Raw genomic sequence first — 57,671 nt, 5'->3', positions numbered from 1 at the left:
CACCATTCTCTCAGGTACGCGGGACCGATCAGAATCAGGCCACGGGCCGTTCGGCGGGCGGGTGGGGGGTGGGGCGGGGCGCGGTCTTGACCAGGGGAAACGGGGTGCGGCGGCCGTCGTCGGGCGCTCTCCGTCGGCCGGGGCGGGGCGCTTGCCGCGGGGCGCTGCCGCGCGCCCCTCTGCCCCGGGGCGTGCGCCCCCTGCTCCGCTTCTTCTCTCGGCCTTCTTCGCTCGGCCTTCTCTCTCCGCCTTCTCTCTCTGCTTCTTCTTCTCTCCGCTTCTTCTCTTCTCTGCTGCTTCTCTCTCCATGATTCGTCCCGGCGAGATGGGAACCGATCGGCGGTGGGCGGTGTACCAAGAATGTGAACACGCGGGAGGGGGTCCGCATCGTCGATGAGGCCGCGGTGATCGCCCGCGTACGCGCCGGAGAGCCGGAGGCGTACGCGGAGCTGGTCCGTGCCCATACGGGCATGGCCCTGCGGGCGGCAGCGGCACTCGGAGCGGGTGCGGACGCGGAGGACGTGGTGCAGCAGGCGTTCGTCAAGGCGTACTGCGCGCTGGGCCGGTTCAAGGACGGCTCGGCGTTCAAGCCCTGGCTGCTGTCCATCGTCGCCAATGAGACGAGGAACACAGTGCGTACCGCGGCCCGGCAGCGCACGCTCGCCGGTCGCGAGGCGGCCTTCGTGGAGGCCGAGCCGTTGATACCGGAGTCGGCGGACCCGGCGGTGGCGACGCTGGAGAGCGAGCGCCGTGACGCCCTGCTGGCGGCGATGGAGCAGCTGAGCGAGGAGCATCGGCTGGTCGTCACGTACCGGTATCTGCTGGAGATGGACGAGGCGGAGACGGCCCAGATCCTGGACTGGCCCCGGGGCACGGTGAAGTCCCGGCTGAATCGCGCGCTGCGCAAGCTGGGCCGACTGCTGCCGGACTTCCGGCCCGGGAGGGGAGGTGAGGAGCATGCGTGAGCCCGGACATATGGAGGACCGGGGGGGAGGGGACGACGGTGGGGGTCCCGCCGATGGCCGGATGCGCGGGGTGCGCCGGATGCGCGGGGTGCGCGGGGTGCGCAGAGGGCAGGGGGTGCAGGGGGTGCAGGGAGTGCAGGGGGTACGCCGGGTGCCGTCCGGGTTGCCGGAGGAGTTGCGCTCGCTCGGCCGCTCCCTGGACACCCATGGGCCGGACGCGTCGGAGTCGATGGTCGAGCGTGTCCTGGGGCAGATACTCGCCGAGCATCTCGCCATCGAGGCCCCCGAGCCCCCGGGACGCGGCGACCGGGTGCGGGACGGCCTGCGCGCGGCCCGCCGCTGGACGCGGCGGCGCCGGCGCTCGCTCACCGCGACGCTGTGCGCCCTGCTGGCGGTGCTCGCCCTGACTCCACCGGTACGGGCTGCGGTCCTGGACTGGTTCGACTTCGGCGGGGTCGAGGTGCGCTACGACCCGTCCGCGCCGGCGCCGGATCCGGCGCAGGTGCCCGGCTGCGGTGCCTCGGTCTCCCTGGCGGAGGCCGAGCGGCGCTCGGGCTGGCAGCCGCTGGTCCCCGAGGCGCTGGGCGCGCCGGACGGGGTGGCGGTCACGGCCGAGCGGGACCGCAGATTCCTGCTGACCCTGTGCTGGCGCGAGCCGGGCGGGACGATCCGGCTGGAGCAGGACATCGGGGTCCTGGACCTGGGCTTTGTGAAGCAGGTGAGGGACGAGCCGGAGTGGATCCCCCTGGGGCCGCCGACGGACCCGGACGGCACTTCCGCGCTCTGGTTTCCAAAGTCGCATGAGCTGACCTACCAAGTGCTGGCCGCCGACGGCGACCGCTTCTCCCGGGAGACCCGCACGGCGGGGCCGACCCTGCTGTGGACGCATGACGCGGGCGCGCGGCACTTCACCCTGCGGCTGGAGGGCGTGGCCGCGCGGGATCGGGCGGTGCGGATCGCGGAATCACTGCCGGCACCCGAGTGACATCCGGCCAAAAAAGTGGGCGGGGAGATGGGAACCCGAAGGGGTCGGGCGGTGTACCAGAAGTGAGAGGCGGCCCGGAGGCGGGCCGTACGGAAACCGTCCGGATGGGGGTTGGGGATGCAGAGCAGGTGGAGAGGGAGGGTTCATGAACTGACCGCCGCCGTCGGGGCGTTGGCGGCAGCGCTGGTCCTGATGCTGTGGGCGGCGCCGAGCGCTTCGGCGGGTGGCCCGACCAGTGTGCTGATCGTCTCGCCGCAGAGCATGGAGGCGACGGCGCTGTACGCGATGGACCGGAGGTACATGGAGCTGGAGAGGTTCGTGAGCACGGAGGGCGGGGGCTCGGCCGACCCGCCGCCCGCGGTGAGCGAGGCCGGCACCCGCCAGATCAATGTCACCTGGATGGCGCACGACATAGCACCGCACCGCCTGGACCGGCTCTTCCTCACATCGAGCACCCGAGATGTCTGGGTCCACACCGTGGCCGACCCGGCCTCCGGTAGCGGCGTCTGGCATCTGGCCAGTCATACGGAGCGGCTGCGGACGCTGCTCAAGGAGCTGGGTGTGATGGGCGAGGTCTCCCCCGACGGATCCTCCGGTGTGTTCCCCGCCCCGGTGGGCGACGCCCCCGACGCGGGCGGTGTCCAGGAACCGGCCGCCGAGCCGACGCCTGAGCCGACGCCCGAGCAGACCGCGGGCTCGTCACGACCGGTCGCGGCGACCGCGGCTGCCGACACCGAGGACTGGTGGTGGGCCCTTCCGGGCCTCGCCGCCGGAGCGGTCCTGGCCCTGGCCCTGCGCCCCCTGGCGCTGCGCCTGCCGGGCGTGGTCGCGACGGCCCGGCTGCGCCGCAGCGAGGAGGGGCCACGACAGGAGCTGCGGGACAGATGACCGCCCGCCCGGGGTGGTGCGGCTCCCCGGGGGAGAGCCGCAATCCGGGGGGGCCTCACCCCCGCCCCGCCCGGCGGTACCGCGACCGCGCGGGCGGGGTGGGGGAGGGCGGGCGGGCGGGTCAGCCCAGGTCGATCTCGGGGTAGAGCGGGAACCCGGCGACGAGATCGGTGGCGCGGTGGGAGATCTCGTCGGCGATCTTCGGGTCCAGGATGTGCTGGGCCTTGGAGGGGGCGCCCTTGCTGGTGGTGCCGGGCTCGGTGGTGGTCAGTACCCGGTCGATCAGGGCGGCGACCTCGTCCATCTCGGCGGTGCCGAGGCCGCGGGTGGTCAGGGCGGGGGTGCCGATGCGGATACCGGAGGTGTACCAGGCCCCGTTGGGGTCGGAGGGGATGGCGTTGCGGTTGGTGACGATGCCGGAGGAGAGCAGGGCCGCCTCGGCCTGGCGGCCGGTGAGCCCATAGGAGGTGGCGACATCGATCAGATTGAGGTGGTTGTCGGTGCCGCCGGTGACGAGGGTGGCGCCGCGGCGGATCAGGCCCTCGGCGAGGGCGCGGGAGTTGTCGACGATGCGCTGGGCGTAGTCGCGGAAGGAGGGCTGACGGGCCTCGGCGAGGGCGACGGCCTTGGCGGCCATGACATGCGGGAGCGGACCGCCGAGGACCATCGGGCAGCCGCGGTCGACCTGGTCCTTGAGGGAGTCGTCGCAGAGCACCATGCCGCCGCGCGGGCCGCGCAGCGACTTGTGGGTGGTGGTGGTGACGATCTGGGCGTGCGGCACAGGGTCGAAGTCACCGGTGAGGACCTTGCCGGCGACCAGGCCCGCGAAGTGGGCCATGTCGACCATCAGGGTCGCGCCGACCTCGTCGGCGATCTCCCGCATGATGCGGAAGTTCACCAGGCGGGGGTAGGCGGAGTAGCCGGCGACGAGGATCAGGGGCTTGAACTCGCGGGCGGAGGCGCGCAGGGCCTCGTAGTCGAGGAGGCCGGTGGCGGGGTCGGTGCCGTAGGAGCGCTGGTCGAACATCTTGCCGGAGATGTTGGGGCGGAAGCCATGGGTGAGATGGCCACCGGCGTCGAGGGACATGCCCAGCATGCGCTGGTTGCCGAAAGCCTGGCGGAGTTCGGCCCAGTCGGCGTCGGTGAGGTCGTTGATCTGGCGGACGCCGGTCTTCTCCAGGAAGGGGGCTTCTACACGGTCGGCGAGGACGGCCCAGAAGGCGACGAGGTTGGCGTCGATACCGGAGTGCGGCTGGACATAGGCGTGCCGGGCGCCGAAGAGTTCGCGGGCGTGTTCGGCGGCGAGGGACTCGACGGTGTCGACATTGCGGCAGCCGGCGTAGAAGCGACGGCCGACGGTGCCCTCGGCGTACTTGTCGCTGAACCAGTTGCCCATGGCGAGGAGGGTCGCCGGGGAGGCGTAGTTCTCGGAGGCGATCAGCTTGAGCATCTCGCGCTGGTCGTGGACCTCCTGGCCGATGGCATCGGCGACGCGGGGTTCGACGGCACGGATCACATCGAGGGCGGCGCGGAACGCGGTGGACTCGGTGGGCAGGGGCTGCTGGTCGGACATCTCGGCCTCCGGGTGGCGCGGCTTGACGCGGACACGGTTCACGGTTCGGCCCAGGCGCACGGCACTCGCTCGGCAGCTCCGCGGCGGCGATACGCCCCTGCGGTTCTGCCGGGGCCGCTCCCCGATGGTCGGTCCCATCCCAGCACGCCAGTCACGGCCCGCGGCCAGCCTACCGGCGCCGGGGAGGGCGCAGGCCCCGACGTCCACCATGCGGGCGAGCCGGACCCGCGGCAGACCGGCGGGGGAGAAAGCGCCCGGCGGAGACGGCCGGTGGCCCAACGCTTCTCAAGGAGTGAGGGCCGGCCGACGATCCCGATAGGAGCCGAGGTCGTCTTCCGGAGGTTGGTATGTGTCCGACACCGCCGTTGCCCCCCATGTCGTCCCTGTCGTCCCCTGGTTCTCCGGGGTCCCGTACGCAGGAGCTGATCGCCGCCGCCGAGGCGCACAGCGCGCACACCTATCACCCGTTGCCGGTGGTGGTGGCCGACGCGGACGGGGCGTGGATGACGGATGTGGAGGGGCGGCGCTATCTGGATCTGCTGGCCGGGTACTCGGCGCTCAACTTCGGGCACGGCAACCGGCGACTGATCGAGGCGGCGAAGGCGCAGCTGGGGCGGGTGACGCTGACATCGAGGGCGTTCCATCACGACCGGTTCGCGGCGTTCTGCCGGGAGCTGGCGGAGCTGTGCGGGATAGAGCTTGTGCTGCCGATGAACACCGGGGCGGAGGCGGTGGAGACAGCGGTGAAGACGGCACGGAAGTGGGGGTACCGGGTGAAGGGGGTGCCATGGGAGATGGCGAAGATCGTGGTGGCCGCGGACAACTTCCACGGCCGTACGACGACGATCATCAGCTTCTCCACGGACCGGGCGGCGCGGGCGGACTTCGGGCCGTACACGCCGGGGTTCGAGATCGTGCCGTACGGGGATCTGGCGGCGATGCGCGGTGCGATGACGGAGAACACGGTGGCGGTGCTGCTGGAGCCGATCCAGGGGGAGGCGGGGGTGGTGGTGCCGCCGGAGGGCTATCTGGCGGCGGTGCGGGAGCTGACGCGGGAGCGGGAGGTGCTGTTCGTCGCGGACGAGATCCAGTCGGGGCTGGGGCGGACGGGAAGGACGTTCGCCTGTGAGCACGAGGGGGTGGTGCCCGATATGTATGTGCTGGGGAAGGCGCTGGGCGGGGGGATCGTGCCGGTGTCGGCGGTGGTGTCGAGCGCGGAGGTGCTGGGGGTGTTCCGGCCGGGGGAGCACGGATCGACGTTCGGCGGGAATCCGCTGGCGTGCGCGGTGGCGCTGGAGGTGATCGCGATGCTGCGGTCGGGGGAGTTCCAGGAGCGGGCGGCCGGGCTGGGGGCGTTTCTGCACGGGGAGCTGGCCGGGCTGGCGGACGGCGGTGCGATCACGGCGGTGCGGGGGCGCGGGCTGTGGGCGGGGGTGGACATCGCCCCGCGGCACGGCACGGGCCGGGAGATGGCGGAGCGGCTGATGGACAGGGGGGTGCTGGTGAAGGACACCCATGGGCACACCATCCGGATCGCCCCGCCGCTGGTGATCGGCCAGGAGGATCTGCGGTGGGGCCTGGACCAGCTGAGAGCGGAGCTGACGGCGTAGGCCCGTCCGCGCTGTCACCGGGGACGACGGCACCGGCGTGCGGCGAGGGCGCACGGCTCCGGACCCGCCCCGCGGCCGGCCCGCCTCGAACCCTCACCGGGACACACCGATCGGCGGTGCCGACGCCACCCCCGTAGCGTCGGCACCGCCCCTCCAGCGGGCGCCGGTACTAGCCTTCCGCGGCGCCCGCGATGACCGCCGCGACCGTGGCCGGGCGGGAGATGTAGACAGCGTGGCTGCCGGGGGTCTCGGAGACGGTGGCTCCGGCGCGCTCGGCCATCTCGCGCTGGACGGCCGGGGGGATCATGCGGTCCTCGGTGGCGACGAGGTAGCGGGACGGCTTGGTGCGCCAGGCCGGCTGGGTGACCGTCCCGGCGAGGGCGTCCACGCCCCAGGGGACCTGGGCGTCGGCCATGAACGCGGCCTGGCCGGCGGGCAGATCGGCGGCGAAGGAGTGGGCGAACCGCTCCCGGTCCAGGAGCAGGAACCCGTCGCGGGGCGGCAGGATCGGCGGGACGGGCGCTCCGGGGGCGGGGTTGGCGGTCAGGGTGGCGACGGACTCGCCCTTCTCCGGGACGAAGGCGGCGATATAGACGAGGGCGGCGACCTGCGGGTGGTTGCCGGCCTCGGTGATGACGGCGCCGCCGTAGGAGTGGCCGACCAGGACGGTGGGGCCGTCGAGCGCGTCGAGGACATGGTGGGTGAGGGTGACATCACCGGCGAGGGAGAGTGTGGGGTGCTGGAGGACATCGACGTGGTAGCCGTCGGCGGTCAGCTGCTCATGGACGCCCTGCCAGCCGGAGCCGTCCACGAAGCCACCATGGACCAGCACGATGTTCTTGATTGTCGCCATGGCTGCTCCTGCCCGGAGGGACAGACCCATCGCCTGTCCAACACCATCGAGTCAACCGCCGGACCCCGCTGCGCACCATGCAGAACAGCACGCAGAACTTCACCCACAGGGTCCGCCCCACGCCGTCGCCCGGCCCACCACCGACCCGGCGCACCCCCGCCACCTGGGCCGACCCACCCTCCCGCGCCCTCACACCCTCGCCCACCTCAACTCCCCCGCCCCTAGACCACCTCAGCCCCATCGCCCCCGCTCAGCGCCTCGCAGCGGTCCGCCGCCGTGGCGTCTCCCGTCAGCCGGTAGACCTCCGCCGCTCGCGCATAGGTCAGTCCGCTCTCCTGTGCCCGGTCCTCCAGGGCGAGGAGTTCCGCCAGGGATTCCAGGAACTGGCCCTGGCGGAAGTTGACGTCGAACCGGCCCAGCAGTTCGGTGGCCTCGGTGAGGGCGTCGATGGCCTCGGTCCGCCGCCCCAGCGCCTTCAGACAGTCCCCGTAGTAGCCGAGGGCGTGCGGCCGGGCGAGGACGATGATGCTGGGGGTCATGCCGGACTTCTCGTCGTTCAGCAGGTCGAGCACCTCGCTGTAGTGGACGAGGCCCTCGGCGTGCCGTCCGCTGCCGTGCAGACAGTGGGCGACATTGGTCACACAGGAGGTGTAGGAGTCCATATCGCCGAGGGTCTTGAAGAGATCGGCGGCCTGGCGGGACTCGACCGCGCCCTCGGTGAGCCGTCCCAGATTGCGCAGCGAGATACCCGCGTACTGGTGGGCCCAGGCGATCTGCGCGGTGACCTCGCCGCGGACGGCGATGTCCAGGGCCTGGCGGGCGTAGCTCAGCCCGGTCTCGGGGTCGCCCAGCGGGATCGCGTAGACCCAGGCGACATAGTTGAGCTGGGTGGCGTGCTCGGGCAGATCGCCGAGGGCAGCGGCAGCGGCGGCGCCCAGACTGAACACCTCGTGCCAGTGCGGGGCGTGGATCCAGCGGTCGGAGTACCAGTGCATGGACTCTGCGCAGTCCAGGACCGCCGTGTGACGCCCCTCGGCCGCCGCGGTCCGCAGCGCGGCGAGCCAGTTGTCGGCCTCGGCCCGCAGCCAGCGGTCGGCGTCCTCCAGGGAGGAGAGTTCGAAGAGTTCGGGGTCGGGGCCCTCGGGGCTGCCGTAGGCGGGTTCGAACCAGCGTCCGGCGGTGATGGCCATGTCGAGGAGCCAGGTCGTGGTGCGGTCGGTGACCGCGGCCCGCTCCTCGGCGGACTCCTCCTCCTGGAACCGGTCGCGGGCGAACAGCCCGACCAGGTCGTGGAGGCGGTAGCGGCCGGACCCGGCGTCCTGGAGCAGTCCGAGGTCGACGAGTTCGTCGAGGGCGTCCCAGGAGTCCTCGATCGAGGTGCCGCCGACGACCGCGGCGAGCGCCGCGTCGAAGTCACGGCCGGGCACGGCCCCCAGCCGCCGGAACACCTGCCGCGCGGAGCCGGGAAGCTGCTCGTACGACATGGCGAACGCCTTGGCGATCTTCAGATCGCCGGCCTTGAGCTGGTCGAGGCGGCGGCGTTCGTCGGAGAGCCGGGCGGCGAGGTCGGCGGTGCTCCAGCCGGGGCGGCTGACCAGCCGGTTGCCGATGATCCGCAGGGCGAGGGGCAGTCCGCCGCTGAGCCGGGCGAGCCGGGACAGCGCGGACTCCCCGTCGGCGGTGGAGCGTTCGCCGACGATGCCGGAGAGCAGTTCGGTGGCCTCGGTGAGCTGGAGCGGGCCGAGGGCGAGCCGGCGTACGCCCTCCAGGCCGGCCAGCAGTCGGCGGCTGGTGACCAGGGCGCCCGCAGGGCCGCCGCCCGGCAGCAGGGGCCGGGCCTGTTCCTCCGAGGCGATGTTGTCGAGGACCACCAGGACGCGTTTGTCGCGGAGCTGGGCCCGGTACAGGGAGGCGCGGCCCGCGGTGTCGGCGGGCATCTGCGGCTCGCTGATGCCGAGCGCGCCGAGCAGCAGGGCGAGGGCGTCGTCCACGGGCAGTGGGCGCGGGGACATCCCGAGGAGGTCGAGGAAGAACACCCCGTCGGGGAAGCCGGGCCGCAGGGCGTGGGCGGCGCGCACGGCGAAGGTGGTCTTGCCGAGCCCGGCGGACCCGGTGATCAGCCCGACCAGCGGCACCCCGGGCAGATGCTCGGCGCGCACCAGCTCGTCGATCCAGGCGAGTTCGGCGGACCGGCCGGTGAAGTCGGCAACCGAGCTGGGCAGTTCGCACAGTCCGGTGGGGCGGGTCCAGTGGTCGCGCAGGCGACCGTCCCGGGCGAGTTCGATCAGCTGGCGCCGGTCCTCCTCGGTGAGGGCGAGGGCGTCGGCGATGGCGACGACGGTCCGGTGCTGCGGCCCTTTGCTGCGACCGCGTTCCACATCGGACAGGGTCCGCGCGCTGACCGCGGCGGTCTCGGCGAGCTGTTCCAGCGTCAGCCGCGCGGCCCGCCGGTGCCGGCGCAACAGATCCGCGAGGCTCGGAGGTTCGGAGATGGGGCCACCCCTTCCGGCAATACGATCATTTGACCGGCTTCCCTTCCGGGCAGCGTACTCGCGCGAACACGGAGTGCGCCCGTCCATCTCATCGATCACTTATCGATCACTTGCGGATCACATGGGGATCACATGGTGTGAATCGCGCGGATCACGCTCGCCGCACCCTCTTACGGCAGGATCATATGCGCCAGAAACCGGGCATACCCACCCGTCACCAGCCCCTCCGACTCATGACTCACGACTCACGACTCCCGTATCCCGAGCCCGCCGACTCCCCCTCGACCACCCACGCCCCCAGCACCACCCGGTTCCCGTCGAAGTCGGGCAGGGACGCCAGCTCCTGACAGCAGAGAGGCCCGTCCGGCACCGAACGCCCCGCATCCCCCACCCATGCACCGACACCCCCGCCCCCTCCCTCCCCAGCAGCGGCTTCGCCACATACCCGCTGATGGTGGCCAGTTCGCGCGGCCCATCCAGATACGCCGGCAGCAGCTGCGGATGCCCCCGGATACAGCTCCCAGAGCACAGCGAGCAGCGCCTTGTTGCTGAGCAGCATCTCGGTCTCCTTGAGATACGCGACGTCATCAGATCTTCGCCCAGCTCATCGGCGCTGGAGTGGGCGAAGTACAGCGGGGAGCCCGGCGGCAGCAGCCCGGCCTGGTTCCGCCAGGCGGCGACGAGCCGTTCGTGCATGGAGTCCCACTGACCGGCGCCGGGGAACCGTTCCTCCATCCAGAACCACTGCGGTGAGACCGTCTCCACCAGCGAGGTCGGGGTGTCGGCGTTGTACTCCAGCAGCTTCGCCGGTCCCCGGCCGTCGTGGCGCAGATCGAAGCGGCCGTAGACGAAGGGCTGTTCGGCGCGGCGCCGTCAGGACTCGGCGACCGCGGCAGCCACCCGGGGATCGGTGACGCCGAGGTCGGCGAACCGGCCGGTGGCGACGATGTGCCCGGCCGCGGCGAGACCCATCCGGTGCAGTTCCTCGACGACCTCCTCCAGCGCCTCGACCTCGGCGAGCGAGAAGACGTAGTAGACGCTCTCGTCCCAGTAGGGCCGCAGGGAGTCGTCGGGGTACCGGTCAGCGGATAGATCAGCCCCTGCTCCTCGACGGTCCGCTGCCAGCCCGGGGCGGGGCGGACGGGGCGCGATGGTACGGCGTTCCATGGTGTACGCCGGTTCAGCCGCCGCCGCTGGAGCAACTGCTGGAGCAGCCGAAGCCCCCCGGTCGACGGCCTCGCTGTGGCTGAAGGTGTCGTCGTCGGCGTGGCTGGCGCTGGCATCGGCGTCGTAGTACCAGGCGGCGTCCGCCTGAGCCCCGGTTCCGGCGGTAATGAGCCTGCGACCAACAACCGTGCAACCAGCCCTCCTCCAAAGGGAACTGACGTGCGAATACCCTACGGCAGCGCCCGGCACAGCGCCTCCAGCGCTCCCGCCCACGCATGGTCCGGTGGGGTGGCGTACCCGACGACCAGCGCGTCCGCCGCGCGGGCCGTGGCGCGCGGATGCCGGAAGCGGGAGAGCCCGAAGACCGAGAGCCCCTGCCAGGCCGCCGCCCGCAGGACCGACTCCTCCGTCCCGGGCGGCAGCCGCAGTACGGCGTGCAGCCCGGCCGCGATCCCGGTGACGGTCACCTCCGGCGCCCGTACGGCGAGCGCGGCGACCAGCGCGTCCCGGCGCCGCCGGTAGCGCTGCCGGGCGGCCCGTACATGACGGTCGTAGGCCCCGGAGAGCAGGAACTCGGCGAGGGTGAGCTGTTCCACGACCCCGGTGGCGCTGCTGCCGATGGTGTCGGCGACCTCGGTCACCAGGTCGGGCGGCAGCACCAGCCAGCCGAGCCGCAGTCCGGGGGCGAGGGACTTGCTGGCGGTGCCGAGATAGACCACCCGGTCCGGGGCCAGGTCCTGGAGGGCACCGACGGGCTGGCGGTCGTAGCGGAACTCGCCGTCGTAGTCGTCCTCCAGGACCAGGCCGCCGGTCCGCCGCGCCCAGTCGGCCAGGGCGGCACGGCGCTCGGGCGGCAGCGCCAGCCCGAGCGGGAAGGAGTGCGCGGGGGTGAGGAGCACGGCCCCGGAGTCATCCGGCCCGCCGCCACCACCGCCGCCGCCGCTACCGGCATCACCGCCGCGGACGACCGTGCCGAGCCGGTCGAACGGCATCGGACGGGTCGTCAGCCCGGCCCGCTCGACCAGGTTCCAGTGCGCGTCGAGCCCGTAGGACTCCACGGCGAGGGTGTCCAGACCGCGGCGGCGCAGCACCTGCGCCAGCAGGCCGAGGCCATGGGCGAAGCCGGAGCAGACGACGATCCGCTCCGGGTCGGCCCGTACGCCCCGGGCGCGGGCGAGATAGCCGGCGAGGGCGGTCCGGAGTTCGGGTCGCCCGCGCGGGTCGCCGTAGCCGAAAACCTCGTTCGGGGCGTCGGTCAGGGCGCGGCGGGCGGCCTTGAGCCAGGCGGCGCGCGGGAAGGAACCGAGGTCGGGCGAGCCGGGTTCCAGGTCGTGGGCGGGACGGCCGGGGGTGCGCGGGGTGACCGCCCGGCGGCCGGGGGGTGCGGGTACGGGACGGTCGGCGACCCGGGTGCCGGAGCCCTGCCGGGCGGTGAGCCAGCCCTCGGCGACCAGATCGGCGTAGGCGTCGGCGACGGTGTTGCGGGCGATCCCGAGATCCACGGCGAGGGTGCGGGAGGACGGCAGCCGCAGCCCGGGGGCGAGCCGCCCCGTCCGGACGGCCTCGCGCAGCGCGTCCGTCAGCCCCCGGCGCAGACCGGCGCCGCCGGAGGGCGCCAGATGCAGATCGATCCCGAGCCCACCGGAGGGCTCCCGCCCCGCCGCCGGACGTACCTCGGGACCCGAATTGGCCCACTCCTTCTCCATGAAAATGGACCATACCCCCGGGCCGCACCACTCATAGGCTCCAACCCATGACCACCGAAACCGCCACCGGTACCAGGAACGAAGCCGCCACCGGTACCAGGAACGACACCGGCACAGAAGTGACCTACGCCCCGGAGATCCCCCAGCGTCTGAGGATGGCCGAGCTGGCGCCCGAGGTCTACAAGGCGATGATCCGGCTGGACACCGCCGCCAAGCGGGGCCTGGACCCCACGCTCCACCACCTGGTGAAGATCCGCGCCTCGCAGCTCAACCACTGTGCGTTCTGCCTCGACATGCACAGCAAGGACGCCCTCGCGGACGGCGAGAGCGTGGAGCGGATCATCGCGCTCGCCGCCTGGGACGAGTCCCGGCACTTCTACACCGAGAAGGAACTCGCGGCGATCGAGCTGACCGAGGCGGTGACGGTCCTCACCGACGGTTTCGTCCCGGACGAGGTCTACGAGCGGGTCGCGCCGCACTTCGAGGAGGGCGAGCTGGCCCAGCTGATCGCCGCGATCACGGTGATCAACGCCTGGAACCGGATCGGGGTGACCACCCGGATGACCCCGGGCCACTACCGCCCGGCCGGCTCCCGGTGACCGCCCGCAGCACCGCGCTGGACGCGCAGGTCCGTACGGCGATGCAGTCGGTCAGCGCCGCCGCCAAGCGCGGTCTGGGCGACCCGGCACTCGCCGAGCTGGTCCAGATCCGGGCCTCGCAGCTCAACCACTGCGCGTTCTGTCTGGACATGCATCTCGCGCTGGCCCGTCAGCACGGGGTGCGGGAGCGGCAGCTCGATCTGCTGGCCGCCTGGGAGGAGTCCGGCCCGGAGTTCGACACCCGGGAGCGCGCCGCGCTGGCCCTGACGGAGGCGATCACCGTCCTGACCGACGGTTTCGTCCCGGACGAGGTCTACGAGGAGGCGGCCCGCCACTTCGACGGCCCCCGGCTCGCCCATCTGATCGCCCTGATCACGGCGATCAACAGCTGGAACCGGCTGATGGTGACCCGCCGCATCCCTCCGGGCAGCACGGACTGGTGACCCCGGAGGGACGGCCGGCCACGAGCGGACCGCTGACCTCGAACGGACCGCGGACCCCGGAGGGCGCCGAGCCCGCCCTCACCCGCACAGCCCGTCCGGCGAGCAGAACCACTCCACCCCCGCCTCCATCAGCTCGAACTCGTCCTCCCGCCCGTCCGAGTCCCGCCCATAGGCGGCGATGGCGTACCCGCCGCCGTTCATCGCGCTGAACCGGGCGTCCACCACATGCCAGGTCCCCACATCCGGCTCGTCACCGATCGAGTCGGCCAGGTATTCGAGCCGCGCTCCGGTCACCCGGGAGGCGGTCAGCTCCTCGAAGGAGAGTTCCCGGTAACCGTCCGGCTTGAGGGTCTCCGCCGACCGGAACAGCGCGAAGGAGTCGTCCGGCACCACCTCGGCGATCTCGAACACCTGGACCCGCCGGTCCCCTTCCGGGGAGCGGTAGTTCACCACGTCGAAGCCGTACTGCGACGGCTCGGCGTCCCGCTCCCACCCTTGAGGCACGGCGATCCGGAACCCTTCGGGATCGACGACGACCTCATAGCCGGAGGGCGGCGGGGAGGGGGAGGGGGCGGAGGAGGAGGCACCGGCGGTGGGAGGGGAAAGGGAGGAGGAGGGGGAAGGAGAGGCGGCGGAGGGATAGCCGGATGCGGCCGTCTCCGTACCTCCGTCCGTCCCCATACCTCCGTCCGTCTCCAGACCTTCGTCCGTCCCCGGCAACACCGACTCGGAGGAGCCGTACCCGGACCCCGCCTCGCCGCCACCCCCCTCCCCCGACTCATCCGGCCCCCGGACCAGCATCATCACCACCGTCACCCCGACGACCACCACCCCCGCGACTACGGCCACCCCCAGCCGGGACGGCTCGCGCCAGAAACCGGCGAACCCGACAAAGGGGCCATCAGAGGCCGCTCGCGGCGGCCCCAGCCCATCCGGCACCAACGCATCCGGCCCCGCCTCAATCCCGTCCCGCCCCGGCACCGGCACCGGATTCGACACCGGCACCGGACTCGACATCGGCATCGGCATCGGCATCGGCATCGGCGGCAAAGACACCCGAGCCGTCGACTCCCCCGCCCCGTCCTCCCACCGCTGGGTGTCCTCGTTCCAGATCCGCCGGTCGGAAGGCCCTTCCCCCGGGCCCGTCACAGCAGCCCCGCCACCGCCGTGGCCACCGCTCCCGCCGACGCCAGCAGCGCCATCAGCGCCTCGGAATCGGTGAGCAGTCGCCGCAGCCGCTGGAGCCGGGTCCGCTCCACCGCGCCGGTACGGTCGATCTCCTCCTCGGCCCCGGCGAGTTCGGCGTCCAGCGCGGCGGTACGGTCGTCCGCGCGGACCCGGGTGAGATCGGCGCGCAACTCCCCGATGGCCGACAGCAGTTCGGCAACCGCCGGATCACCGGCCCCGGCACCGGCCCCGCCATGGTGGCTCTCGGCGTGCGCATGGCTGCCGATGGCGAAGGTGCTGCCGGAGACATCACCGATGCGGACCGTCGGTTCACCCTTGCTCGTCCCACCCTCAGTCGTCATCGCCGTCGGGTCCCTTCTTCGTCATGTTCCCCGTCGTGGAGTGGGCCTGGGCCCGGTCGCCGACCGCGAAGGTGCTGTCCCGGACGGACCCGATGTGGACCCCGCCGTTGCTGATGTTCACGACCTTCTGGACGAACTCGCCGGTGCGGTAGCCGTGCGCGGCGAGGGCGGCCTTCACGCCCTCGGCGATACGGTCCTGGATGCTCTTGAGATAGCGGTCGACGTCCATCTGCTGGAACAGCGATCCCGTGGCCGCGGAGCCCAGTTCGCGGACGGACACCGCGGGGCCCTCGGGCAGGGCGGCACCATGGCCGCCGGTGAGCGTGGCCCAGCCGTGGGCGGCGCCCCGGGCGAGGGTGACCAGGGACCGTACGGCCGAGCCGGGAACCTGTCCGACCGCCCAGGCCGCCTTGGCGACGGCGTTGATGCTGCGGAAGCGGTGGGCGGCGCGGTCGGCGTCCTTGAAGTCGGCCCGGATCGGCTGGAGGACATGCGGGGCGATCTCCAGCATCAGCATCCGCCCCTGAGTGTGGACCCGGACGAACACGGTGACGACGAGTTCCTCCTCCCAGCCGCCGACCCGCACCCGCAGAAAGTGGCGGCGCTTCTCGGCGCCCTCCTCGACCGCGCGGGTGCGGTGGCGTTCGAATTCCTCGGCGCCGAAGGGGGCGTCCACGCGCCGCCGGAGCCCCTCGGCTGGCAGAAAGACACACTCGTCGATCTCCAGCCGCCGCAGCCGGTCCCGCCCGGCGTCGCCCGCGTGCTCGGCGGGCACCCGGAGCGCGGCGAGCAGCGGCTCGACGGTGTCGAGGACGATCCGGTTGCCGAGCGGCCGGGCCGCCCCGTCCTCCTCCGGCCGCAGTTCGACGGCCAGCACCCAGGTGTCGTGGGCGGCGCCCGCCCCGCAGAAGGGACGGGCCTCGTGGTACATGATCAGCGGCTTGTGCTGCTCCAGCCGGATACGGTCCCTCAGCCGCCGGAAGCGCTGCCCCTCGGCGCTCTCCGCCGGGTCGGAGACGGCGTCCGGGAACCGCTCCGGCGCCAGTTCGGCGCCCATCACCCGGGCGAACTGGCCGCGCTGCCCGGCGTTGCACACCGCCACCGCCAGCAGCACCACCAGGGCAAGCCAGACCTGGGCCGGCCCGATCTGCCCGTCCCCACCGAACACCGGCGCCGCCGACCCGCCCTCCTCCCCCACGAACAGGACGATCAGGACGGTGATGAACAGGAACACCAGGAAGCAGAACCGGCCCAGCCAGCGCAGGACGAGCGCCACGAACCGGCGCAGCGGAGCGGGATGTTCGGCGGTGCCGCGCACCACACCGGCCAGCGCCAGCACCACCTCGGGCAGCAGATACCCGATCAGCAGCATGTCGGTCACCACCACGCCGACGATCCACAGCGCGACGATGGCGGCGGCCCAGGTCAGTTCCAGACGGCGGGCGCGCAGGGCGTGGGCGAGGACGCGGGCGGCGTCGTGGCCGAGCGAGGGCGGGGCGATCCGCTGCTCGTGGAGATACAGCTCCTCGATCACCCGGTCCCGGTAGGCGGCGCTCAGATAGGTCCCGGCGCAGAGCAGCCGGGTCGCCTCACTGGCGTGCGGCGGGACGGGCGGTGATACGGGCGGCGGCGGCTGAGATGGCGCGGAAACGGTAGTCACACGGCTCCCCCGAGGCGCGGATGATCCAATTGCCCCTAAATAAAGGCAAGTTGAGATGCATCAGCATAGGGGCGCACACCCCGGCACGTACGGCGTACGGACACCCTCGGGCCCGGAAAACACCGGTGACAGGAAAACGTGTGAGGTACCGACGCCCAACGGGCGCTGGGGGTACCCCCTCTGGGGGAGAACTGCGCGACCAGCCCCCACGCGCCCGCGGACGACGAATGCCGAGGAACCGGCGTCAGATCAGACCGAGCCCGCGCACGGCGTCCCGCTCCTCCGCCAGCTCCCGCACCGACGCGTCGATCCGCGCCCGCGAGAACTCATTGATCTCCAGCCCCTGGACGATCTCGTACGCCCCGTCCTTGCAGGTCACCGGGAAGGAGGAGATCAGGCCCTCGGGGACACCGTAGGAACCGTCGGACGGGATGCCCATCGACACCCAGTCGCCCTCGTCCGTGCCGTTGACCCAGCTGTACACATGGTCGATCGCGGCGTTGGCGGCGGAGGCCGCGGAGGAGGCGCCCCGGGCCTCGATGATCGCCGCACCGCGCTTGGCGACGGTCGGGATGAAGTCGTCCGCGAGCCACTGCTCGTCGTTGACGACCTCGGCCGCGTTCTTCCCGGCGAGGGTGGCGTGGAAGATGTCCGGGTACTGGGTCGCGGAGTGGTTGCCCCAGATCGTCAGCCGCTTGATCTCGGAGACCGGGGTGCCGGTCTTCTTCGCGAGCTGGGTGAGCGCGCGGTTGTGGTCGAGGCGGGTCATCGCGGTGAACCGCTCGGCCGGTACGTCCGGCGCGGCGGCCTGGGCGATCAGGGCGTTGGTGTTGGCCGGGTTGCCGACGACCAGCACCTTGATGTCGTCCGCGGCGTGGTCGTTGATGGCCTTGCCCTGCGGCTTGAAGATGCCGCCGTTGGCCTCCAGCAGGTCACCGCGCTCCATGCCCCTGGTGCGCGGACGCGCGCCGACCAGCAGGGCGACATTGGCACCGGCGAAGGCGACGTTCGGGTCGTCGGTGATGTCGATGCCCTGGAGCAGCGGGAACGCGGAGTCGTCCAGCTCCATCGCCGTGCCCTCGGCGGCCTTGAGCGCCGGGGTGATCTCCAGCAGACGCAGCCTGACCGGCACGTCCGCGCCGAGCAGCTGGCCGGAGGCGATGCGGAAGAGCAGGGCGTAACCGATCTGGCCGGCCGCGCCGGTGACGGTGACGTTCACGGGAGTGCGGGTCATGGCGTTCTCCGTATGACAGCTGGCGGTGGGGCGTCCCGGCCCCGGGCGGATGATCGATCTCTTGGCATCAAGACAGATCCAGCGGTCAGGCTATCGCGCATCCCCCGACGGGAACGGCCCGGGTCCTGTGGCCGACGCCACAGCGGCCACCTGCCGCGAACAAGGGGTTCCCCGCCCTGCGGAAGAGAAGGCAGAAGAGAAAGGGGAAGAGAAAGGGGCGGCCGTCCGTCGGGGAGAGGGGGGACGGAACGGCCGCCCTGGCGGGGTCCGTCACCGGATCCCGTGGGGGTACCGTCCGCTTTCCCGGCCTCAGGGCGACCATGCGCACGAGCGTTAACTCGTACGAGTGAATCCCGCCGTCCGCTCACCCGCATACCGGGGCAAACCGGTGATACCGGTCCGCCCCGCGCCGCTCCGTGTTACCGGGTAGACCACCACCGAGTGCGCCGCTACTGGGTGCACCCGGTCTCGCCGGTGGCCAGCGTCGCGCAGGCGACCGCCTTCTCGGCGTCCTCGACCGCGACCATCGGGGTGTACGCGATGGTGTCCCCGGCCTCGGTGATGGTGCCGATCTGCTCGGCGCCGCCCGCGCTGATGTCGACCGCGTCGCCCGTGGTGCCCAGGGTGATCCGGCCCCACGCGGCCTGGCAGGTCTTGCTGTAGCGGACCTCGACGGTGGTGGTGCCGACGACCGCGCTGGCGGTGGTGGTCACCAGATCGCCGCTGCACCCCATGGCCTCGGCGTCCTTGCCCACACAGCTCGCCCCGCTGCACTCCACGCCCGGCGGAAGCTCGACGCTGGCGGTGACGGTGGGGCTGGGCTTGGGTTCGGTGCCCTCGTCCGCGGTGTCGCCGCCCCGGGTCAGATAGAACGCCCCGGCGACCACGACCAGCACGCCCACGACCCCGGCGAGGAACATCGTCACCCGCCGCTTACCACCCCCGGACCCGGACCCGTGGCGCCCGCCCCGGGACGGCTCCCCATACGCCCCGGCACCCGCACCCGCACCCATACCCATCCCGGTCCCTGCCAGCGGCGACCCCGACGGCGGTGTGGCCGCCCCCTCGGGCCTGCCCTCGCGCACCCCGGAACCGGGCCCGCGCACGCCGGTGCGCGACGGCCCCTGGTACCCGGCCAGCCGCCACGAGTTCACGGCGTCCTCGGGCCCGTCCGACGACGAACCGGAGGAACCGGACGGCTGCTCCGGCCCGGACGACGACGTCCGCTGCGGCCCAGACGTCCCCGCCGGACCCGATGGTCCTGCCTGCCCCGCCTGCCCTGTCCGTCCCGCCTGCCCTGCCGGTCCCGATGGTCCCGACGGCCGCTGCGGCACCGTCGGCGACACCCCCGCCGGTCCGGCGATCCCCGGTGTCACAGCCGGTCCACTCGGTCCGCTCGGCCCACTCGATCCGCTCGATCCCGGTCCGTCGTTCCTCCGGGCCGACCGTCCCTTGGCCTTGCCGGGCTGGGCGCCGAACTCGCTGAGCGCGGCTCGGGCCTGGGAGATCCGGATGGCCTCCATGGTCATGTCGTGCCGCATCTCGGAGCGGCTCCAGGCGCGCTCGGCCAGCTCCCACATGGTGGTCAGATGGACCGGATTGGTGCCGGTGACCTCGGCCAGGGCGACGATCGCGCCCTTGGGCGCGAGCAGCCGTCCATTGAGATAACGCTCCCAGGACGTCTTGCTGTATCCCGTGCGGTCGGCGACGGCCGCGACGTTCAGACCGCTGCGGTCCACGAGCCGGCGCAACTGGCTGGTGAACTCCCTGATCTGTGGATCGAGTTCATCGGGCAGTGCCTTCCAACGAGGCATTGCGCTTCCCCCTCTTCCCCCCGGTACGTGCTGGTTGTTCCCCGCGTCGCTGCCCCGCGTTGTTCGCCCGCGTCGTTCCCCCCGCGCGAGATGCCCCGGTGCCGAGCCCCGGTCTGGACTACCCACGGGGATGCGCCGGATCAGGATCTCAGTTTCCCGGGGTGGGGGCGCACGGGAGCACGGGGCCCGCGGGCATGCACCGTCGCACGCCCGAAGACCGGTGGTCCAGTCTGCACTCACGAGCTACCGCACGAACAACCGCGGAGCGTCTGGGACGCCCCGGTTCATCACATTAACCCGTCAGCAGATTAGCTTCACGGCGCGCGCACACCGTAGCGGAACGGTCACTTCCGTGCCACAGGTCCCGGACAGCCGTTGAAGGGGCCGTTCCGGTGCGACAGCGTGGGCGCACCGGCGGTCCGTCCTTCATCGGGGGTGAGGACGGGCCGCCGCCGGAACGGCCCCCGGGGCTACTGGTCGACCGTGAAGTGCAGGGTGTCCTTGAGGAACGGGATCTCCAGCCAGGGCTTCGGCTGGGCCATCATCGCCAGCAGCACGATCGACAGCCCGAGCACCCCGTAGGTGACGATGTCGGTGAAGCGGGAGCGGACGGCGAGCATGCCGACGCCGGGCAGCACGAACCGCAGGACCGCCCCGGCCAGCAGCCCGGCGCCGATCAGCAGCGTGCCGTAGCGGAAGACGTCGAGGGCGGTCAGCAGCAGGCCGAGGCCGACGAGGGACAGCACCGTGAGCATCGGCCACTGGCGGGCCGGGGCGGGGGCGTCGCCGCCGGCCGCCCGGCCGCCGCCCTCGGGGCGGGCGGTGTCCCGGGTGAACAGGGGGAAGCGCCGGGTGGTCCGGCGCGGCCGGCCCTCGGCGTCGGGGGCGCTGACCGCGTCGGTCGCCGCGGGCTCCTCGTACTCGGCGGCGGCGGCGCCGGTGCCGGAGTCGGCGCCGGGCTCGACCTCGGACTCCGACTCGGCGCGCTGCTCCTCGGTCCTGCCGTCAGCCGACACTGCGCTCCGCCGCCTCGACCACGTTGACCAGCAGCTGGGCCCGGGTCATCGGGCCGACCCCGCCGGGGTTGGGGGAGAGGAAACCGGCCACCTCGGCCACATCCGGATGGACATCGCCGACGATCTTGCCCTCGGCGCTGCGCGAGACCCCGACGTCCAGGACGGCCGCGCCCGGCTTGACGTCCTCGGCGCGCACCAGATGGGCGGAGCCTGCGGCGGCGACGATGATGTCGGCGCGCTTGAGGTGGGCGGCGAGATCGCGGGTGCCGGTGTGGCACTGCGTCACCGTGGCGTTCTCGGTGCGGCGGGTGAGGAGGAGGGGCATCGGACGGCCGATGGTGACCCCACGGCCCACGACGACCACCTCGGCGCCCTTGATCTCCACGCCGTAGCGGCGCAGCAGGGTCAGGATGCCGTTGGGGGTGCAGGGCAGGGGGGCGGGCTCGTTGAGGACGAGACGGCCGAGGTTCATCGGGTGGAGTCCGTCGGCGTCCTTGTCCGGGTCCATCAGCTCCAGGATCCGGTTCTCGTCGATGCCCCGGGGCAGCGGGAGCTGCACGATGTAGCCGGTGCACTCGGGGTCGTCGTTCAGCTCGCGGACGGCCGCCTCGATCTCCTCCTGCGTCGCCGTGGCGGGCAGCTCGCGCTGGAGGGAGGCGATACCGACCTCGGCGCAGTCGCGGTGCTTACCGGCGACGTACTTACGGCTGCCGGGGTCGTCCCCGACCAGGATCGTGCCGAGGCCGGGCGTGACGCCCTTCTCCTTCAGCGCCGCCACGCGGACGGTCAGATCGGACTTGATCGCGGCTGCGGTGGCCTTGCCATCGAGAATCTGGGCGGTCATGACCCCATCCTCCCGGATGACCGCCCCTCTGTTCCAATCGCCGATCCTCCCAAGATCGGTGATGTTGCACTTGCACAACACATCCCGCCCGCGGCTGGACAATCCCGCCAGGGCTGAAGAACGATGTGAGACACAGTGCCGCGGGCAGTACCGGGGGGACGAACCGCTTTCTGTGACTCCTTCTCCTCCACACCGTGCCGCCGCGCGTCGTCCCCGCACAAAGCGACAACGGAGGAATCCCCGCCATGAGTTTCGGCGACCAGAACAACCCCTATGGCGCCCCCCAGGGCGGCCAGCAGCCGTACGGCCAGCAGCAGCAGCCCAACCCGGGGTACGGCTACCCGCAGGCGCCGCCGGTCAGCCCGTACGGGGGGCCGCCCGCGCCGACCACGATGCCGGGCACGGTGAACACCGCGCGTGTGCTGCTCTGGGTCATAGTCGGGCTCCAGGCACTCGGTGTCGTGCTGTTCGGCTTCTCCGCGGTGGCGATCGACCAGGCGCAGGACGACCCCGCCTTCGAGCAGCTCGCCGACTACTCGACCGGCATGCTGTGGGGCCTCGTCGTCCTCGCGCTCGCCTGGCTGATCTGGGCGGCGGTGCTCGCCACCAAGTTCAGTTCCGGCACCAACGGCACCCGGGTGACGATCCTGGTGTTCGGCATCCTGACGGCGGTGCTCGCCCTCTACCCGTTCACGATTCTGGGCATCATCCACCTCGTGCTCGGCATCCTGATCGCTGTGTTCGCGGGCAACGCGAACGGTAAGGCGTGGTTCAACCGCCCGCGGTACTGATTGCGTCCGCGATGACCGAGGGCCGCCTCGTCACGCCTTCACGGCGGTGACGAAGGCGGCCCAGGCGTTTGCGGAGACGATGAGGGTGGGGCCGGTGGGGGTTTTGGTGTCGCGGACGGGGGTTATGCCGGGGAGGTTGGTGGCGACCTCGACGCAGTCGGCGCCTTGGGCATCGCTGTAGCTGCTCTTCTTCCAGGCGGCGGAGCCGAGGTCAAGCCTCCTGCTGAGCTTCATCTCTGTATGTCCTCGCTGCTTCTTCGATCAAGGTCAGGGACGTCTCCGGTGGGAGGGCGACGGCCCGCAGGTGATCGTAGGCCCTTTGGTAAGCCTTCACACGGGCCGGGAAATCGACGATCTGCCCGTCGAAGTTGGTGTCCGTCCACACCAGTGGCGGCGCATCCGCGAACGTCATCAGCTTGGCCATGGCGTGCTGCAGGGGAACCCAAGCGGTGGTTTCCGGAACGATCTGGAAAATGCTCTGCGTCGACCGGATCACCTCCAGGATGTGCTCCAGTTGCTCGGCCATCAACAGCGGCGGCAGGGCGGCCCGCTTGATGACCGACTCGCGCAGGATCCCCCAGTAGAAGGGGCGGTCGTCCCGCTTCCACAACTCCGCGCGCGCTGCCCGCGCGCAGACGCGCGCCTCAGTCGTATCCGGGTCTGTGCCCGGAGCCTCGTACCGGATGAGCCATCGCGTGTACTCCTTGGTCTGCAGGAGTCCCGGGATGACATGGGGCTGCCACTCCTCCAGCGTCTCCGCCTGCTTCTCAAGGTCGGGTACGTCCTGGAAGTACAGCGGGTGCCCGGAGTTCCTCGCCTTGGCGGCATCTTCACAACGCCGCTCGAAAAACCCGTCCGTTCCCAGTCTCCGATCCACGTGCCGGGCCAAGTCGATCGGCATCCGGCGTTCACCGCGTTCGATCTGGCTGAGATACGAAGCTCCGCGAAAGCTCCCTTCGACCATTTGTTCCAGTGTCAGCCCTGCCAACTCGCGGCGATAGCGCAACTCGGCGCCATAGAAACAGGGGATGTTCTCCGAAGGGTCGGGATCCTTCTTCCCGGGCACAACTCATCACCGCCATTGCACAGTTGCCGTTGCGCAAAAGAAAGCCCTTCCACCGTATGCACTCCGCCTCCACTCTGTGACTGTTCCGTCACACCACGCTCTTGGAGGCGTACTCATGCAACCCCCCTACGAGATCGATGTCTGCGTGGAAGATCTGCGCGCGGCCTTACAGGCACATGGCATCACGCTTCCCTCGCTCGGTGCGGATCTGCCGGCGTTCGCAAGCGCAGGACTGCCGCCACTGGTGACGCTCGGCAACTGCAACACCACCACCGCCCGCGCCCTCGCGAGGGCATTGCGCCAGGCGGCGGCCGAATGACCGGACAGCTTGTGGCCGAAGCGCTGACCCTTGCGCTTCTGGCCGAGCCCGAGGCGGTGCCCGAAGCACGGCGGGCGGTGCGGAACCACCTGAGGACGCCCTGCCCCGACGTGCAGCTCTGCCTGACCGAACTGCTCACCAATGTGATCCGGCATGTCGGTCACGGCACACCCGTGACCGTACGGCTCGCGCGGACGGCTGATGGCCGAACCCGGCTGGAGGTCACCGACTCAGGACCACCGGCCGTACTCGTCGCCCGGCACCCCGGCCGGGACGAAGAGACCGGCCGAGGGCTGCTGCTGCTCGACTCGATCGCCGAGCGCTGGGGGATGGTTCGGGCCGCTGACGGCAAAACCGTCTGGTGCGAGCTGACCGAACCACCCTGCAACCTTTGAGGTACCCCTCCCCCCGCCCCTCCCCCACCGTGGTCATCACCGCGCCGCCACGGGGGAGGCGCGGACTTCGGGGAGCGTGACCATGAGGCGGAGCCTCGCCGTGACGTCGCTGCTCGTCCTCCTCGCGGCAGCGACCGGCTGTGAGGAGGACGGGGCCGGGCGGGAGCTGAACGACGCCGAGCGGCTGCTGATCCAGCGTGCCGAGCAGAGCCTCGTCAAGGAGTGCATGGAGGACGCGGGGTTCGCGTACTGGGCGGCCGAACTGCCGGACGAGGAGGAGCTGAAGGGCTCGGGGTACGTCCTGACGGACCCCGGCTGGGCCGGGCGCCACGGCTACGGCAGCCGGTTCCAGGACCGGTTGGAGCGGCGTCAGCGGGAGGACCGTAACCACGCCTACGCGAACGCGCTTCCCGAGGACGACCGTGTCCGGTACGGCAGGGCGCTGGAGGGCGGGCCGTCCGGCGGGATGCTCCGCGCGGCGCTGCCCGCCGGGGGCACGGTCCAGACCCCGCGCCAGGGCTGCCAGGCGGCTGCCAAGGGCGCGTTGTACGGCGACTTCGAGGCATGGTTCAAGGCCGAGAAGACGGCGACCAACCTCAGCGCGCTCTATCTGCCTCAGTTGCTGGCGGACCCCCGTTTCACGGCCGCCCTCGGCGCCTGGGCCGGGTGCATGCGCGAGGCGGGCCATGACTACGCCGACCCACCCGCCGCCCGCGAGGCGCTCCCGAAGCTGATCGAGGGCCTCGTCCCCGAACAGGCGTACGCCGTCGAGGTGGACCTCGCGGTCACCGAGGCGACCTGCGCCACCGAGACGCCGCTGGCCACCACGGCCCGCGCGCTGGAGAGCGAGTACCGGGAGAGACAGCTCGACCGCTACGGCGAGGACATCGCGACGTACGAACGGCTGGGCGTCGCCGCCCTCGCCCGCGCCGAGCGGATCACCGGCTCGTCCACCACACCCGCACCGACAACCAAGGAGTGACCTGTATGCGCAAGATCCTCGCCACCACCGCGACCCTCGGACTCACCGCCCTCGGCGTGATCCTCCCGGCGTCCGGCGCCCAGGCGTCGGCGGCCTGCGACACCGCGTGGAACAGTGCCGTCAGTGGCCGCTTCTACGCCTACGACCACACCCAGTGCAGCGGCTTCATGGGCTCCACCGAGAGCTGGGACTCGGACTGGGGCAACAGCTCCGGCCCCTTCCAGGGCGATGACACCAACAAGGCGTCGTCCATCCTGCACAAGGGCACGTCCGGGCTGGCCGTCCAGGTCTTCAACGGCACCGGCCAGGACTGGGCGGGCGGCCACACCTGCCTCGCGAAGTCCGAGTACTACATGTCCAGCCTCAGCGGTCACACCTTCACCAGCGGCGAGCCGGTCAACAACGGCATCAGCTCCCACCGCTGGGTGGCCAACGGCTCCTGCGGGAAGTTCCTGAACTCCTGAGTTCCTGAGTTCAGGAACTCCTGAATCTCCCTCAGGAGCCGTCGGGTGGCTCGGGTCAGTGGAAGAAGTGCCGGGTGCCGGTGAAGTACATCGTCACGCCCGCCTTGCGCGCCGCCTCCACGACCTGCTCGTCGCGGACCGAGCCGCCCGGCTGGACCACGGCCCTGACCCCGGCGGCGGTGAGGATCTCCAGGCCGTCGGGGAAGGGGAAGAACGCGTCGGACGCGGCGTAGGCGCCCTGCGCACGCTCGGCGCCCGCCCGCTCGACGGCGAGCTTCGCGGAGTCGACCCGGTTGACCTGGCCCATGCCGACGCCGACCGAGGCGCCGTCCTTGGCCAGCAGGATCGCGTTGGACTTCACCGCGCGGCACGCCTTCCAGGCGAAGGCCAGCTCGCGCAGTTCGGCGGGGCCGAGGGCGTCGCCGGTCGCCAGGGTCCAGTGCGCCGGGTCGTCGCCGTCGGCCTGGAGCCGGTCGGTGACCTGGAGCAGGGCGCCGCCGTCGACGGCCTTGACCTCGACCGCGTTCGCGGGGGCGCCCGGTGCCTTCAGGACCCGGATGTTCTTCTTGCGGGCGAGGGCCTCCAGGGCGCCGTCCTCGTAGTCCGGGGCCACGATGACCTCGGTGAAGATCTCGGCGACCTGCTCCGCCATCTCCTTGCTGACCGGGCGGTTCACCGCGATCACCCCGCCGAACGCCGACAGCGGATCACTGGCGTGCGCCTTGCGGTGCGCCTCGGCGACATCCGCGCCGATCGCGATCCCGCAGGGGTTGGCGTGCTTGATGATCGCCACGCAGGGCTCGTCGTGGTCGTAGGCGGCCCGGCGCGCGGCGTCCGTGTCCGTGTAGTTGTTGTACGACATCTCCTTGCCGTGCAACTGCTCCGCGCGGGCGAGGCCGCCGCCCGCCGGGTCGACGTACAGGGCGGCCGGCTGGTGCGGGTTCTCGCCGTAGCGCAGCGTGTTCTCGCGCTCCCAGGTGGCGCCCAGGAAGTCGGGGAAGGGGGAGTCGTCGACGGGGGCGTACTCGGTCGCGAACCAGTTCGCCACGGCCACGTCGTAGGCGGCGGTGTGCTGGAACGCCTCGGCGGCCAGGCGCTTGCGGGTGGGGAGGTCGAAGCCTCCACCGGCGGCTGCGGCCAGCACGTCCGCGTACCGGGCGGGGCTGGTGACGACCGCCACGGACGGGTGGTTCTTGGCGGCGGCGCGGACCATGGAGGGGCCGCCGATGTCGATCTGCTCCACGCACTCGTCGGGGGAGGCGCCGGAGGCGACCGTCTCGCGGAACGGGTAGAGGTTCACCACGACCAGGTCGAAGGGCTCCACGCCCAGCTCGGCGAGCTGCTCGCGGTGGGTGGCGAGGCGCAGATCGGCGAGGATGCCCGCGTGCACCTTGGGGTGCAGGGTCTTGACCCGGCCGTCCAGGCACTCCGGGAAGCCGGTCAGCTCCTCGACCTTGGTCACCGGGACACCGGCGGCGGCGATCCGCCCGGCCGTGGAGCCGGTCGAGACGAGGGCGACGCCCGCCTCGTGCAGGCCGCGTGCCAGCTCTTCGAGGCCGGTCTTGTCGTAGACGCTGACCAGCGCCCGGCGGATCGGCCGCTTGGTGCTCTCGCCGGTGGCGGTGGCACTGGCGCTGGCGCTGACACTTGCGCTGGCGCTGGCGCTGGCGGTCTCGGTGGCGGTCACGGGATAAATACCTTTCGTCCCTCGATGCGATAGCCGTTGCGGGCGAGCCGCCCCACGACATCGACGAGCAGCCTTCGCTCGACTTCCTTGATGCGCTCGTGCAGCGCGCTCTCGTCGTCCTCGTCCCGGATCTCGACCACGCCCTGGGCGATGATCGGGCCCGTGTCGACGCCGTCGTCGACGAAGTGGACGGTGCAGCCGGTGACCCGGGCGCCGTACGCGAGCGCGTCCCGGACGCCGTGGGCGCCGGGAAAACTGGGCAGCAGCGCGGGGTGGGTGTTCACGAACCGGCCGCCGAACCGGGCGAGGAACTCCTTGCCGACGATCTTCATGAACCCGGCGGACACCACGAGGTCGGGTTCGTGCGCGGCCACGGCCTCGGCGAGAGCGGCGTCCCACTCCTCGCGGGTCGGGTAGTCCTTGACGCGCCGGACGAAGGTCGGCAGCCCGGCGCGCTCGGCGCGGGCCAACCCCTCGACACCGGTGCGGTCGGCGCCCACGGCCACGATCTCGGCGCCATAGGCGGCGGTGCCGGTCGCGGCGACCTCGTCGAGCAGCGCCTGGAGATTGGTGCCGGATCCGGAGACCAGCACGACGAGGCGCTTGACACGCTCGACCACGGGTTCGTCCCTCTCAGGTTCTGGGTTCTGGGTTCAGGGCTCTGGGCTCTGAAGTTCTGCTGGTTCTCGCTCTGGTTCTGGTACTCGTTCTGGTACTCGTTCTGGTTTCGGCCGTGGTTCGGGGGAGATGCGCATCAGGGGTATGTGCGTTCGTACGAATGCTTCACGCCCCCGGATACGGGGAAGCCTACGAAGCGGCCGACCGTCAGCAACGATACCGGCACACCGGACAGCCCCCACGGGACGGGGGCGTGGCCGGAAGGTAGCGTCTGGGGGAGCCGGGTCGGGAACGTGCGTGGGGCACGAAGCGTTTCAGATGGTGACGGCCCGGTCACCGCACTGCCAGCCCCGACTGCCCGAGCCGTAGCGCTCCGCTGCGACCACGCCCCGACCCACCTCTCGATCCACCCCTCGACCACGCCCCGACCAGCCTCGACCACCAAGGGATGACGCTCACTTGATGCCGGACCGCACTCCGCGACTCCTCATGTCGACCCCGCTGCCGGAGCGGGGTGGGCGGCGCAGCGGTGTGCTGCTGCGGGAGCGCCCTTCGTCGACGCCGGACACCTCGTCCGGGAACCCTGGGAACTCCGGGAACTCCGGGAACTCCGGACAGGCCGACAACCCCTTCGCGCCACCGCCCGAGGGCAGGCCCGACCAGCCCTGGCAGCCGCGCCGCCCGGAGGGGTCGGACGGTTCGTCGGGACCGCCGGAGGGCGGGTCGAACGGGGGCGAGGGTGGTGGCCGTCCGGCCTGGGGCGGTCAGTGGAGCGACCGGCAGCCCGGCCGCTCCTCCGGCGGCGGCTTCGGTGAGCGGCCCGGCGGTCGGCCCGAGGGCCCCGGCGGCGGCCCCGGCTCCGGCTCCGGTGGCCCCAGTCCCCGCTGGGACCCGACCGACCCCGCCCAGAGACGCGCGCGGTACGCGCTGCTCAGCGGGATGTGGGCGTTCTTCTTCGCCCTCTTCAGCTGGCCGTATGTGGCACTGCTGCTCGGCGCGCTCGCCCTGTACTGGGGCATCAGCGCGCTGCGCGCCAAGCCGCGTACGCAGGACCCCGACAACCCCGCCCCGCAGCCGACGGGGCGTCCACAGACCACGGCGGCGGTCAGCGGGATCGTGACGGCGTCGCTGGCGATCGTGCTGGTGGCGGCGACCTTCGTGGCCCAGCTCGTCTACCGCGACTACTACACCTGCCGCAGTGACGCCCTCACCAATGAGCAGCGGCAGTCCTGTGATCAGCTGCTGCCGGAGCAGTTGCGGGATGTGCTGGGGCAGGAGGGCTAGGAGTCGTTGGGGGTGGTGGTGGCCGCCGGGGGCGGGGACTTCGTCGGCTCCTTCGGCTCGGTCGACTCCGTGGGCTCCTTCGGCTCCGTGGGCTCCTTCGGCTCCGTGGGCTCTGCCGCTTCCTTGGCTTTCGTCGCTTTCGTGGGTTTCGTGGGTTTGTCTTTCGGTGCCGCTCCTGGGGAATCGGGGGCGGCACCGGTGGTCTCCGCCGTCTCCGGTTTTCCGGGGCTCTCGGGGTTCTCCGGCTTCTTCAGCTTCACTGGCTTCTTCGGCGTCCCTGGCTTCCTCGGCTTCTTCGGCTTCTCCGGGGTGGGTCTGCGGGCGCTCCTGAGGCGCCAGGCCCGTACCGTCAGGGCGGTGGGGATGCCCAGGGCCGTTGTCCAGGCCAGGGCCGCCGTGCCGGTCTGCCAGCCCACGGGGCCGAAGCTGGCCAGCGCCGCGACGCCGAGCGGGCCGCCGGACAGGGCGGCGAGCGCGGCGAGGGCAGCGGCGCAGAGGATGGCCGCCACCAGGGTGAGGAACATCGTGCGCCGGGCGGACCAGGGCGGCAGGGGCGGCCAGGGCGGTGCGCCGGGCTCGGAGACGGTCTCGGACCCGGCGTCCGGGACATGCACGGCCGCCGCCGCCATGAACCAGCCCAGCGTCAGCCCGGCCGCCACCGGAACCGCGGCGGCGGCCCAGGTGAAGGGCGTGCCCGGCCCCGCGTCCGGTACGGCGGACAGCAGCGGGAACGGCGGCAGCAGCGGGCCGGGTGCGGAATTGAGCGGGCCGATGACCTGGCCGACGCCGAGGGTGAATCCGGGGCCCAGCGCGTAGGCGGCGCCCCAGATGGCGGCGTTCGGGACCAGGGCCAGACAGACCAGGAACACCGCGAACCGTCCCGACCAGCCCTCCGTCAGCTGTGCGAAGGCGGCCCCGGCGGCGGACCCGTGCCCGACCAGCGAGACCGCGACCAGCAGGGAACCGCCGCCGACCAGCACCGCCGTACCGGCCGCTGCGGCTCGCAGCGCCTCGCCGAGGCGGTCCCGGGCCACCGGCGGCAGCAGCCTGCGGCGCACCGCCCGGGGCAGCAGCACCAGCACATCGAGCAACGGCTCATGGGGCCGCCCGTACGCCGTCCAGACCCCGGCACCGGCCGCCAGTACCGCGATCGGCGGGACACAGCCGAGGGCCCAGGGCCAGGAGGGGCGCAGTTCGCCTCCGGCGGCGTAGAGCGCGGCGGCGGCGCCGACGGCGAGATAGCCGAGGACGACACCGGTCCAGGCGGTGCGGGCGGAGGCCGGGGTGTGGCCCTCGGCGGCGCGGTCGACGGCGTCCCGGGCGGCCCGGTGCAGCAGGAAGAGCGGCACGGCGACCAGCAGCAACGGGGTGAGGCCGACGGGGGCGGGGACGCCGGAGAGGGTGTCGGCGCGGATCAGTTCGGCGCCGTGCGCGAGCAGCCAGAGGGAGGCGGCGAGATGCAGGGCGCCGCCGGGGCCGCTGTCGGGGTACGGCGAGCTGATCCACATCAGCATCACCAGGGCGGCGAAGGAACCGAGGCCGAGCCCGGCGGCGACCGCCCCGCCGAACGCGCCCGCGACGAGCCCGGACGAGGGGCGGCGGAGGCGGGGGACTCCCCGGGGGAACCGGTGGGTGACGCGGTGGGTGAGGTGCGCGGGCAGTGACGACAGCGCCGTGAGCGACGGCAGGGAGGGACGGCGGCCGGGCGGGCGCGCGGTGCTGCCGTCGGCGGGGCGATCGGTCATCGGGATCACGAGCGCCATGCTCCCAACGACACGCGCTTTCCCGTCGTAACAGGCGAACCTCGGATGTGTCGCCCAATATGTGTTTATGTACTTTTTCGAGCGAAGGGGCGCCCTGTGACACAGAGCCCTGCCACTCCGCTCCCCCCGCCCAAGGAGTGCCGACGGCTGCGCGAGGCCGCCTCGCTGACGCAGGCTCAGCTCGCCACCCAGGTCGGCGTCACCCGCGAGACGGTACGCGCCTGGGAGAACGGCCGGACCACTCCGCGCGGACGCAAGCGCGAGGCGTACGCCAAGCTGCTCGCCCGGTTGGCCGAGCCGGAGCGGGACGGGTCCGGGGGCGGCGACCGGACCGAGGGCGGTAGCCGGACCGAGGGCGGTACGTCGGACGCCGTCCGGGTGACAGCACGTCAGGAGCCAGTGAGCATGCCTTCGTCCTCCGCGTCCCCCATGCCCTCTTCTGTGTCCTCAGCGTCCTCCGCGTCATCCGCGTCTTCCGTACGGGGGCGGCAGGAGCCGTTGAAACCGGCCGCCGCGCAGACGGTGACCGCGGTCGCGGAACCGGTGTCCGCCGACCCGCCGCCCCGGCCGCGCTCCTCCCTGACCCCCGGTCAGGCGTTCGACGCGCTCTACACCTACTGCGCCCCCGCCCTCGTCCGGCAGGCGTATCTGCTGTGCGGGCGGCGGGAACTGGCGCGGGAAGCGGTGGAACGGGCGTTCCAGCAGGCGTGGCAGCGCTGGCCTGAGGTGGCGGTCGACCGGGACCCGGCGGGCTGGGTCCGGGCGGCGGCGTACGAGTACGCGCTCTCCCCCTGGCACCGCTTCCGCCCGCGCTACCGCCATCCGGAGGCCCCACCGGCGGACGCGGCGGACCGCGCGCTGCTCGGCACGCTGCTGGAACTCCCGCCCCCGCACCGCCGCACCCTGCTCCTCTACGACGGGGTGGGGCTCGGTCTCGCGGAGAGCGCGGCGGAGACGGAGGCGAGTACGCCGGCGACGGCGAACCGGTTGATGCACGCGCGCGAGTCCCTCGCGGGGCGGTTGCCGGAACTGTCCGATCCCGGGGTGCTGCACGATCGGCTGACCCGGCTGGCGTCCGCCGAGCGACTCCGCGCGTCCCAGCCGAAGCCGGTGCGGCTGGCGGGTGAGCGACGGGCGCGGTTCTGGACGCGGGCGGCGATCGCGTTCACGGTCGCGCTGATCGGCGCGACGGCGCTCACGCTGCGGACGGCGCCCACGCAGTACGAGCCGCCGGTGGCACCGGGGGAGACGGTGCGGGGGGTGCCGCCGCGGCAGGCGCCGGGGCCGCTGTCCGACACCCAGATCGCACTGCGCGCAAAGCTGAGGGGGGAGGCGGCGGCGGGTCCTGAACGGTTGACTCCGGTGGCGGAGTGAGGGGGTTGGGGGGCGTTGAGTGCGTTGCCGGGGGAGCTACGGGTGCGTCGGGTGCGTTGCCGGGTGCGGGCGCGTTGGGGCTGATCGCGCAGTTCCTCCCCCGGAGGGGGTGCCCCCAGCGCCCCTTCCCTCCCCAGCTGCGGGCAGTCGTGCCGCTTGGGGCGATGGGGGTCCCCCCGCGCGAGCGAAGCCGAGCGTGGGGGAGGGTGGGCGCAGCGGCACCCCGCTCGCGCGGGTAAGCGACAACGCCGGTGGGCCCGCCCCAGCGCAGGGTGCGGGCCCACCGGCGTTCACAGCAGGGACGTTCTCAGCCCGCCAGGATCTCGCGCGCCAGCTCCGCCGTCTCGGTCGGCGTCTTGCCGACCTTCACCCCGGCCGCCTCCAGCGCCTCCTTCTTGGCCTGCGCCGTACCCGACGAGCCGGACACGATCGCGCCCGCGTGGCCCATCGTCTTGCCCTCGGGCGCGGTGAAGCCCGCGACATAGCCGACGACCGGCTTCGTCACGTTCTCCTTGATGAACGCCGCCGCCCGCTCCTCCGCGTCGCCGCCGATCTCACCGATCATCACGATCAGATCGGTGTCGGGGTCGTCCTGGAACGCGGCCAGCGCGTCGATGTGAGTGGTCCCGATGATCGGGTCACCACCGATACCGACGGCCGTCGAGAAACCGATGTCCCGCAGCTCGTACATCATCTGGTACGTCAGCGTGCCGGACTTCGAGACCAGCCCGATCCGCCCCGGCTTGGTGATGTCACCGGGGATGATCCCGACGTTCGACTGACCGACGGTGATGATGCCGGGACAGTTCGGACCGATGATGCGGGTCTTGTTGCCCTTCTTGCCGGCGTACGCCCAGAACGACGCCGAGTCGTGCACGGCGATGCCCTCGGTGATCACGACGGCCAGCGGGATCTCGGCGTCGATCGCCTCGACCACCGCGTCCTTGGTGAACTTCTCCGGCACGAAGATCACGGATACGTTCGCGCCGGTCTGCTCGATGGCCTCCTTGACGGTCCCGAAGACGGGTACCTCGGTGCCGTCGAAGTCCACGGTCGTCCCCGCCTTGCGCGGGTTCACGCCGCCCACGACGTTGGTGCCGTCGCCCAGCATGAGCTTGGTGTGCTTCATGCCCGTGGCGCCGGTCATGCCCTGGACGATGACCTTGCTGTCCTTGTTGAGCCAGATAGCCATGGTGTGTGGTGTCCTCGTCCTGAGTGCTTACTTTGCGGCGTGGGCCAGCTCGGCGGCCTTGTCGGCCGCGCCGTCCATGGTGTCGACGCGCTGCACCAGCGGGTGGTTGGCGTCGGTGAGGATCTTGCGACCCAGCTCGGCGTTGTTGCCGTCCAGCCGGACGACCAGCGGCTTGGTGACCTCGTCACCGCGGTCCGCGAGCAGCTGGAGCGCCTGGACGATGCCGTTGGCGACCTCGTCGCACGCGGTGATGCCGCCGAAGACATTGACGAAGACGGACTTGACGTCCGGGTCGCCGAGGATGATCTCCAGACCGTTGGCCATCACCTGGGCGGAGGCACCGCCACCGATGTCCAGGAAGTTCGCCGGCTTGACGCCGCCGTGGTTCTCACCGGCGTACGCGACGACGTCCAGGGTGGACATGACCAGCCCGGCGCCGTTGCCGATGATGCCGACCTCGCCGTCCAGCTTGACGTAGTTGAGGTTCTTCTCCTTGGCGGCGGCCTCCAGCGGGTTGGCCGCGGCCTTGTCGTGGAGCTCCTCGAAGTCCGGGTGACGGAACTCGGCGTTGTCGTCCAGCGACACCTTGCCGTCGAGCGCGAGGACCTCACCGGAGGCGACCTTGGCCAGCGGGTTCACCTCGACCAGGAGGGCGTCCTCCTTGATGAAGACGTCCCACAGCGTGACCAGGACATCGGCGACCTTGTCCGCGACCTCGGCCGGGAACTTGGCGGCGGCGACGATCTCCCGCGCCTTCTCCGGCGTCACACCGTCGATCGCGTCGATCGGGGTCTTGGCGACGGCCTCCGGGCGGTTGGCGGCCACCTCCTCGATGTCCATGCCGCCCTCGACGGAGGCGATGGAGAGGAAGGTGCGGTTGGCACGGTCGAGGAGGAAGGAGACGTAGTACTCCTCCACGATCTCCGGCGCGGTCTCGGCGATCATCACCTTGTGGACCGTGTGGCCCTTGATGTCCATGCCGAGAATGTCCGTCGCGCGGGCGACGGCCTCGTCCGGGGTCGCGGCGAGCTTGACGCCGCCGGCCTTCCCTCGGCCACCGACCTTCACCTGGGCCTTGACGACGGACTTGCCGCCCAGGCGCTCGGTGGCTGCGCGCGCCGCCTCAGGCGTGTCGATGACTTCACCGGCCAGCACCGGTACATCGTGCTTGGCGAAGAGGTCCCTCGCCTGGTACTCGAACAGGTCCACGCGCTTCCGTCCCTATCAGTGATCTCGCGGTTCGATGGATGCGTGGGCGTGCCGCGAAGGGCAACGTGACGTCCGCTTGGGTCACAGGGGAAGCGCACACGGTGTCCGAGCGCGCGGCATGTCCGTCTCGCAGGTTATCGCTGCTTCCGGAACGCCCCTAAATCGAGAGTCACACCTGAGCGGTGATACCCGTCACATGATGCCGCAATCTGTGGCACGGAGTGCCATACAGGGGCGTGCGGAGCAGCCACCCCTGTGCCGCCCGCGCGCCCTATCGCTGGTGGACCGACGTGTCCGGTATCGGCAGCGGCCGTTTCTCGATCGCCGCGGCCATCACCTCCGGGAACAGCTCCGGCGTACAGGCGAACGCCGGCGCGCCCAGCGCGGCGAGCGCCGCCGCGTGCTCCCGGTCGTACGCGGGCGCCCCCTCGTCCGACAGCGCGAGCAGTGTCACGAACTGCGCCCCCGCCGCCTTCATCGCCGCCACCCGCTTCAGCATCTCGTCGCGTATCCCGCCCTCGTACAGATCGCTGATCAGCACCACCACCGTGTCCGCGGGCCGGGTGATTCTCGACTGGCAGTACGCCAGCGCCCGGTTGATGTCCGTGCCACCGCCGAGCTGGGTGCCGAACAGCACCTCCACCGGATCGTCCAGCTGATCCGTCAGGTCCACCACCGCCGTGTCGAACACCACCAGCCGTGTACTGATCGACCGCATCGACGCCAGCACCGCCCCGAACACCGACGCGTACACCACCGACGCCGCCATCGACCCCGACTGGTCGACGCAGAGCACCACCTCCTTCTTCACCGACCGCGCGGCCCGCCCGTACCCCACCAGCCGCTCCGGTACCACCGTCCGCTGCTGGGGGAGGTAGTGCTTGAGGTTGGCGGCGATCGTGCGGTTCCAGTCGATGTCGTGGTGGCGGGGGCGGCTGACCCGGGCGCTGCGGTCGAGCGCCCCGGTGAGGGTGGCGCGCGTCCGGGTGGCCAGCCGTCGTTCCAGATCGTCGACGACCTTGCGCACCACCACCCGCGCGGTCTCCCTCGTCGTCTCGGGCATCGCCTTGTTCAGCGACAGCAGCGTGCCGACCAGATGGACGTCCGCCTCCACCGCCTGGAGCATCTCCGGCTCCAGCAGCAGCGTCGACAGCCCGAGGCGGTCGATGGCGTCCCGCTGCATCACCTGCACCACGGGGGAGGGGAAGTACGTCCGGATGTCGCCGAGCCACCGCGCGACCGCCGGTGCCGAGGCCCCGAGCCCCGCCGCCCGGTCCTTCCCCGAACGCCCCTTGTCCTCCTTCTTCCCGTAGAGCGCGGACAGCGCCCCGTCCATCGCCGCGTCCCGGCCGGTCGGCCCGAATCCGGTCCCGTCGGCCCCCTCGCCGCCCCCGAGGACCAGCCGCCAGCGCCGGAGGCGCTCCCGCGCCGGGTCCGCTCCCCCGCCGTTTCCCATGACCTCCTCCGTGTGCTCCCTGCCCTCCGTGGCTTCTGTGGCCTCCCTGTCCTGCGGGTCCTGCATGTTCTGCGTCACGCTCATGCCGCCCCCATGAGTCCGTCGTCCGCCGCTCCCAGCAGCAGCCGCACCACCGGCGCCACCGCGCCCGCTCGGTCCGGGTCGAGGGTGTCGCCGAAGCCGGGCACCCCGGCCCCCGCGCCGACCGCCACCGCCCGCTCCCCCGGCCCGCGGCGGACCAGTTCACCGAGCGTGCGCCGCACCCCCGCCTCGTACTCCGCGAACGTCCGCCGCAGCAGTGGCAGCACATCCGTGAACGCCTCCGGCGACACCCCCGTCAGCCAGGTGTCGACCAGCCCCAGCAGCCGTTCGTCATGGACCAGCAGCATCCCGCCCCCGGAGCCGCCCCCGACGAACCCCTCGATCCAAGCGGCGGCGTCCCCCGGTGCCGTCCCCGGCGACAGCGCCAGCCCCATCAGCCGCGCGGCCCCGTCCTGGTCCAGCCGCCCGTCGTCCAGCAGCAGCCGCGCCGCCCGCCCCCGGACCACCCCCGGCACACTGTCCCGCCCGGCCAGCACCCCCAGCACCTCCCGCCACCGCGCCCGCAGCCCGCCCGCGCCGGAGATCCCGCCGATGCCCTGTCCTTGATCCGGATCGGCGCCCGCACCGCCCGCCGCCTCCCCGCTCTCCTCCAGCAGCCCCACCGCCCCGTGCACCGCGTCCACATGGCGCCGCATCTCCTCCGCCGCCTCCCGGTCGAGGGCCGCGCAGGCCGGGGGCAGGCCGACGAAGACCCGCTCGGCGAGCCCCGCCGCCACCCCGGCCAGCGCCCGCGTGTCCGTGCCCCGCACATCGCCGTACCGCAGGGCACGGACCAGCGCGGGCAGGGCCTGCGCCAGATGGCCGACATCCGCGTCGAGCGCCGCGCGGTCGGCCAGGACGCGCATCACCGCGGGGAGCGCGTCCGGCAGCTCGGCCAGCAGACAGCGCTCGGCGAGCGCCGTGACCTCGACCAGCCCCGGTGCGGCGACCGCGTCCCCCTCCGCCCTGGCGGTCGCGGCGCCCAGCACGGTCGTCCCCCACACCCCCGCCTCCGCGATCCGCACCGCCAGCTCCGGTTCCCACCGCAGCCGCCAGGTCTCCCGGAAGGTGCCCGTACTGCCCCGGGACCGCACCGGTTCGCCCCACTCCACGCCCAGCAGCCGCAGCCGGTGCAGAAGCCTGCTGCGCCCGGCGTCGGTGTCCTTGCGCAGATCCAGCTCCAGCTCCCGCTCCCGCGCCTCGGGCTTCAGCCGGAGCCTGCGCTGCGCCCGGTCCAGGTCCCGCTGCAAGGGCACCGCCGGAGCCGCCGCCGGTACCTCGCCCAGCACATCGCCGACCACCAGCCGGTCCCGCACCAGCGCCAGCGGCACATCCGAGCCCTCGCACATCACCGCCCGCACCGCGTCGGTGGTCTCGCCGAGCCCCGGCAGCGGCCGTCCCCGCATCACCGCCAGCGTCTCGGCGAGCCGGACCGCCTCGATCACATGGGCGGACGACACCACCTGGTCCTCGGCCCGCAGCAGCCCCGCCACCTTGGCCAGCCACCGCTCGACCGGCCGGTCCGGCACCTCGAACAGATGCCCGTACCACCCCGGCGAGTCGATGCCCGCCCCATATCCCCCGGCCCGCGCCAGCCGCCGGTACGTCCACGGCACCCAGGTCAGCTCCGCCTTGACCTTGGGCAGCCCCTTCACCAGCGCCCGGTCCGCCGCCACGGCCGCCTTCCGCGCCAGCGCCGGGACATGCCACGCCCCGCACACCACGGCCACCTCGTCGCCGAACTCCCGCTGCGCCGCCCGCACCTGGAGCCGCATATACGCCTCCCGTACGAGATCCCGCCCAGGGCCGCCGTCGCCGTACGCCTCGCGCAGCGCGCCCATGGCCTCCGCCAGCACCCGGAACGGCGCGAAGACATCCCCGCCGACCCCGCGGTGCTCGACCACGTCCTCCCACCAGCACTCGGCGTCGTCGTGACCGGCGGTCTCGGCGAGCACGGCGAGCGGGTCGATCCGCACGTCGTCCCCGGGACCGCCGGGCCGCGCGTCTTCACCCTCGTCGTCCTCGTCGCTCCCCCACGCCAGGGTGTGGATCGCGGGCAGGTCGATGAAGCGGGCCGGGACCCCCTGCTCCACGGCCCAGCGCAGGGCGATCCACTCCGGGGAGAACTCGGCGAACGGCCAGAACGCCGAGCGGCCGGGCTCCTCCACGGCGTGCGCGAGCAGGGCGACGGGCGGGCGCATGTCCGGGTCGGCGACCAGCGGGACCAGTCCGTCCGCCTCGGGCGGCCCCTCGATCAGCACCACGCGGGGCCGCGCCGTCTCCAGCGCCGCCCGCACCGCCCGCGCCGACCCCGGCCCGTGATGCCGCACACCCAGGAGCAGCGGCCCGGCGGGAGTACCGGCACCGGCAGCACCGGCCCTGTTGCCGCCCTCGGCACCGGCGTCGGGCTCCACAGGCCCGTCCGTGATCGTCATCCCGTCCCCCCGCCCGCTCCCCGGGGTGCCCGCCGCCTCTCCCGGCCGGCGAAGGGCCAGCCCAGGTCGTCGTCCGCGAAGGGCCACCCGAGATCGTCGTCCCCGAAAGGCCAACCGAGATCGTCGTCCGAGTGCTGTCGCTGTCGCCGCTGCCGCGGGGCGCCGCTCATGCGCTGACCTCCCGGCACGCCCGGTAGAAGTCCGTCCAGCCGTCCCGCTCGCGGACCACCGCCTCCAGATACTCCTGCCAGACCACCCGGTCGGCCGCCGGATCGCGGACCACCGCCCCGAGGATGCCCGCCGCGACATCTCCCGCCCGCAGCACACCGTCCCCGAAGTGCGCGGCGAGGGCGAGGCCGTTGGTCACCACGGAGATCGCCTCCGCCGTGGACAGGGTGCCGCTGGGCGACTTGACCTTCGTCCGGCCGTCGGAGGTGATCCCGTCGCGCAGCTCGCGGAAGACGGTCACGACCCGGCGGATCTCGTCGGCCCCGTCGGGTACGGCCGGCAGGTCCAGCGAGCGGCCGATCTGGTCCACCCGGCGCGAGACGATGTCCACCTCCACCTCCACGCTCTCCGGCAGCGGCAGCACCACCGTGTTGAAGCGGCGGCGCAGCGCGCTGGACAGCTCGTTGACCCCGCGGTCGCGGTCGTTGGCGGTGGCGATGAGGTTGAAGCCGCGCACGGCCTGGACCTCGGAGCCCAGCTCCGGAAGGGGCAGGGTCTTCTCCGACAGGATCGTGATCAACGAGTCCTGGACATCGGCCGGGATCCGGGTCAGCTCCTCCACCCGGGCCGTCATGCCCTGGGCCATGGCCCGCATGACCGGACTGGGCACCAGGGCGTCCCGGCTGGGGCCGTGGGCGAGCAGGTGCGCGTAGTTCCACCCGTAGCGGATCGCCTCCTCCGGTGTGCCCGCCGTGCCCTGGACGAGGAGCGTCGAGTCACCGCTGACGGCGGCGGCCAGGTGCTCGGACACCCAGGTCTTCGCCGTGCCCGGCACGCCGAGCAGCAGCAGGGCGCGGTCGGTGGCCAGGGTGCTGACCGCGACCTCCACGATCCGGCGCGGGCCCACGTACTTCGGTGTGATCACCGTGCCGTCCGGCAGGGTGCCGCCGAGCAGATAGGTGGCCACGGCCCAGGGCGACAGCCGCCAGCGGGCCGGGCGCGGCCGGTCGTCCTGGGCGGCCAGCGCGGCGAGTTCCCCGGCGAAGGAGTCCTCGGCGTGCGGCCGGAGCGCCTCCGCTTCCTCCGGGCCACCACCGGCCGCCCCGGCAGCGCTCCCCATCCCCCGCTCCTCCCGCTTCTCCTGCTGCTCACGCTCCTCCCGCTTTCCCTGCTGCTCCCGGGCGAACGCGTGGTCCCCGCGCTCACGCGGATCGACTGGGTCAACGGACATCTCATCAACAGACACGGACATGGCTGAGGTCCCCTCCAGCTCGGCCGGTTCGGATCTGGTTCCACCATGCACCACGCCACTGACAATCGCCCTGACCTGCGAAAACGTGCTCGCGAAGGCGATTGTCAGTGGTGGGTTCTACCTTCGATGTCATGACTGAGCAGCGGGTGCGCTGGACGGCGGACCAGGTGCTGGCACTGGCATCTGACGCAGCGTCACGCAAAGCGGGGAGCAAGCTCGGCGCGGCCGGCCCCTGGTCGGGGGCGGGCAGTTCCGGCGAGGGGGCGGTGTGGGGAGAGTGCAAGGGCAGCGGCAGCACGCCGTATCGCACGGTGGTGGACATCGCGGATCCCACCGGGCCCGCGTACCGGTGCAGTTGCCCGAGCCGTAAGTTCCCGTGCAAGCACGCGCTGGGGCTGCTGCTGCTCTGGGCGGGCGGGGAGGCCGTGGTGCCGGTGGGCCCGGCGCCGGACTGGGCGGCGCAGTGGCTGGAGGGGAGAAGGGAGCGGGCGGCATCGGAGCGGGCGGCGTCCGCGCCGGGTGGCGCCACCGCCGATCCGGAGGCGGCGCGGCGCCGGGCAGAGCGCCGTGCGGAGCGGGTCACCGCGGGCACCCTGGAGCTGGAGCAGCGCCTCGCCGATCTGCTGCGCGCCGGTCTGGCCACGGCGGACGGGGCGGGATACGGGCTGTGGGAGGAGACGGCGGCCCGGATGGTCGACGCCCAGGCGCCCGGACTCGCGGCGCGGGTGCGGGAGTTGGGGGCGATACCCGCGTCCGGGCCGGGCTGGCCGGTGCGGCTGCTGGAGGAGTGCGCGCTGCTGCATCTCCTCGACCGCGGCTGGCTCCGCCGCGACCAGCTCCCCGACGGCCTCGCGGCCACGGTCCGCTCCCGGGTCGGCCTGCCCACCGCGCCGGACGGCCCTCCGGTGCGCGACCACTGGCTGGTCCTGGCCCAGTACGACACGGTCGACCCGAAACTGACGACCCGCCGCATCTGGCTGTACGGCACCGGCTCGGAGCGTACGGCGCTGATCCTTTCGTACGGCGCGGCCGGCCGGTCCCCGGAGATCGCCCTGCCGGTCGGGGCCGCCCTGGACGCCGAGGTGTCCGCGTATCCCGGCGCCCACCGGCTGCGGGTCGCGCTGGGCGAGCAGTTCGCACCGGCCGCCCCCAGCGCCGTACGCCCGCCGGGCGGGACGACGGAACAGGCCGTCGCGCGGTACGGGGGCGCGCTGCGGCGGGATCCGTGGCTGGACTCGGTCCCCGTGACGCTGGACCGGGTGGTTCCGGTCCCGGACGGCGACTCCTGGCAACTGGCCGACGCGGACGGGGACACGGCCCTGCCGCTCACCCCGGCCGCCCGCAACCGCTCCGGCCTCTGGCGGCTGGTCGCCCTGTCGGGCGGCGCCCCCGTCAGAGTCTTCGGCGAATGCGGCCACCAGGGCTTCCACCCGCTGACGGCCTGGCCGGAGGGGAGCGGTGGGGCCGTACGGCTCGCCTAGGCACCCGGCCGGTCCCCGCCCGCTCGCGCGAGGCGGACGGGCCGGTGGACGGCCCGCAGAAGGGCGAGCCCCGGTCCGCGCCCCTCGCGCGAGGCGAACGGGGCCGGTGGACGGCCCGCAAAAGTCCTCGCCCCCGCACGGGGCGAGGCGAAGGCCCTCGCCGTCACAGCACCACTCCCCGGATCCCCGGAAAGGACCCATATGCCCGGCCCCGCCACCCCGCTACCCCCCACCTGGGAAGACCTCGTCACCGCCGCCCTGCTCGGCACCGACCGCCGTACGCCGCCCGGTGTGGCGCCCGGACCGGCGGCACCGGGCGCGCTGCTGGACGCCGCCGCGCTGGAGACGGTCCGGCGGCGGGCCGGGATACGCCCAGCGCGCGCCGCGCCCCGCCCGGAACCCGCGCCCGAGGACCCCCGCCCCGCGCTTCCGGTGGCCGCCGCCCACCGGCTCGCCCAGTTCCTGGCCGACCGCCCCGGCACGGCCGCCGGAACCCGCCGCGGCGCCGCCCCGGACCTGATGGAGCTGCTCCCCCAGTGGCTGGCGGCGGCCAACGAGCACGGGTACGCGGCACCCCCGGAGGTACTGCCCGCGCTGCTGGACGCGGCCCGGGGGCGGACGGATCTGCGCCCGGCGGCGCTGGCGTTCGCCGGGCAGCGGGCGCTGTGGCTGGCCCGGCTGAACCCGGACTGGCGGTTCACGCTGCGTTCCACGCCGGGCGGCGGGGCGGCGCTGCCCCGGCTGGACGACGGGGAGGGTGTACGGCGACTGTGGGGGGAGGGGCTGTTCGCCGAGCGGGTCGCCCTGCTGGCGGCGCTGCGGGCCCGTGAACCGGCCTCCGCGCGCGAGTTGCTCGCCGGGACCTGGGCGTCGGAGCGGGCCGAGGACCGGCTGATGTTCCTCGACTCGCTGCGGGTGGAACTCACGGGGGCGGACGAGCCGTTCCTGGAGCAGGCGCTGGCCGACCGGAGCCGCAATGTGCGGGCGACGGCGGCGGAGTTGCTGTCGGCGCTGCCCGGTTCGGCGCTGGCGGGGCGGATGGCGGTCCGGGCGGGGTCGTGCGTGGCGCTGGACCCGCTGCGGGACACCCCGGTGATCGTGGTCGAGGCGCCGCACGAGTGCGACGCGGGCATGGAGCGGGACGGAGTGGCGCCCAAGGCGCCCAGCGGCCGGGGTGAACGGTCGTGGTGGCTCGGGCAGTTGGCTGAGGCGGCGCCGCTGACGGCCTGGCCCGCCCGGCTCGGGGGGCGTACGGCGGAGCAGATCGTGGCGCTGCCGGTGGCCGACGACTGGCGCAGCGAACTGCACGCGGCCTGGTGCCGGGCGGCGGTGCGGCAGGGGGACGCCGACTGGGCGAAAGCGCTGCTCGGGGCCTCGTCCGCACCGGAGGCGGGCGGGCCGGGGGCGGTGTCGCTGGCGGAGCGGGCCCGGCTGCTGGGGACGCTGGAGGCGGGGGAACGGGCGGCATGGGTGGCCGGGTTCATCGCGGCGCACGGGTTGTCCGAGGCGTTCCAGTTGCTCGGGGTGTGCGCGGTGCCGTGGTCGGGGCCGCTGGGCGGCGCGGTGGTCGACGCCCTCAACATCGCGCGGGACGCGGGGAACTACCCGTGGAGCTTCAGCGGCGTGATGGGACTGGCGGAGCGCTGCCTCGACCCGGCCGAGGCGAGCCGCCTGGACGGCCTGCTGGCCGCACCCGAGGAACCGGAGGACGCGTCCCCCGGCGCCGGGGGCTACTGGGCGGAGGCATTCCAGCGCCTGGTCACGACCCTGCGGCTACGGGCGTCCATGGCGGCGGAGCTGGCGGGGACGGCGGCAGAGCTGGCGGGGAAGGCGGCGGAGCTGGCGGGGACGACGGGGACAGCGGGCACGACGGGGACGACGGGGACAGCGGGGACGACGGCGGATGGCTGAAGACACCGAGGCCACCGAGGCCACCTGGGCCGCCTCCGGCGCCCACCCCTCAGGACGCCGCCGCCTGCCGTACGTTCTCCCGCACCCACTCCACGATCGACGTCGTCGTCGCACCCGGCGTGAAGATCGCGGCGACGCCCTTCGCCGTCAGTTCCGGGATGTCCTCCTCGGGGATGATCCCGCCGCCGAAGACCAGGATGTCCGCCGCGTCGCGCTCCTTGAGCAGGTCGATCACGGCGGAGAAGAGCGTGTTGTGGGCACCGGAGAGGATGGACAGGCCGATGGCGTCGGCGTCCTCCTGGATCGCGGTGTCGACGACCTGCTCGGGCGTCTGGTGGAGCCCGGTGTAGATGACCTCCATACCGGCGTCGCGCAGTGCCCGCGCGATCACCTTGGCGCCCCGGTCATGGCCGTCGAGCCCCGGCTTGGCCACCACCACGCGGATCGGACCGGTTGCCACACCCATCACTGCCTCCATGAAGCGACGTCATCCATCGGTCATCCATCCGTACCGAACCGGCACGCACGGCACGCCCCCGGCGAAGCCGTACCGCAGATATGCCGTAGCCCAGACATGCCGTACTTCCCGGCGATATCACACCTACGCTCCACGCGCCTCCCGACAGGGGCCGTCCGGGGTACGGGGCGGTCACCGGCCCCGGTGCGAAGCGGTCACCGGTCCCGGTACGGACACCGCCGGGGCACCGGCCAGGCGCGGGAAGTGAACGAACGTTATCTCCAGCATCCCGCACCCGGCAGTTTCGCGGTCGGGCGCGAGGGGGAAATCACACAGTGGGACATATCCACAGCGCGTCGCCCCCAACGCTCCGCGGTCAGACAGGTCACAGGTCGGCGAGACCACCGGCCGGACAGATCACCGACCGGAGACACCACCGGTCGGACAGATCACCGGTCGTACAGCTCACCGGCAGACAGGTCAGGCACCGCAAGCGTCCGCGGTTCAGGGATCGCGGAAGGGACCGCACGCACCGGGAGCCGCCACGAGGACACCGCACCACCGCACCACCCCGACTGCCACACCGCGCTCGCAGCCAGCACACCGCGAGCCGCGCACCGGTCTCCTCGTATCGCGGTCGCCCACGAGGGCCCCCGAGGGACAGAGACGTCCCCGGGCGTGCCGACGGGAGGTCGGGCATGAAGGTCACCAGCGTCCTGCTGCCCTTTCAACCCTTTCCACCGCTGTGCCGACGTCTGCTCCCGGACCGCCTGGCCGGAGTCTCCATGACCCTGCTGAAAGCGACCGCTCTGGACCTCGCGATTCTCGCGGGGCATCTGCTGCTCTATCCGTCCGGCATCATCCAGGAGCGCCGCCCCGCCGTTCCCGCCGCCGCCCCGCGCGGCGGCGGCGGCCCGGGAAGCATCCCGGCCCCGATCCCGGTCCCGGCCCCGGCATCGGCCCCGACCACCGGCGACGACGGAGCCACGCCGCTGCCCACCCGGCCCAGACCCCCGGTGATCCTGCTGCACGGCTTCATCGACAACCGGTCCGTCTTCGTCCTCCTGCGCCGCTATCTGGCCCAGCACGGCCGGCAACAGGTGATCTCGCTGAACTACTCACCGCTGACCGGCGACATCCGCACCGCCGCCGAGCTGCTCGGCCGGCACATCGAGGCCCTGTGCGAGCGGACCGGCAGTGGCCAGGTGGACATCGTCGGGCACAGCCTGGGCGGCCTGATCGCGCGCTACTACGCCCAGCGGCTCGGCGGTGACCTGCGGGTCCGCACGCTGGTCACGCTCGGCACCCCGCATTCCGGTACGCGGGTGGCGCCGCTGGCCGACGCGCACCCGATCGTGCGGCAGATGCGCCCGGGTTCCGAGGTCATCGAGGAGCTGGCGTTCCCGGCGCCGGGCTGCCGCACCCGGTTCGTGAGCTTCTGGAGCGATCTGGACCATCTGATGGACCCGCTGGAGACGGCCCGCGTCGACCACCCGGACCTGCTGGCGGACAACGTACGGGTCAGCGGGATCGGTCATCTCGCGCTGCCGGTGCACCCGGCGGTGGCGAACGGAATCCGCCAGGCCCTCGACAGCCCGCCGCTCGGGACCGGCACCGGCGCACACGCCGGGGCGAGCGGCGGACTCACGGTGGCCTGAACCACCCCCAGGTCACCGCGCCACCCTGTATGCGAGCCGCCCGCCGCTGACCGACGGTGACGTCGCGACTCGCCCGCGTGACCAGCGCAAAAGGTGGGGCGGGTGAGCCCACAGCGGTGGCCACACCCCCGCACAGTCCATGGACAGCACCCTCAAAGGGCCTCTTTTATCGAACAATCCTCGAACACAAAGCCAAACTCAGGTGCACGGACCGCCGAAACACGGCCGAATGCCCGTTTCCGGTGTCAGGGAAACCTGAGGAAGATTGTCGAGCCCGCATACCGCCGGGTACAGTCGCCGCACTGCTCTGCCAGCCCCTGTTGTCGAGGCGAAAGAGAAGTTGGTGAACGACCGTCACCCGTCGGGGACTTTGACCACCCCGACCCCGGCTTCCGACGCCGCCTCCGGGCCCTATCCGGCGTACGGCACACAGGAAGCCCCGTACGGTGACTTCACCACACCCACCGGGCATCCCGCGAACGGTTTTGACACCGGAGCCCACCCCGGCGCCCACCCCTCCGCCTTCGCCACCGACCCCCTCTTCGGGGACATGCCCGGCGACCCGCACGGCACCGCCGCCACCGGCACCTATGACGCCACCCAGTGGTCCACCGGCGGCCAGCAGATCCTGAACCAGGACCCGTACGCGGCCCAGCACATGGCCGCCGCCTACGACTCCGGGACCTACGACACCACCGCGTGGACCGACGGCTATCAGCCACTGTCCGCCGTCCCCCCGCAGCCGACGCCGTCCGACGGCAGCGGCCAGTGGGACGCGACCGCCTGGCTCCCGCCCGAGCAGTCCAGCGGCCCCACCGACGCCACCCAGCACTGGGAGTGGGGCACCCAGGCGTTCGACACCGGCGCCTATGACGCCACCCAGTGGAACTCCGGCGCCCCGGACCGGGACCAGGGACCCACCGGGACCGCCGGGCACCAGCGGCCCGACGGCGGCGACTACCCGCGCCAGGACACCGGCGAGTACCACCCGTACCCCGCGCAGGACGCCGACTACCCCCCGCAGGACACCGGCGACTACGCCACCCAGGACGACGGTTACGGCGCCCAGGACGACGGCTACGGCACGCCCGCCAGCGAGTACGGGCAAGGCGAATCGTTCCACGAACAGGCGACCGCGACCTTCGAGCAGGTCGCCCACGACGCCGGAACCGACCCGCACGACCACTCCCGCGACACCGACGACGACGGCCGCATGTCCGCCACCGGTGAGCTGCCCGCCGTAGCCCTTCTGGACGATCAGGAGGAGGCCGCCCCGGCCCCCGGTTCCCGGGCCGCCGCGCGCGGCGGCTCCCGCTCGCGGCGCCGCGCCCCCGCCAAGCGCTCCGCGCTGATGACCGTCGCGATCCCCTCGGCCTGTGTGATGGGCGTCGCCGGTATCGCCGCCGCCTCCGTCGGCTCCCTGACCGACGACTCCAAGGAGACCTCGACCACCGCGGCCGACGCGCAGCCGGTGAAGCCGTCCACCGCCAACAACCAGCTCGACACCCAGCTGGCCAGCCTCAGCGCGGAGGCCGACAACTTCGCCGACCGGGCCAGCCGGACGCAGGAGCGCATCGACCTCAAGGCCGAGCAGGAGGCCGAGCGCAAGCGGGCGGCGGAGGAGGCGGCCCGCAAGGAGCGGCTCCGCCCGAAGTTCGCCCTCCCGGTCGCGCAGGGCGGGCTCAGCGCCTACTTCGGCCAGTCCGGCATCAACTGGATGTCCGTGCACAGCGGCATCGACTTCCCCGTGTCCTACGGCACGCCCGTGCTGGCCGCCACCGACGGCACCGTACGCACGCAGTTCAACTCGGCCTACGGCACGATGGTGATCCTCACCGCGATGGACGGCACCGAGACCTGGTACTGCCATCTGTCGACCTACGCGGTGGCGTCCGGTACGACCGTGAAGGCCGGCGACACCATCGCGTACTCCGGTGACTCCGGGAACTCCACCGGCCCGCATCTGCACTTCGAGGTCCGGCCGGGCGGGGGCTCCGCGATCGACCCCCTGGCCTGGTTCCGCAGCCACGGCCTGGACCCGACCTGATCCTCCCGGCGGGTCCACGGCCGCAGGACCGTCCCTCCTCACCGCGGACGACTGCGGACAGCCCTCCGGACAGCTGCGGACGGCCCTCGCTCCCCCCTACAGCTTCTCCACCGGCGCGTACCGCAGCAGCAGCCGCTTCGGCTTGGCGTCTCCGAAGTCGATCGTCGCCTCCGCGTTCCCACCGGTGCCCTTGACGCCGACCACCGTGCCCAGCCCGAACTGGTCGTGGGTCACCCGGTCGCCGACGGCCAGGCCGACCACCGGCTTCTCCGTCGATCTGCGGGTGGCGAAGCCCGAGGCGCCGGACGCGGACGAGCGGGACCGGGTCGAGGACAGGGACGCGGCCACACCCGAGACCGGACCGGCCGGAGCCGCCGTCGCCCCCGTGCGCTTCCAGTCGACATGCGTCGGCGGGATCTCCTCCAGGAACCGGGAGGGCGGGTTGTACGACGGCTGCCCCCAGGCGCTGCGCATCGCCGAGCGGGTGAGGTAGAGCCGCTCCCGCGCGCGGGTGATGCCGACATAGGCGAGGCGGCGCTCCTCCTCCAGCTCCTTGGTCTGGCCGAGGGCGCGCATGTGCGGGAAGACGCCGTCCTCCATGCCGGTCAGGAAGACGACCGGGAACTCCAGGCCCTTGGCGGTGTGCAGGGTCATCAGGGTGATGACTCCGGCGCCGTCCTCCTCGTCCGGGATCTGGTCGGAGTCGGCGACCAGGGCGACCCGCTCCAGGAAGTCGGAGAGCGTGCCGCCCGGGGCCGGAGCGGCGGGTGACTCCTCGCCCCCGGCGCGCTCCTGCTCGAACTCCAGCGCGACGGCGGCGAGTTCCTGGAGGTTCTCGATCCGGGTCTCGTCCTGGGGGTCGGTGGACGCCTGCAACTCGGCGAGATAGCCCGTGCGTTCGAGTACGGCCTCCAGCACCGTGGCGGGGCCCACGCCGGACTCCACGATCGTCCGGAGGTCCTCCATGAGCGTGTTGAACCGCTTCACGGCGTTGGTGGAGCGCGCGGCCATGCCGTACGCCTCGTCCACCCGCTTCAGGGCCTGCGGGAAGCTGATCTTCTCGCGCTGGGAGAGCGCGTCGATCATGGCCTCCGCGCGGTCGCCGATACCGCGCTTGGGGACATTGAGGATCCGGCGCAGCGGCACCGAGTCCTCCGGGTTGGCGAGGACCCGCAGATAGGCCAGGACGTCCCTGACCTCCTTGCGCTCGTAGAAGCGGACGCCGCCGACGACCTTGTAGGGCAGGCCGACGCGGATGAAGACCTCTTCGAAGACGCGGGACTGGGCGTTCGTCCGGTAGAAGACGGCGACATCGCCCGCCTTGGCGTCGCCCGCGTCCGTGAGGCGGTCTATCTCGTCGGCGACGAACTGTGCCTCGTCGTGCTCGGTGTCGGCGACATAGCCGGTGATGCGCGCGCCCGCGCCCGCGTTGGTCCACAGGTTCTTGGGGCGGCGGGACTCATTGCGCTCGATGACCGCGTTGGCTGCGGTGAGGATCGTCTGGGTGGAGCGGTAGTTCTGCTCCAGCAGGATCGTCGTCGCGTCCGGGTAGTCCTCCTCGAACTGGAGGATGTTGCGGATCGTCGCGCCTCGGAAGGCGTAGATCGACTGGTCGGCGTCGCCCACCACGCACAGCTCGGCGGGCGTCGGCTCGTCCGGGCCCGGCGGTACGTCGAGATCCTCGGGGGCGCGCTCCCCGGTGCCGACCAGCTCGCGCACCAGCGCGTACTGGGCGTGGTTGGTGTCCTGGTACTCGTCCACCAGGACGTGCCGGAAGCGGCGGCGGTAGTGCTCGGCGACATCGGGGAACGCGCGGAGCAGGTTCACCGTGGTCATGATCAGGTCGTCGAAGTCGAGGGCGTTGGCCTCGCGCAGCCGGGACTGGTAGAGCGCGTACGCCTGGGCGAGGGTCTTCTCGAAGCCGTCCGTGGCCTGCGCGGCGAAGTCCTCCTCGTCGATCAGCTCGTTCTTGAGGTTGCTGATCTTGGCGCTGAAGGACTTGGGCGGGTAGCGCTTGGGGTCGAGGTCCAGATCGCGGCAGACCAGGGCCATCAGCCGCTTGGAGTCGGCCGCGTCGTAGATCGAGAACGACGACGTGAAGCCGAGCTTCTTGGACTCGCGGCGCAGGATCCGCACACAGGCGCTGTGGAACGTCATCACCCACATCGCGTTCGCGCGCGGGCCGACGAGCTGCTCGACGCGCTCCTTCATCTCACCGGCGGCCTTGTTGGTGAAGGTGATCGCGAGGATCTGGCCGGGGTGGACACCGCGCTCGGCGAGGAGGTAGGCGATGCGGTGGGTGAGCACCCGGGTCTTGCCGGAGCCCGCGCCGGCCACGATGAGCAGCGGGGTCCCGGCGTGGGCGACCGCCGCGCGCTGGTTCTCGTTGAGCCCCGCCAGGAGCGCGGCCGGGTCGAGCGCGGGGCGCGGGGCGCCGTCCCGGTAGTACGCGTCCCGGTCCGGGGGCGCGTCGAACTTCCCGCCGAACAGATCGTCCGGAACCGGCTCCGGTACGTGCTCGTCCTCGGGCGGAGGCGGGGGTTCCTCCTCGTGCCCGCGGGGGCTTCGGAGGTCCGCCAGGAAGCTGTCGTCAAAGAGGCTGCTCATCGCTCTCCGAGTCTAGGCCGCCCCACTGACAACCCGCGGCCGTCCCGGTCCTTTCCCGCACTTTCCCGTTCTCTCCCGGCCCTGCGCCCCCTTTCCCCGGCAGCCCTCCCGGTCCGGTCACACAGGGTGGCGGATCTTGAGCAGAGCGCGGTGGGAGGGGGTGCGGGGCGTGCCTGGAGGGCCGCCGGGCGGAAAGGTCACGAAAATGTATCGGGCATATCGCCCACCAACCTTCACAGGCGCCACACCAGTTGGCTACGGTTCCGGGCAGGCCGAACGACCCCCACCGGCGAACGTCGCCGGGCCGTCCGGCCTCCGTCGAGTCCGGCGAGCCCCCAGGGCGGCCGGAGCCGGGGACCCACCGACACCTGGGGTGAATCGGTCCCGACTTCCGTCCCGGGAGCGGACCGTAGGGCAACCCTTCCGAAGCACCCGCCCGAACCCGACAGCTAACCCGGTAGGCGGCCCATGGAAGGAGTCGCCTCCTTGGCGTCGCACCGCAAGTCCCACCCCACGGGCGCGCGCATGGCCGGAATACGGACCCCGGTCCTCGCCACCGCCGCCCTGACCTCCGTCGCCCTGCTCTCGCAGACGGCCAACGCCGCGCCCGCGGACGACAAGCCGAGTTTGGAGGAGGTCGAGAAGAAGGTCGACGACCTCTACCGCCAGGCCGAGTCGGCGACGGAGAAGTACAACGCGGCGAAAGAGAAGACCGGCAAGCAGCGCAAGCGCCTCGACACCCTGATGGACGATGTGGCGCAGCGCACCCAGAAGCTGAACGACGCGCGCGAGGAGCTGGGTTCCTACGCCGCGGCCCAGTACCGCACCGGGGCCGCCGCCCCCAGCACCGCCAGTCTGCTGCTGGCCGACTCGCCGCAGGACTACTTCGACCAGACCCAGCTGATGGGCCGGCTCACCGAGCGCCAGAAGACCGCGGTCGACGACTACTTCGTCCAGCAGTCCGAGACCATGGAGAAGCGCCAGGAGGCCGGCGAGAGCCTGGAGACGCTCTCCGACACCCAGGACGACCTCAAGACGGCCAAGGCGACGGTCCAGCAGAAGCTGGCGGACGCGCGCGAGCTGCTCTCCGAGCTGACGGCGGAGGAGAAGGCCCGGCTCGCCGAGATCGAGCGCAAGAAGCAGGAGGAGGCCGAGCGCAAGGCCGAGGAACTGGCCCGGCAGCAGCAGGCCGAGGAGCAGCGCCGCCAGGAGGCCGCCGCGGCGGCCGAGCGGCAGAACGAGGAGCAGAGCGGCTCCTCGGGCTCGGACTCCGGCTCGACCGGCTCCGATTCCGACTCCGGCTCCGACTCCGGTTCCTCCGCCGCGGACCCGGCCTACGCCACCAAGGCCGAGAAGGCGATCGGGTTCGCCCGCGCCCAGATCGGCAAGCCGTATGTCTGGGGCGCCACTGGACCCGGCTCCTACGACTGCTCCGGCCTCACCCAGGCCGCCTGGAAGGCCGCCGGCGTCTCCCTCCCCCGGGTCACCTACGACCAGGTCAACGCCGGAACCACGGTCTCCGTCTCCGCCGCCCAACCCGGTGACCTGGTCTTCTTCTACGACGACGTCACCCATGTCGGCCTCTACATCGGCAACGGCATGATGATCCACGCCCCGAAGCCGGGGGCGTACGTCCGCGAGGAGTCGATCTTCTACGACGGCGAGTCGTCCATCCACAGCGTGGTGCGGCCGGCCTGACCGGGCCGGTTCGGGGCGGTTCAGTTCGGTTCGGTTCGGTTCGGTTCGGTTCGGTTCGGTTCGGTTCGGAACGGAACGGAAGGCGTCGGGTCCGGGGGGGTCGGTTCGGGGGGCGTGAGGTAGTGAACCGGCCCTGGGGGCGGTTGAGCGCCGGGGGCGCGTGTCGAAGGGCGCGCGCCCCTTTGTGGGGGTCATAGGGGGCCGTTACGGGAGGGGGCGGGCGTCCGCCCATCGGCCGCCGGTGGCCACCGAAGGCGCCCGCAAATTGCCCACAAGGTACCCATTTACCCCTTTCTGTCCACCCCCGTGCGCGCCCCCGCCGTCCCAGGCGGCGCGCTCCTTACGATCGCCCCATGTCCGGCACCGGCACCCCTTCCCTCCGCGCCTGGTGGGCGCAGCGTCCACCGGCGGCCGGGGCGGCCGTCATGGCGACCGGCATCGCGTCGACCGGCCTGCATCTGACCGGCTACGACGTGCTGTCCGGGATCCTGCTGGCGGTGGCCGGGATCACCTGGCTGGCCCTGGCGGCGGACTTCGCGGCACGGCTCCTGGGCGACCGCCCGCGCTGGCTGCGGGAGGCCGGTACGCCCGCCGCGCTCACCGCCGTCGCCGCGACCACCGTCCTCGGCACCCGGCTGTCCGCGCAGAACTGGCAGCATCTCGCCGAGGCCCTGCTGGCCGTCGCCGCGCTGCTGTGGCCGGTGCTGATCGTGATCGTCGTGACCCACTGGCGCGAGCGGATGCCGGGCGCGGTGTTCCTGGCGTGTGTCGCCACCGAGGGGCTCGCGGTGCTCGGCGGGACCCTGGCGAAGGTGGAGGGCGCGGCCTGGCTCGGACACGCCGCCATGGTCCTGTTCTGGCTGGGACTGGTCCTCTACGCCTTCGCGCTGACGCGGTTCGACTTCCGGCAGCTCTGGGAAGGGGCCGGTGACCACTGGTTGGCGGCGGGCGCGCTCGCCAGCGGGGCGCTGGCCGGCTCCAGGCTGATCGCCGCCGACAGCCCGGCGCTGTACCTGTGGAACGCCGACGACCGTGGGGTACTGCGGTCCGTCACCGGCGCACTGCTCACCCTCGACCTGGTCCTGTACGCCGTCCTGCTGGCGGCAGAGGTGGCCCGGCCCCGGCTGGGCTACGACGTACGGCGCTGGGCCACCGTGTTCCCCATGGGCATGACGGCGACCGCGATGCTGTCGGTCGGGACCGCGATGGACATCTCCTGGCTGCGGACCCCGGCCGAGGTGCTGCTGTGGGTCGCGGTGGCGGCCTGGCTGGCGGTCGCGGCGGGGGCGGTGGAGGGCGCGTGGCGTGCGCTGCGCGCCCCCGAGCCGAGCCCCTGACACGCGTCCGGTGCGGGAGCCCTACGTCGGCGGGAGCCGTACGTCGGCGGGAGCCCTACGTCCAGAGCACCGCGATGAAGATGTTCGCCGTGGTCAGCAGCCCCACGAGGCCGAACAGACCCTTGTCCACCTTCTCGTCGTCCCGCTTGACGTAGACCAGTCCGAGGATGACCACCAGCAGCGCCAGCTTCACACCGATCTTGATGTTGTTGACGGCCTGGTCGTCGGCCTGGTTGAGGCCGACCAGGACGACGCCGGTGACCAGCATGGTCAGCGCGCCGTGCAGCATGGCGGGGACGAATCGCGCGGTGCCCTGCCCCATCGCCTTCATCTGGGTGAGGAAGCCACCGAGCAGCGAGGCGATGCCGATGATGTGCAGTCCGACGAAGAGGTGGATGAGTACGTCCATGGGGCCGGAGCCTAACCAGCGCCCCCGGCCCCGCCCGACACCGGGCACCTCCCGGCCGCCCCGGCATCCCCGCGTACACTGCCGCCCCTCTCCCGCACCACCGAACCCGCACCTCGGTCATCGGCGCACCCGAAGGCGCCTCCGCGCCGACGCGATTCGGTGCCGCGCCCGGTCACACCCGCTCCCCTCCCGCCATTTCCGTACATTCCGTTACCGAGCTGTCACACCGCGGCCTAGCGTCCTCCCCCAGACGACCGGCTTCCCACCGGGCGCCCCGGGCAGGACGAAGGTACGAAAGGACGTGCAGTCCACGTGGCAGCGCACCGCAAGCCCCGACATCTCCCGGCCGGGGGCGGCAAGGCCCGTAAGGCGGCCACGCTCGCCCTCGCCGGCGCGGCGACCGCGACCGCGTTCGACGGGACCGGCCATGCCGCGCCCGAGCTGACCGCGGCGCAGGTCAAGGCCAAGGTGGACCAGCTGTACCAGGAGGCGGAGGCCGCCACCGAGCAGTACAACGGCGCCAAGGAGAAGGCGGAGGCCGCGCGGGCGCGGCTGGGGCTGCTCCAGGACGAGGCGGCCCGCAAGGAGGAGCGGCTCAACAGCGAGCGGGCGGCGCTCGGGACCGCGGCTGCCGCCCAGTACCGCGGCGGTGGCCTCGACCCGGCGCTCCAGCTCGCCCTGACCGAGGACCCGGACGGCTATCTGGACGGTGCCGCGTTCGCCGAGCGGGCCGGTGACCGGCAGTCCGCGGCGGTCACCCGGGTCCGCAGGCATCTGGGCGAGATCGAGCGGCTGCGCGGTGCCGCCCGGGTCGAACTGGCCTCGCTCACCGCCCGCCAGGCCGAACTGAAGCGCCACCGGACCACCGTCGACGGCAAGCTGGACTCGGCCCGCCGGCTGCTGTCGCAGCTCACCGCCGAGGAACGGGCCCGCGTCACCGGCCCCGCCGACGGCACCGCGTCCGGCGGAACGGCGTCCGACGGCACCACGTCCGGCGGCACCACCGCCGCCGCCCCCAACGCCCGCGCCGCCGCGGCCGTCTCGTACGCCCGGCAGAAGCTCGGCAGCCCGTATGTCTGGGGCGCCACCGGGCCCGACGCCTTCGACTGCTCGGGCCTCATCCAGGCCGCGTACCGCTCCGCCGGGGTCGCCCTGCCCCGGACCACCTATGCCCAGATCGACGCCGGGCGCCGGATCTCCCGCGCCGAGCTGCGCCCCGGTGACCTGGTCTTCTTCTACTCCGGTATCAGCCATGTCGGCCTCTACATCGGCGACGGCCGGATGATCCACGCCCCGAACCCGTCTGCCCCGGTCCGGGTGGCGCCGATCGACCAGATGCCGTTCGCCGGGGCGACGCGGGTGGTGTAGGGCCCGTGGTGTGGATCGTCCTGGCTACGGACTCCTGACCGACCGCGCCCCCAACTCCCTCCCGCCGCCTGTACCTTGTTCTGACCGCGTAAGGAGCGAGGTACGCAGGGTGAGGGTCTATCTGTCGTCCACGGTGGCGGATCTCCAGGACTGCCGGACGGCGGTGCTGACCGCGTTGCGGCGGCTGCCGCTCCAGGTGATCGCCATGGAGGACTACGCCGCCTTCGACCAGCGCCCGCTGGAGAAGTGCCTCGCGGACGTGGCGAGCTGCGATCTCTACATCGGGATCTTCGCCTTCCGCTACGGCTTCGTACCGGAGCCCGGTCCGCTGAATCCACAAGGGCGGTCGATCACCGAACTGGAGTACCGCACGGCCGGCGCGACCGGCGCGAAGCGGCTGATCTTCCTGGTCAAGGACGGCGCCGTCTGGCCCACCCAGTACATCGACGCCCTCAACGGCCCCGGCGATCACCCCGGCGACGGCATCAAACGGCTGCGTACGGAGCTGATGAAGGAGCACGGCGTCGGCTGGTTCAGCGATCCGCACGAACTGGCCGCCGAGGTGGTGCCCGCCGTCGCCGCCCTGCTGCACCTGCCGCCCGCCGGCGACACCCCGGCCCGGCAGCCCGCCGAACCCCCGCATCCGCGCCGGCTGACCGGCGATCTGCATCTGCTGCACGCCCCCAACGACCAGGGCACCGCCGACCGGCTGACCGAGGCGCTCGGCGGACTGTGGCGCATCACCACCTCCAGCACCCAACTGCTGGCGACCACCCCGCAGGAACTGCTGGACGTGGACCGCGCGGTGACCGCCGTCCGAGCCGTCGCCCTGCTGCGCTCCCCGGCCCTCACCACCATCCTCGGCGAGCACCCCGAACGCTCCCGCCGCGTCCTGGACCTGGCCCGCGACCGCACCTCTGCTCCCCTCCTCGGCCTCACCGCACCCGGCTACGCCCCCTGGACCCCGCCCGATCCCGACCCCTGGGGCATCACCGGGCTGATACCCGGCTCCCCCGATCAGCCACCGCAGAACGTGCTGCACGCGGCGCTCTCCCGCACCGTCCTGCCCCACCGCCACGACCATGAGATCGGCCTCCCGGTGGTCGTCGTCGCCATGACCGACACCGAGGCCGCCGACCTCCTCGCCGCGCCCGCGGGCCCGCTCGCGGACATCGTGCGCGGCCTCACCCGCCCCGACGGCTCCCCCGTGACCGGCCAGTACGGTCCCACCCGCGCCGACTGGAGACCCTTCGGCGGCGACGGCCGCACCGTCCGGCAGATCCTGGAGGCCGCCGTGAGCGGGGTCAACGACCCCGATCTGCTGCTGCGCGGCCGGAAGATCCGGCTCCAGTACTACGCCTTCGACGATCTGCTCCGCTACGACCCCGCCCACTCCCTCCTCTTCCGCGACATCGCCCGCAACGGCTGTCTGGTCGTCGCCGATGAACTCTCCCTCCTCGCGCCCACCCTGGAGGCCGCCTTCGTCGCCTCCCCGCTCTACCGGGGCGCCCAGGTCTCGCTGATCACCGTCGCCCCGGACGATCCCGCCGCGGGCACCCCGCACGAACTGATCCGCCGGGAACTCGCCCTCCGGCTGGCCCACACCGACCAGCGCTTCGGCGGCGCCCTCGACCCGCTGTGCGAGATGAACGTCGCCAGCCGCCGCCACCTCGACCGCTGGCTGCGCAGCAGCCTGCCGCAGACCCTGGACGCCTACCGCGCCGCCCGCCCCAGCGCCGCCAAGGCCCGGCTGCTGGAGACCGAACTGGGCACCCGGCCCACCGTCTCGATGGCCCGGCTCATCACCGAAGGCGGAGCGGCGTGATCGTCACCTTCTACTCCTACAAGGGCGGCGTCGGCCGCTCCATGGCCCTCGCCAACATCGCCGACCAGCTGGCGCGGAGCGGAATGCGCGTCCTGATGGTCGATTTCGATCTGGAGGCGCCCGGACTCGAACACTTCTTCCCGATCAGCCACGACCGCGTCCGCGACCGCGAGGGCCTCCTCGACCTGCTGCTCGCCTTCAAATACGCGATGTCCATGGCGTCTTCGGAACCGGCGGACGGCACGGACCCCGAGGAGGACGCCTTCCGCGACCTCGACCGCTATCTGTCCCCCGTCTATCCGCCCCGCCCCGACGGCGGCCGGCTCGATCTCCTCGCGGCGGGACAGCGCCTGACGGACGACCAGATCAACCGCTACGGCGCCGAACTGCGCCGCTTCGACTGGCAGGACTTCTATTTCGTCTGGTCCGGCGAACTGTTCTTCGAATGGTTCCGCCGCACCTGCGCCGAGCGCTACGACATCGTCCTGGTCGACAGCCGCACCGGCGTCACCGAACTCGGCGGCATCTGCGCCTACCAGCTCGCCGACACCGTCGTCACCCTGTGCGCGCCCAACCTCCAGAACCTCGACGGCACCGCCTGGATGGTCCGCCACTTCCTCTCCCCCCAGGTCCGCGAGGTGCGCGGCGACCGCCCCCTGGAGGTCCTGGTCGTCCCCGCCCGCGTCGACCAGCAGGACACCGCTCTCCTCGGCTCCTTCGCCGCCCGCTTCCATCACGCCTTCGACCCGTACACCCCCGACGCCCTCCCCGACGCCGGTCTCGGCTTCTGGGACCTCCAGATCCCCTATGAACCGGCCTACGCCTTCGACGAGCAGGTCATCACCGACCCGCGCCGCTCCGCCGAACGCCGCGGCCTGGCCCGCGCCTACGCCAACCTGCGCACCGCCATCACCCTGCTCGCCCCCGACACCAGCCCGCTCGCGCGACTCCGCCCGCCA

At 72.3% G+C, this 57,671-nt stretch carries 47 protein-coding genes, 1 pseudogene and 1 riboswitch (1 of these 49 only partly in view); of the genes and pseudogenes, 22 read left to right on the top strand and 26 right to left on the bottom strand.

Annotated elements, in window-relative coordinates; genetic code table 11:
* The first annotated feature begins 362 nt into the window (after positions 1–362).
* From ABZX40_RS22020 to ABZX40_RS22010, 3 genes are all read left to right on the top strand, one after another.
* A complete protein-coding gene (locus tag ABZX40_RS22020; protein ID WP_355740781.1) occupies positions 363–965 on the top strand; it encodes an RNA polymerase sigma factor in 603 nt (200 codons plus the stop codon).
* Positions 958–1,950 (top strand): hypothetical protein, encoded by a 993-nt coding sequence (locus ABZX40_RS22015; RefSeq protein ID WP_355740783.1) that lies wholly within the window; start codon positions 958–960, stop codon positions 1,948–1,950. Before ABZX40_RS22020 ends, ABZX40_RS22015 begins: the two co-directional genes overlap by 8 nt.
* A 117-nt stretch (positions 1,951–2,067) precedes the next feature.
* On the top strand, positions 2,068–2,838 hold the full coding sequence (locus ABZX40_RS22010) for a hypothetical protein (RefSeq protein WP_355740785.1): 771 nt from the start codon (positions 2,068–2,070) through the stop codon (positions 2,836–2,838).
* Between the two features lie 121 nt (positions 2,839–2,959).
* Here the strand turns inward: ABZX40_RS22010 and ABZX40_RS22005 are convergent, their stop codons facing one another.
* Positions 2,960–4,411: a glycine hydroxymethyltransferase gene (locus ABZX40_RS22005; RefSeq protein ID WP_355740787.1), complete on the bottom strand. Its 1,452-nt coding sequence runs from the start codon at positions 4,409–4,411 to the stop codon at positions 2,960–2,962.
* A gap of 374 nt (positions 4,412–4,785) precedes the next feature.
* Here ABZX40_RS22005 and rocD point away from each other — a divergent pair, with 374 nt between their 5' ends.
* Positions 4,786–6,021, top strand: coding sequence for an ornithine--oxo-acid transaminase (rocD, locus tag ABZX40_RS22000; protein WP_355740789.1), 1,236 nt, complete (start codon positions 4,786–4,788; stop codon positions 6,019–6,021).
* 169 nt (positions 6,022–6,190) lie between these two features.
* Here the strand turns inward: rocD and ABZX40_RS21995 are convergent, their stop codons facing one another.
* The 5 genes and pseudogenes from ABZX40_RS21995 to ABZX40_RS21975 all read right to left on the bottom strand — a co-directional run bounded on the left by ABZX40_RS21995 (position 6,191) and on the right by ABZX40_RS21975 (position 12,239).
* Positions 6,191–6,874, bottom strand: coding sequence for an alpha/beta hydrolase (locus ABZX40_RS21995; protein WP_355740791.1), 684 nt, complete (start codon positions 6,872–6,874; stop codon positions 6,191–6,193).
* Between the two features lie 221 nt (positions 6,875–7,095).
* The gene (locus tag ABZX40_RS21990; protein WP_355740793.1) at positions 7,096–9,336 is read right to left on the bottom strand and encodes a helix-turn-helix domain-containing protein; all 2,241 of its coding nucleotides are present in this window, start codon (positions 9,334–9,336) and stop codon (positions 7,096–7,098) included.
* A gap of 268 nt (positions 9,337–9,604) precedes the next feature.
* Entirely contained in the window at positions 9,605–9,925 is a 321-nt protein-coding gene (locus ABZX40_RS21985; protein WP_355740939.1) for a glutathionylspermidine synthase family protein, read from the bottom strand.
* Positions 9,811–10,533 (bottom strand): annotated as a pseudogene (locus ABZX40_RS21980) (glutathionylspermidine synthase family protein); the annotation flags it as partial. The gene ABZX40_RS21985 and the pseudogene ABZX40_RS21980, both read right to left, overlap by 115 nt.
* Positions 10,534–10,763: 230 nt before the next feature.
* On the bottom strand, positions 10,764–12,239 hold the full coding sequence (locus tag ABZX40_RS21975) for a PLP-dependent aminotransferase family protein (protein WP_355740795.1): 1,476 nt from the start codon (positions 12,237–12,239) through the stop codon (positions 10,764–10,766).
* A 155-nt stretch (positions 12,240–12,394) separates the two neighbouring features.
* Here ABZX40_RS21975 and ABZX40_RS21970 point away from each other — a divergent pair, with 155 nt between their 5' ends.
* Together ABZX40_RS21970 and ABZX40_RS21965 are read left to right on the top strand one after the other, a co-directional pair.
* A complete protein-coding gene (locus tag ABZX40_RS21970; RefSeq protein ID WP_355740941.1) occupies positions 12,395–12,838 on the top strand; it encodes a carboxymuconolactone decarboxylase family protein in 444 nt (147 codons plus the stop codon).
* Complete coding sequence (locus tag ABZX40_RS21965) at positions 12,835–13,281, top strand: carboxymuconolactone decarboxylase family protein (protein ID WP_355740797.1); 447 nt, start codon at positions 12,835–12,837, stop codon at positions 13,279–13,281. Before ABZX40_RS21970 ends, ABZX40_RS21965 begins: the two co-directional genes overlap by 4 nt.
* Positions 13,282–13,359: 78 nt before the next feature.
* On the opposite strand, the gene ABZX40_RS21960 is transcribed toward ABZX40_RS21965, so the two are convergent.
* From ABZX40_RS21960 to ABZX40_RS21930, 7 genes are all read right to left on the bottom strand, one after another.
* Entirely contained in the window at positions 13,360–14,130 is a 771-nt protein-coding gene (locus ABZX40_RS21960) for a hypothetical protein (protein ID WP_355740799.1), read from the bottom strand.
* 296 nt (positions 14,131–14,426) lie between these two features.
* Positions 14,427–14,810, bottom strand: coding sequence for a hypothetical protein (locus ABZX40_RS21955; RefSeq protein ID WP_355740801.1), 384 nt, complete (start codon positions 14,808–14,810; stop codon positions 14,427–14,429).
* The gene (locus ABZX40_RS21950; protein ID WP_355740803.1) at positions 14,800–16,470 is read right to left on the bottom strand and encodes a hypothetical protein; all 1,671 of its coding nucleotides are present in this window, start codon (positions 16,468–16,470) and stop codon (positions 14,800–14,802) included. Before ABZX40_RS21950 ends, ABZX40_RS21955 begins: the two co-directional genes overlap by 11 nt.
* 244 nt (positions 16,471–16,714) lie before the next feature.
* Entirely contained in the window at positions 16,715–17,704 is a 990-nt protein-coding gene (locus ABZX40_RS21945; RefSeq protein WP_355740805.1) for a malate dehydrogenase, read from the bottom strand.
* A gap of 449 nt (positions 17,705–18,153) precedes the next feature.
* Entirely contained in the window at positions 18,154–19,518 is a 1,365-nt protein-coding gene (locus tag ABZX40_RS21940) for a DUF2690 domain-containing protein (RefSeq protein WP_355740807.1), read from the bottom strand.
* Positions 19,519–19,988: 470 nt separating this feature from the next.
* Positions 19,989–20,534 (bottom strand): DUF3017 domain-containing protein, encoded by a 546-nt coding sequence (locus ABZX40_RS21935; RefSeq protein ID WP_355740809.1) that lies wholly within the window; start codon positions 20,532–20,534, stop codon positions 19,989–19,991.
* On the bottom strand, positions 20,524–21,378 hold the full coding sequence (locus tag ABZX40_RS21930) for a bifunctional methylenetetrahydrofolate dehydrogenase/methenyltetrahydrofolate cyclohydrolase (protein WP_355740811.1): 855 nt from the start codon (positions 21,376–21,378) through the stop codon (positions 20,524–20,526). Before ABZX40_RS21930 ends, ABZX40_RS21935 begins: the two co-directional genes overlap by 11 nt.
* 245 nt (positions 21,379–21,623) lie before the next feature.
* Here ABZX40_RS21930 and ABZX40_RS21925 point away from each other — a divergent pair, with 245 nt between their 5' ends.
* Entirely contained in the window at positions 21,624–22,169 is a 546-nt protein-coding gene (locus ABZX40_RS21925) for a hypothetical protein (protein WP_355740813.1), read from the top strand.
* 30 nt (positions 22,170–22,199) lie between these two features.
* On the opposite strand, the gene ABZX40_RS21920 is transcribed toward ABZX40_RS21925, so the two are convergent.
* Positions 22,200–22,403, bottom strand: a complete 204-nt coding sequence (locus ABZX40_RS21920; RefSeq protein WP_355740815.1) for a DUF397 domain-containing protein — start codon at positions 22,401–22,403, stop codon at positions 22,200–22,202.
* Positions 22,381–23,235, bottom strand: coding sequence for a helix-turn-helix transcriptional regulator (locus ABZX40_RS21915; RefSeq protein WP_355740817.1), 855 nt, complete (start codon positions 23,233–23,235; stop codon positions 22,381–22,383). Before ABZX40_RS21915 ends, ABZX40_RS21920 begins: the two co-directional genes overlap by 23 nt.
* Before the next feature lie 115 nt (positions 23,236–23,350).
* On the opposite strand from ABZX40_RS21915, the gene ABZX40_RS21910 reads away from it, so the two are divergent.
* The 4 genes from ABZX40_RS21910 to ABZX40_RS21895 all read left to right on the top strand — a co-directional run bounded on the left by ABZX40_RS21910 (position 23,351) and on the right by ABZX40_RS21895 (position 25,395).
* A complete protein-coding gene (locus ABZX40_RS21910; protein WP_355740819.1) occupies positions 23,351–23,554 on the top strand; it encodes a hypothetical protein in 204 nt (67 codons plus the stop codon).
* Positions 23,551–23,949, top strand: coding sequence for an ATP-binding protein (locus ABZX40_RS21905; protein WP_355740821.1), 399 nt, complete (start codon positions 23,551–23,553; stop codon positions 23,947–23,949). The genes ABZX40_RS21910 and ABZX40_RS21905 overlap by 4 nt, the downstream gene beginning before the upstream one ends.
* Positions 23,950–24,031: 82 nt before the next feature.
* Positions 24,032–24,931: a hypothetical protein gene (locus ABZX40_RS21900; protein ID WP_355740823.1), complete on the top strand. Its 900-nt coding sequence runs from the start codon at positions 24,032–24,034 to the stop codon at positions 24,929–24,931.
* 5 nt (positions 24,932–24,936) lie between these two features.
* Positions 24,937–25,395, top strand: a complete 459-nt coding sequence (locus ABZX40_RS21895; protein WP_355740825.1) for a hypothetical protein — start codon at positions 24,937–24,939, stop codon at positions 25,393–25,395.
* Positions 25,396–25,450: 55 nt separating this feature from the next.
* Here ABZX40_RS21895 and purH read toward each other — a convergent pair whose 3' ends face one another.
* On the bottom strand, positions 25,451–26,989 hold the full coding sequence (purH, locus tag ABZX40_RS21890) for a bifunctional phosphoribosylaminoimidazolecarboxamide formyltransferase/IMP cyclohydrolase (RefSeq protein WP_355740943.1): 1,539 nt from the start codon (positions 26,987–26,989) through the stop codon (positions 25,451–25,453).
* Between the two features lie 89 nt (positions 26,990–27,078).
* The gene (gene purN / locus ABZX40_RS21885) at positions 27,079–27,702 is read right to left on the bottom strand and encodes a phosphoribosylglycinamide formyltransferase (RefSeq protein WP_355740827.1); all 624 of its coding nucleotides are present in this window, start codon (positions 27,700–27,702) and stop codon (positions 27,079–27,081) included.
* A gap of 460 nt (positions 27,703–28,162) precedes the next feature.
* On the opposite strand from purN, the gene ABZX40_RS21880 reads away from it, so the two are divergent.
* A complete protein-coding gene (locus ABZX40_RS21880; RefSeq protein ID WP_355740829.1) occupies positions 28,163–28,984 on the top strand; it encodes a hypothetical protein in 822 nt (273 codons plus the stop codon).
* On the opposite strand, the gene ABZX40_RS21875 is transcribed toward ABZX40_RS21880, so the two are convergent.
* On the bottom strand, positions 28,981–30,747 hold the full coding sequence (locus ABZX40_RS21875) for a DUF6350 family protein (RefSeq protein ID WP_355740831.1): 1,767 nt from the start codon (positions 30,745–30,747) through the stop codon (positions 28,981–28,983). The two genes, ABZX40_RS21880 and ABZX40_RS21875, sit on opposite strands and share 4 nt — an antisense overlap.
* Positions 30,748–30,843: 96 nt before the next feature.
* Between ABZX40_RS21875 and ABZX40_RS21870 the strand changes: the two genes are divergently transcribed.
* Positions 30,844–32,121 (top strand): helix-turn-helix domain-containing protein, encoded by a 1,278-nt coding sequence (locus ABZX40_RS21870; protein ID WP_355740833.1) that lies wholly within the window; start codon positions 30,844–30,846, stop codon positions 32,119–32,121.
* 307 nt (positions 32,122–32,428) lie between these two features.
* Here ABZX40_RS21870 and sucD read toward each other — a convergent pair whose 3' ends face one another.
* The 5 genes from sucD to ABZX40_RS21845 form a co-directional block, all read right to left on the bottom strand.
* The gene (gene sucD / locus ABZX40_RS21865; RefSeq protein WP_355740835.1) at positions 32,429–33,313 is read right to left on the bottom strand and encodes a succinate--CoA ligase subunit alpha; all 885 of its coding nucleotides are present in this window, start codon (positions 33,311–33,313) and stop codon (positions 32,429–32,431) included.
* 27 nt (positions 33,314–33,340) lie between these two features.
* On the bottom strand, positions 33,341–34,522 hold the full coding sequence (sucC, locus tag ABZX40_RS21860) for an ADP-forming succinate--CoA ligase subunit beta (RefSeq protein ID WP_355740837.1): 1,182 nt from the start codon (positions 34,520–34,522) through the stop codon (positions 33,341–33,343).
* Between the two features lie 271 nt (positions 34,523–34,793).
* Complete coding sequence (locus tag ABZX40_RS21855) at positions 34,794–35,978, bottom strand: VWA domain-containing protein (RefSeq protein ID WP_355740945.1); 1,185 nt, start codon at positions 35,976–35,978, stop codon at positions 34,794–34,796.
* 80 nt (positions 35,979–36,058) lie between these two features.
* Positions 36,059–38,494 carry a DUF5682 family protein gene (locus ABZX40_RS21850; RefSeq protein ID WP_355740839.1) on the bottom strand — a complete coding sequence of 812 codons (2,436 nt, stop codon included), beginning with the start codon at positions 38,492–38,494 and terminating at the stop codon, positions 36,059–36,061.
* A gap of 166 nt (positions 38,495–38,660) precedes the next feature.
* Complete coding sequence (locus ABZX40_RS21845; protein WP_355740947.1) at positions 38,661–39,782, bottom strand: AAA family ATPase; 1,122 nt, start codon at positions 39,780–39,782, stop codon at positions 38,661–38,663.
* Positions 39,783–40,045: 263 nt separating this feature from the next.
* Here ABZX40_RS21845 and ABZX40_RS21840 point away from each other — a divergent pair, with 263 nt between their 5' ends.
* Positions 40,046–41,395, top strand: a complete 1,350-nt coding sequence (locus ABZX40_RS21840) for an SWIM zinc finger family protein (RefSeq protein ID WP_355740841.1) — start codon at positions 40,046–40,048, stop codon at positions 41,393–41,395.
* Positions 41,396–41,596: 201 nt separating this feature from the next.
* On the top strand, positions 41,597–43,306 hold the full coding sequence (locus tag ABZX40_RS21835) for a DUF5691 domain-containing protein (protein ID WP_355740843.1): 1,710 nt from the start codon (positions 41,597–41,599) through the stop codon (positions 43,304–43,306).
* Positions 43,307–43,355: 49 nt separating this feature from the next.
* On the opposite strand, the gene ABZX40_RS21830 is transcribed toward ABZX40_RS21835, so the two are convergent.
* Positions 43,356–43,772 (bottom strand): cobalamin B12-binding domain-containing protein, encoded by a 417-nt coding sequence (locus ABZX40_RS21830; RefSeq protein WP_355740845.1) that lies wholly within the window; start codon positions 43,770–43,772, stop codon positions 43,356–43,358.
* 689 nt (positions 43,773–44,461) lie between these two features.
* Between ABZX40_RS21830 and ABZX40_RS21825 the strand changes: the two genes are divergently transcribed.
* Positions 44,462–45,421, top strand: a complete 960-nt coding sequence (locus ABZX40_RS21825; RefSeq protein ID WP_355740847.1) for an alpha/beta fold hydrolase — start codon at positions 44,462–44,464, stop codon at positions 45,419–45,421.
* 343 nt (positions 45,422–45,764) lie between these two features.
* On the top strand, positions 45,765–47,468 hold the full coding sequence (locus ABZX40_RS21820; RefSeq protein WP_355740849.1) for a M23 family metallopeptidase: 1,704 nt from the start codon (positions 45,765–45,767) through the stop codon (positions 47,466–47,468).
* 96 nt (positions 47,469–47,564) lie between these two features.
* Here the strand turns inward: ABZX40_RS21820 and pcrA are convergent, their stop codons facing one another.
* On the bottom strand, positions 47,565–50,075 hold the full coding sequence (gene pcrA / locus ABZX40_RS21815) for a DNA helicase PcrA (protein ID WP_355740850.1): 2,511 nt from the start codon (positions 50,073–50,075) through the stop codon (positions 47,565–47,567).
* Positions 50,076–50,381: 306 nt separating this feature from the next.
* A riboswitch (cyclic di-AMP (ydaO/yuaA leader) is annotated at positions 50,382–50,555 on the top strand.
* Between the two features lie 6 nt (positions 50,556–50,561).
* On the opposite strand from pcrA, the gene ABZX40_RS21810 reads away from it, so the two are divergent.
* Both ABZX40_RS21810 and ABZX40_RS21805 read left to right on the top strand, forming a co-directional pair.
* Complete coding sequence (locus ABZX40_RS21810) at positions 50,562–51,773, top strand: NlpC/P60 family protein (protein WP_355740852.1); 1,212 nt, start codon at positions 50,562–50,564, stop codon at positions 51,771–51,773.
* Between the two features lie 353 nt (positions 51,774–52,126).
* Positions 52,127–53,110: a tellurite resistance/C4-dicarboxylate transporter family protein gene (locus tag ABZX40_RS21805; protein WP_355740854.1), complete on the top strand. Its 984-nt coding sequence runs from the start codon at positions 52,127–52,129 to the stop codon at positions 53,108–53,110.
* A gap of 55 nt (positions 53,111–53,165) precedes the next feature.
* Here ABZX40_RS21805 and ABZX40_RS21800 read toward each other — a convergent pair whose 3' ends face one another.
* A complete protein-coding gene (locus ABZX40_RS21800) occupies positions 53,166–53,519 on the bottom strand; it encodes a hypothetical protein (protein ID WP_355740856.1) in 354 nt (117 codons plus the stop codon).
* Between the two features lie 312 nt (positions 53,520–53,831).
* Between ABZX40_RS21800 and ABZX40_RS21795 the strand changes: the two genes are divergently transcribed.
* From ABZX40_RS21795 to ABZX40_RS21785, 3 genes are all read left to right on the top strand, one after another.
* A complete protein-coding gene (locus tag ABZX40_RS21795; protein ID WP_355740858.1) occupies positions 53,832–54,887 on the top strand; it encodes an NlpC/P60 family protein in 1,056 nt (351 codons plus the stop codon).
* 109 nt (positions 54,888–54,996) lie between these two features.
* Positions 54,997–56,712 carry a DUF4062 domain-containing protein gene (locus ABZX40_RS21790; protein ID WP_355740860.1) on the top strand — a complete coding sequence of 572 codons (1,716 nt, stop codon included), beginning with the start codon at positions 54,997–54,999 and terminating at the stop codon, positions 56,710–56,712.
* Positions 56,709–57,671, top strand: the start of a protein-coding gene (locus tag ABZX40_RS21785) for an AAA family ATPase (protein WP_355740862.1). Its footprint extends 1,869 nt past the window's final position; the window shows 963 of its 2,832 coding nt (coding positions 1–963); it begins with the start codon at positions 56,709–56,711; its stop codon lies off the right edge, out of view. Before ABZX40_RS21790 ends, ABZX40_RS21785 begins: the two co-directional genes overlap by 4 nt.

The organism is Streptomyces sp. NPDC004610, assembly GCF_040609715.1.
Taxonomy (GTDB): domain Bacteria; phylum Actinomycetota; class Actinomycetes; order Streptomycetales; family Streptomycetaceae; genus Streptomyces.
Note: the sequence above shows the minus strand (reverse complement) of the source record. Positions and strands in the feature narration are given on the sequence as shown.

What these genes read in the sequence shown, in the direction of transcription:
- ABZX40_RS22015 (WP_355740783.1), top strand. Translation starts at nt 958, where the DNA reads ATGCGTGAGCCCGGACATATGGAGGACCGGGGGGGAGGGGACGACGGT.
- ABZX40_RS22010 (WP_355740785.1), top strand. Translation starts at nt 2,068, where the DNA reads ATGCAGAGCAGGTGGAGAGGGAGGGTTCATGAACTGACCGCCGCCGTC.
- ABZX40_RS22005 (WP_355740787.1), bottom strand. Translation starts at nt 4,411, where the DNA reads ATGTCCGACCAGCAGCCCCTGCCCACCGAGTCCACCGCGTTCCGCGCC.
- rocD (WP_355740789.1), top strand. Translation starts at nt 4,786, where the DNA reads ATGTCGTCCCTGTCGTCCCCTGGTTCTCCGGGGTCCCGTACGCAGGAG.
- ABZX40_RS21995 (WP_355740791.1), bottom strand. Translation starts at nt 6,874, where the DNA reads ATGGCGACAATCAAGAACATCGTGCTGGTCCATGGTGGCTTCGTGGAC.
- ABZX40_RS21985 (WP_355740939.1), bottom strand. Translation starts at nt 9,925, where the DNA reads ATGCTGCTCAGCAACAAGGCGCTGCTCGCTGTGCTCTGGGAGCTGTAT.
- ABZX40_RS21975 (WP_355740795.1), bottom strand. Translation starts at nt 12,239, where the DNA reads ATGGAGAAGGAGTGGGCCAATTCGGGTCCCGAGGTACGTCCGGCGGCG.
- ABZX40_RS21970 (WP_355740941.1), top strand. Translation starts at nt 12,395, where the DNA reads ATGGCCGAGCTGGCGCCCGAGGTCTACAAGGCGATGATCCGGCTGGAC.
- ABZX40_RS21955 (WP_355740801.1), bottom strand. Translation starts at nt 14,810, where the DNA reads ATGACGACTGAGGGTGGGACGAGCAAGGGTGAACCGACGGTCCGCATC.
- ABZX40_RS21945 (WP_355740805.1), bottom strand. Translation starts at nt 17,704, where the DNA reads ATGACCCGCACTCCCGTGAACGTCACCGTCACCGGCGCGGCCGGCCAG.
- ABZX40_RS21940 (WP_355740807.1), bottom strand. Translation starts at nt 19,518, where the DNA reads ATGCCTCGTTGGAAGGCACTGCCCGATGAACTCGATCCACAGATCAGG.
- ABZX40_RS21930 (WP_355740811.1), bottom strand. Translation starts at nt 21,378, where the DNA reads ATGACCGCCCAGATTCTCGATGGCAAGGCCACCGCAGCCGCGATCAAG.
- ABZX40_RS21925 (WP_355740813.1), top strand. Translation starts at nt 21,624, where the DNA reads ATGAGTTTCGGCGACCAGAACAACCCCTATGGCGCCCCCCAGGGCGGC.
- ABZX40_RS21920 (WP_355740815.1), bottom strand. Translation starts at nt 22,403, where the DNA reads ATGAAGCTCAGCAGGAGGCTTGACCTCGGCTCCGCCGCCTGGAAGAAG.
- ABZX40_RS21910 (WP_355740819.1), top strand. Translation starts at nt 23,351, where the DNA reads ATGCAACCCCCCTACGAGATCGATGTCTGCGTGGAAGATCTGCGCGCG.
- ABZX40_RS21905 (WP_355740821.1), top strand. Translation starts at nt 23,551, where the DNA reads ATGACCGGACAGCTTGTGGCCGAAGCGCTGACCCTTGCGCTTCTGGCC.
- ABZX40_RS21900 (WP_355740823.1), top strand. Translation starts at nt 24,032, where the DNA reads ATGAGGCGGAGCCTCGCCGTGACGTCGCTGCTCGTCCTCCTCGCGGCA.
- ABZX40_RS21895 (WP_355740825.1), top strand. Translation starts at nt 24,937, where the DNA reads ATGCGCAAGATCCTCGCCACCACCGCGACCCTCGGACTCACCGCCCTC.
- ABZX40_RS21880 (WP_355740829.1), top strand. Translation starts at nt 28,163, where the DNA reads ATGCCGGACCGCACTCCGCGACTCCTCATGTCGACCCCGCTGCCGGAG.
- ABZX40_RS21875 (WP_355740831.1), bottom strand. Translation starts at nt 30,747, where the DNA reads ATGGCGCTCGTGATCCCGATGACCGATCGCCCCGCCGACGGCAGCACC.
- sucD (WP_355740835.1), bottom strand. Translation starts at nt 33,313, where the DNA reads ATGGCTATCTGGCTCAACAAGGACAGCAAGGTCATCGTCCAGGGCATG.
- ABZX40_RS21855 (WP_355740945.1), bottom strand. Translation starts at nt 35,978, where the DNA reads ATGGGAAACGGCGGGGGAGCGGACCCGGCGCGGGAGCGCCTCCGGCGC.
- ABZX40_RS21850 (WP_355740839.1), bottom strand. Translation starts at nt 38,494, where the DNA reads ATGACGATCACGGACGGGCCTGTGGAGCCCGACGCCGGTGCCGAGGGC.
- ABZX40_RS21845 (WP_355740947.1), bottom strand. Translation starts at nt 39,782, where the DNA reads ATGGGGAGCGCTGCCGGGGCGGCCGGTGGTGGCCCGGAGGAAGCGGAG.
- ABZX40_RS21840 (WP_355740841.1), top strand. Translation starts at nt 40,046, where the DNA reads ATGACTGAGCAGCGGGTGCGCTGGACGGCGGACCAGGTGCTGGCACTG.
- ABZX40_RS21835 (WP_355740843.1), top strand. Translation starts at nt 41,597, where the DNA reads ATGCCCGGCCCCGCCACCCCGCTACCCCCCACCTGGGAAGACCTCGTC.
- ABZX40_RS21830 (WP_355740845.1), bottom strand. Translation starts at nt 43,772, where the DNA reads ATGGGTGTGGCAACCGGTCCGATCCGCGTGGTGGTGGCCAAGCCGGGG.
- ABZX40_RS21825 (WP_355740847.1), top strand. Translation starts at nt 44,462, where the DNA reads ATGAAGGTCACCAGCGTCCTGCTGCCCTTTCAACCCTTTCCACCGCTG.
- pcrA (WP_355740850.1), bottom strand. Translation starts at nt 50,075, where the DNA reads ATGAGCAGCCTCTTTGACGACAGCTTCCTGGCGGACCTCCGAAGCCCC.
- ABZX40_RS21805 (WP_355740854.1), top strand. Translation starts at nt 52,127, where the DNA reads ATGTCCGGCACCGGCACCCCTTCCCTCCGCGCCTGGTGGGCGCAGCGT.
- ABZX40_RS21800 (WP_355740856.1), bottom strand. Translation starts at nt 53,519, where the DNA reads ATGGACGTACTCATCCACCTCTTCGTCGGACTGCACATCATCGGCATC.